We start from the raw sequence: 57671 nt of genomic DNA on the forward strand, positions 1-57671 counted from the left end.
CGAAACGTATCGACTTGCTCGCCCAAGTCATCAAGCTCACCTGCCTCTCGCTTGGTGTCGACATGGCTGTACATCAAACCCATTCGGTGATTACTCCGCAATTTCGACTCGTTGCGGTCGAGAAAGTCCCAGTAGAGCGCATTGAACGGACAAGCGGTCTCACCGGTGTCGACCGACGGGTCGTACTGACAATCGGCGCAGTAGTCTGACATCCCGTCGATGTAGTTGGCAGAAGAGACATACGGTTTGGTCGCGAATACACCATGACCGTACTGTCCCATCTCGATGACGTTCGGCGTCGTCACCCAGTGATATGCATCAACGTAGGTGGCGTGGAACCACTCGTTTAGCTGGTCCGGTTCGACGCCCCATAGTGTCGCAAAGTTCGCAAGGACCATCAGCCGCTGTATGTGATGTGAGTAGCCATGCGAGTGAACAGCATCAATCGTTTCGGCGAGGCAGTTCATCGCTGTCTCGCCGGTCCAGTACAACTCCGGCAGGGCTTGTGTGGCATCGAGTTGGTTTGCCGTCGCCAGCTCAGGCATCGAGTGGCGGTAGACATGACGCATAAACTCCCGCCAGCCGAGTAACTGCCTAATGCACCCCTCAGCAGAAGGTAAATCGACGGCTGGTCGGTTGTGGTATGCATCTTCAACGCCCGCGATTACCTCCATGGGATGGAGCAAACCGATGTTCACTGCACCACTCAACAGTGCGTGGGACATCGCCCACTCTTCGCTGCGCATAGCGTCCTGATACGGGCCAAACTCGGGCAGTCGATGAGTCAAAAAGTGTTCCAGTTGGTCGAGAGCCTGCGCTCGCGTCACCGGCCAGTTGAATAGCTCGTTACTTCCCCACGTGTCGAACGTCGAAGAGACCCATTCGGCCGTTTCAGTCGTCGAATCGTCGTAATCGTGTGTCGGGACCGGTGGAGCCTCCCACGAGTCGGGCGGGAACTCTCTGTTTTCGTCGTCATAGTTCCACTCGCCGCCAAGAGGCTCGCCGTCGTCGATCAACACGCCCGATTCGCGTCGCATCCATCGATAAAACGACTCGTGTTTGAACTGCTCGTCATCGCCGGCCCACCCGTCGAACGCTGCCCGTGTGCTAACGAACAACTCGTTCTCGACGAACCGAACTTCACCGCCGGCATCGTCAGCGATGTCGCGAAGTCGACGCTCGGAACCGTAGCTCGGCGAGCGCATCGTGACAAGCCTCGTATCGGGGTTCTCCTCGAAAAACGTCGACAGTCCCGCTTTGAATGTCTCCGCTTGGATGTACGTTACATCGTATCCGTCGGCTTGTAGACGGTCTCGAAACTGGCGCATCGCGGCAAAGACAAGTGTGAGTTTCTGGCTATGGTAGGGCATCCGGCGAGCAAAATCGTGAGCCTCAATCAGCAACACCCGGCTACTGTCCGAACTGCGGGCAAGCGGTCCACACTGCGTGGTTAGCTGTGTGCCAAGAATCCAAGGCACCTCATTATCGTCGATAGTGTACTCCGGTGGGGTTCCCACTGTCGGGCAGCGCATACGAGTTGAACGGACTGTGTAATCATAATTCTTGGCGGCCAGGGGCAACCGGACGGTTTTGACGGTAGAACCCTATCTCCCGCTGTGACGGCAGACATCGTCGTCTGGCACCGTGACGACCTCCGTGTCTCGGATAATCCTGCACTCAGGGCTGCTGGCACCGACGGGCGCGTCCACCCGCTGTTTGTCTTTGATCCACACTTTTATCGGAGCACAAAGTTTGTGATGGCCGGCTGGCGTTTCTCCACGAGTCACTTGAGCAACTCGCTGAGGCATATCAAGAACGCGGCGGCGGCCTGACCTACCGACACGGTGACCCACGAGATGACCTTCACACACTTCTCACACCTCGTTTTTCGCTGACGACGCGATTGTCAGAGAGGGTGACTCGCGGAACGGCTGGCAGGAACAGGCCACGGAATATTTTGAGGGGGACCTGTATGCCCCACCGTCGACAGTCAGTGGCGATATCGCATCGACAATCGATATCGAGGAGGTTGTTGACCGGTATGATGTCTCTTCGTCGAAAAGCCGTCGCCATCACGGCGGTTGCCAGCGTGCCCGCAAGCGACTGGCAACAGTTACTGGAAATATCGACAACTACGTCGGTGGTATCTCGCCGCCGGCCCTAGCCGAGCAATACACCGCGAACCTGTCGCCACATTTCAAATTTGGCTGTCTCTCGCTCGGTAAAGCGTACCAGTACATCAACACCAACAGTGACGACACACGGGCAGTCGATATGTTCAGCTCTCGGCTGTACTGGAACCGCCATTTCACACAGAAGTTAGCCGATAACCCGGATACAGTAGAACACGCCGTTAATCCAGTCTTTCGCGGGATGAATCGGAGCAGCCACGACCAAGCGCTTGCAACGGCTTGGAAAGAAGGCGCTGACTGGTTCTATCGACACCTCCTCGACGCAGAGCCGGGTATCAACTACCAACAGTGGCAGATACAGTCCGGGCTTGTCGGTGTTCATCCACTACGCATCTATGACCCGAGAAAACAGGTCCGTGATAATGACTCTGAGGGGTCGTTTATCAAAACGTACGTCCCGGAGCTGTCTGCCCTTCCGGCAACATTTCTCGACGAGCCATCGAAGGCACCGCTGTCGGTCCAGAACGAACACGATGTTACTATCGGCGAAGATTATCCGTATCCGGTTGTCGATTTCGAGCGACGGCGGCAGGAAGCGCGTGATATCTGGGCGGCCCTCGACGATAGGGCGAAAGAAGCGCTCAATGACCCAGAGAGACGTCGGCGTGTATCGCTTTCACAACGCTCTTGGAGTGACAAAGATAATACCGAGAGCAAGCCACAGCAAACCGGACAAACAAAACTGGGTGACTTCGACGCGTAAAAACTCACCCTCGGGGTGAGACCACCAGTTGTGAGTCAGTTTCTGAAAAATCGCCCGTGAAAAGCGAATGGAATGGCATGAGGGACTCGCGCCCGACCGCGTTCAGACAGCGTTTTGGCGTCGAAACAGAGCAGGATAGATTGTTCGGCAGCAACATCTAGCGCCGGTGCAAGAACGACTCCTTCGTCCTCGGTTTCGGCGTCAGGATGGGGGACCATCCATGGCTCCTCAACGTAGAGGTCTCGCTCCCAGAACTCACGGGCTGTCCCACGCTCGGTATCGACTTTCACGAGGCCGTTAGCGCCTTCCCTGTCGGTTGACTGTCCGTAGGCATACCGATATGAGTGTGTTTTTTTGTTTTTCGGGACTGTCGGAAGTTCGATACCACCGTCGTACAGTTGTCGGGTTTGCACGCCGCCATCCAGAGAGAGATGGTAGCGGACCAGCCGACCGGGTGGGACCCCGGCAAAGCCATCCTCAGCGAGTAAATCGAGTCCAAGCGCCTCAACAATCTGGTCGTCCTCGAACGTAACCAAGTCAATGACGACGGCAGGGTCGTCGGTGTCAGTGTCTGTGGCGTCGAAGGCGTTGACAGTGTGGAACGTAAAAAATGGTGGGACAGTCGTTTCAGTGACGGTGGTACCTGTCTCGCGGGAGACAACGTAGATAGTGGTATCACAGTCTGTATCCCACGTCAGCAGGTCGAAAAACCCCTCAGTGAATGGTGAAAGAGCCCGCAAGATATTGATTCGGAGTGGCGTCTCTACGAGGACAATATGGTCTTGGCTGACGCCAACACTGTGGACGTAGGCTGGGTTGTCAGTCGGGATAGCGGCAATCTCCTCTCGCCGTTGGGTTCCCTGTGGAATACGAAACAGACGGTACTCGTGGGTCCGACCGAACGAGACGGCGTGGCCGATGTGGTCACCAGTCTGTGGGTCCTCGACCAAGTGTGCAGAGATGATATCGTACTTCAAGAGATCTTCAAAGACGAACTCGCCGCGAGTCCCAAGCGTCTCGGCACAAAAGCTGGCCCAGCGTGGCACCTCGGTCAGCGCGACGTATTCGCCGTCGAGTTTGGCGACGTGGACGTTTGCGTTATCGGTTGGTTCCGGTGGCCCTAACCGTCGCAGCCATCCCAACAGCTTGCTGACCCCACGCTCCCCAGTCGCAAATTGGCCGGTCGGACGCCCCGCAATCGCGTTCTCGTAGCTCTCAGTTCGGAGAAACCGATTGGTGTAGCTGACCGCGCCATCGGAAAACTCGTATTTGCGTATCATTCCGAGCCCGTCAAACCAGTGAGCGAAGCGGTCGCCGTTGCCGTCCTCGAATTTTGCCGGTCCGTTTCGGAGAAGTCGTCCAGCGAGCCAAGATGGAAACTCGCCGTCAACCGGGAGCTGTTTGTCGCTAACCTCGTCGTCGAGCGAGCGAAGGCCAGGCATGTACTTGGCGTCTGACACGCTCTGGCATACGGACTACGGTTGCTTGTAGCTGAGGGTCAGTCGTGGTCTTTTGGGTGAGGTATCTACGGGAGCGAAACTGATTCACCGTCGTGAGACATATTTATAATAGATGATGGAGATTTTGCAACGGTTCAAACGCCCACTACTGTTCGTGATGGGTCCGTTGTATATCGTCGCAGGCGTATTGCACTTCGTTGTGCCGGACCTGTTTGTCCAGATTGTGCCACCAATATTTCCTGCCGAACTCGCACTTGTCTACCTCTCTGGTGTGGCAGAAATCGCCGTCGGTATCGGGTTGTTGATTTCTCGGACGCGACAACTGGCCGCGTGGGCTACTGTCGCGTTGCTCGTTGCAATCTACCCGGCAAACATCTATATGGCGACGAGTGGCGTTACTATCGACGGGCTTGGCGGTGGCGATCCCTCCGAACTCGTTCGCTGGGGACGGCTTCCACTGCAAGGTGTGTTGATTCTACTGGCACTCTGGTATACACAGCCGCCAGCCGGAAGCGAGAGATAAATCAATTATCCGAATCGGCGTGAAACAGTACCCCACTGGATGCAATTGAGTCCCCGTCCCGCGACGCTGACTCGTGTTGGCTGTTCGATTATCTGAGAACTGGTCGTATTCCTCTTCTAGAGCATGTGCTTATCGAAATATCCAAGCACAGTGCTCGAATACCTGTTCGTCAGTCATTCAGGCAGTCTGTATTTGTATTGCCTTTCAGGTTCGGAGCTGAATCACCGTGACCACAGCTCTACGGGCCTCCACTCACTCTGCTGGTCGTTCATGGAGACGTGGTTACGGCCACCCAAAAGCCAGCGCTAGGAGCGCAAAAATGCGGGAAAAGTGGGCCGGCGCGAATTCGAATACAGACGAGACATTCCGGGTTGCTCCCTTCGGTCGCTTCCCGGGCGTGCGACTCGTCGTTTCCCGTTCGCTTCGCTCACGGGAACGCGGTTACGGCCACCCAAAAGCCAGCGCTAGGAGCGCGAAAATGCGGGAAAAGTGGGCCGGCGCGAATTCGAATCGCGGTTACGGCCACCCGAAGGCCGAAGGATACCAAGCTACCCCACCGGCCCGCGCTTATCACGAAGCCAGCGTTCGATTTAACGGTTGCGAAATCCGACCCTTATAGGTCGTACAGGTCGCTGAACTTGTCGCGGATATACTCGACGAATGGTTCGGCCGACAATGACTGTCCGGTTGCTTTCTCGATGAGATCCGGCGTTGTGTAGCGCTGGCCGTGCTGGTGGACGTGCTCGGTCATCCACTCTTGAATTGGGTCAAAGTTCTCCTCGCGAACGAGTGCGTCGACATCAAGTTCGTCGCGGATAGCATCGTTGAGTTGTGCGGCGACGACGCTACCGAGCGTGTAGCCGTGGAATGCCGCGAAACCGCTCGTCCAGTGAATATCCTGTAGACAACCTTCACTGTCAGTCTCGGGTCGAACGCCAAGGTACTCGTCCATCTTCTCGTTCCAGACGTGGGGAATCTCGTCTGCCTCGATGTCACCCTCGACGAACGCACGGCCAATCTCACTCCGGAGAATAATGTGCATGTGGTACGTGAGTTCGTCGGCTTCAACCCGAATACGGTTGTTCGGGTTGATTCGGTTAGCTGCTTCATAGACCTCTTGAACTGTGAGGTCGTCGTGGCCATCGAGGTGGGATTTGAACGTTGGAAGGAACTGTTCCCAGAATGGTTTTGTGCGGCCAATGTGGTTCTCCCAGAACCGTGACTGAGACTCGTGGATACTCATCCGGGCTGACCCAAGCGGCGTGCCATACTCGTCCTGTCGAAGCCCAAGCTGATACGTGGCGTGACCAAATTCGTGGATGGTCGCAGTAAGCGCGTCCATTGGATCAGTCGGTTTGAACCGGGTGGTCACGCGAGCGTCGAACTGGTTGCCGGCCATAAATGGGTGTGCAGCCGTGTCGAGCCGTCCACGGTTCCGGTCGTAGCCAAGGAAATCGAGTGCGGCTTCGCTGAGAGTCTCTTGATTTTCTTCGGGGTACTCGCCTTCCCACGGGTCTGCAATATCGCTTCCTTCGGTACGTATCTCGTCAATAATCGGCGGAATCTCTTCGCGGAGTGTTTCGAATATCTCTTCGATTGTCTCCAGAGAAATGTACTGGTGGTCTCCCTCGTACAACACCGTGTACGGACTCTTATCAGGGTCAATGTGCTGGGCCCTCTCGCGCTGGAGGTCACGCATCGTCTCAAGCCGGGGTGCGAACATCTCGAAGTCATTGTCGGCCTTGGCGTCCTGCCATATCTGCTGGTTTTCGGCCGCAGTCTGGGTGATTTTCTCGTTTAGCTCTCCAGGAACACTCGCCTCTCGCTCGTAGCTGTTCCGAATCTCGCGGACGTTCGCGCTCTGTTCAGCGTCTAGTTCAGCGTCTTCGAGAGCATCGAGCCATTCGCGGACCTCGTCGTCGACAAGCAGTTCGTGACTCGTCGCTGACAACGCGGAAAGTTGCTGTGCTCGGCCTTGTGCGCCGTTTTCGGGCATCATTACCTGCTGGTCCCAGTTGAGATACATCGAGGCGTACTGGAGGTTCGTCAGCCGCCGGTTTCGTTCGAGCAGCTGATCGTAGGCGGGCAGGGTGTCGGCGTCCGTTTCGTGTGTCGCCATATGAATGGTATGAGATAGCAACGCAATAACTTGGGTGGTTTGGTTTCACACCACAAGACAGTGCTGAGATGCAAACAGCGTGGTGTGTCTAGAAGCGCCAAATGGTTCGATGCAGTCGATTTAGGCATGGACAAACTACGAGAGTATAACTGCGGGCCAGGCTAGGAGGGAACACTCATCACAGATAGCCCGCCACGGCGTGGTGCTCCGCAACCACTAAACACGGCTCACTACAAGTAGGTGGCAATGACCGACTGGACGGAGAAATACCGCCCGTCGTCGCTTGCGGATCTCCGAGGCAACGACAAAGCCAGAGACGCGCTCCAGAAGTGGGCGAGGACGTGGAACGACCACCACGAGGCTGTCGTTCTTCACGGTCCACCCGGCATCGGGAAAACCTCTGCTGCTCATGCGCTTGCGACAGATCAAGACTGGCCGACCATCGAGTTGAACGCGTCAGATACCCGCACTAAAGACGTCATCGAACAGGTAGCCGGTGAGGCTGCACGGAGTGGAACCCTTACTGGCGGCGGTGGCGGCCGGCGGCTCGTTATCATGGACGAGGCTGACAACATCCACGGCAACGCTGACCGTGGAGGGAGCCGCGCTGTGACGAGTCTCGTTAAGGAGGCAAGTCAGCCGATGGTACTCATCGCAAATGACTACTACGACATGTCAAACGGGCTGCGAAATGCCTGCCAGGAAATAGAGTTCCGGAGTGTCTCCAAGCGCTCGATTCTCCCCGTTTTGCGAGATATCTGTCGGAAAGAGGAAGTCGAGTTTGAATCGGACGCACTCGAAGAGATTGCAGAGATGAACAGCGGTGACCTTCGGGGGGCACTCAACGACCTGCAAGCGCTGGCCGATGGACGAGACCGTATCGAAGCCGACGACGTTGTGACTGGCAAGCGCGACACGACGACCGGCGTCTTCGACTATCTGGATACAGTCATCAAACAGGCTGGGCCACAAGAGGCCCTTGAGGCAAGTTACGATGTCGACGAGACGCCAGATGACCTTATCAACTGGATTGAGGACAACATGCCCAAAGACTATCACGGCGAGGAACTGGCGGTCGCATATGAGTTTCTCTCCAACGCTGACCGCTGGCTCGGCCGTGTGCGGGCAACACAAAACTACTCATTCTGGCGCTACGCTGGCGATAACATGACTGCCGGGGTGGCAGCCGCTCGCCACGAGTCCAAGGGGGGCTGGACACGTTACGGTCCGCCAAGCACTTGGTCAAAGCTGGGTAGGTCACGCGGAACACGGGACAAACGGGATTTCATCGCCCGCAAGATAGCCCAGAGCAACGGAACCAGTATGAGTACCGCTCGTCGGGAAATTATGCCCTATCTCGCGGTGATGACCCATCACTGCAAGAATCGTGACCTGACCGTTGCAATGGCGGCTCGGTACAAGCTAGAGGCCGAGCACGTCTCGTTTGTGACAGGTAGTGGTGAAAGTACCAACAAAGTTCAATCCATCGTCGAAGACGCAACCGAACTGCGCGAAGAGATGGCCTCAGAGGGCACAGGAGGAGCGTTCGACCCCGATGAGAGTACAACAACGTCCGAGGATATCTCGGTAACAGAAGAAGACAGTGAGAGCGCCACAGCCAAGGAAAAAAGCGACGCCAAAGCGACCGATGATGAGACAGGTAGTGGCGAGAAGGGAGCCACCGATACCGGAGAGAACGACGGACAGTCCGGTCTCTCGGATTTTATGTAGTCCCAAAGAACGCAACGTTATATCAGAAGGGCGTGATAGTGAGAGGTATGTCAAGTACGCCCGCGGCGACTGTGCGTGAATACTACGAGTTAGTCGACGCAGGGAGATACGACACTCTCGTCGAGTTGTTTGCCACTGACGTACGGTATGAGCGCCCTGGACAGGACGTAATCGAGGGTCAAGATTCACTCCGACAGTTCTATTTTGATGAGCGGCCGCTCGATGATGGTTCCCACACTCTACACGATGTCGTGGTCAACGATGAGACAGTCGCCGTCCGTGGGCAGTTCACCGGTATCCAGAACGGTGAATCAGTCTCTTTCGAGTTTGCTGACTTCCACGAGTTTGCCGACGGGAAAATTCATCGCAGGTATACGTTTACTGACCGAGACGAAGTCTGAGCTGGGTCGGTATCGTCAGTACCCGTTTCTGACTGTCTTGAGGTCTGAGAGCAACTTATCAGGACGAGGGACTTCTTGATACGCGCGTTCTATGTAGCCGTCTCGGTTCGCAAGGAGAACTAGATTGACGTGAGTGAAATCAGTATCACCCTCATCAGGGTTGAGCGGTTCCCCTTGTGAAGAGTTATGACCACCGTGGCCTTTGCCATCTGCTTTCTCGTACGCCTCGAACCCGACACCGAACTCGCCGTTGATTACCTCATCAGCCCGTTCAGAGCTTTCAGGTCGGAGAATAACCCAGTTCTCTGCCGTCGGGTCAGCACCGTTTTGCTTGGAGAACTTCCGAAGACGTTCTGTGTCGTCGTACTCCGGATCGAAAGTCGTTGGCATCAACGCAACTTCATCGCTGTACCCTTCTTTTGCGGCATCAACGTGAACGTGGGCGAGTGCAGCAGTCATCCCGGGGCAGGGACCCGGACAGCGCGTATAGATAAACGTTAGCAGTGTTTCACGCTCTCCAACGAACGCGGCTGTCGACATGTTCTTGTCCTGGAGTGGTGCCGGAAGTGATACGTCCGGCAGTTTTTCACCGTGTGCTGGATACGCGAGCGCTTCGGGATTAGCGTCCTCAATATACGGTTCATCGAAAACCGTGTTTGAGTCCTCGCCGCCGATACATCCCGCAACTGCGCCGCCAGCGGAGACGGCTGCAAGCCTTACGAACGTCCGTCGGTCCATACTCACGGATTCGGTTTGCTTTGGTTTACATCTCTTGGTGCGATTCTCGAACCACTGCACTCTTAGGCAATGACAGGGCCGATGCGGCATAGCCAGCGTCGCTGTATTCGATACCAGGTGACGACACTGATTTATTCGGTGGGCACTCATCCCGGGTCGTGCGCGAGACACAGCCGCTCGAACACGCGGTCGGTATCCGCTACTACATAAGCGACAGCGATGGAACTGGCGGCCAACTACGACGCGACCCTGCCGATTTCCGGGTCCGAGAAATAGAGCAATTCGAGGCCGAACCGGTCGACGCCGAGACCGGCGCGTATCCACATCTGTTGTTCCGAGTGACACTCCGGAACTGGGATACCAACGACTTCGCCCAGCGTTTATCGAACGAACTGGGTATCTCGCGCGAACGAGTCTCATGGGCAGGCACGAAAGACAAACGCGCAGTCACCACACAACTGTTCAGTGTCGACGGTATCAATGCGAACGACTTACCAGAGTTGTCCGACGTGCGCTATGATGTCGTTGGCCGAACTGGCCGGCCAATTCTGTTTGGTGACCTTGCCGGAAACGAGTTCGAGGTGACGGTTCGCAACGCAGAAAAACCAGAGTGCGCCGAACAAACTGTCGGTGAACTTACTGCCTTTGCAGGTCGCGACGCCAGCGAATCACAGACCGTTGGTGTGCCAAACTACTTTGGACAGCAGCGTTTCGGAAGCAAACGGCCGGTCACTCACGAGGTCGGGCTCGCTATCATCCGTGAAGACTGGGAAGACGCGGTCATGACCTACGTCGGGAATCCAAGCGACCGTGAACCCGAAGAGACCCAAACAGCACGTACATTCGCCGAGGAAACACGTAATTGGCAGGCCGCACTCGAGAAGTTCCCCCGAGGCCTTGGCTTCGAACGGTCGATGCTGCACGCGCTTGTCGACGGTGACGATACTTCTGCAGATTTCCGCGCTGCACTCGAAACTCTCCCAACAAACCTCCAGCAACTGTTTGTCCACGCTGCCCAGTCTTACGTCTTCAACCGGATTCTCTCGACACGGCTCGAAAAGGGTCTCCCCTTCGACCAGCCTGTGCAAGGAGATGTCGTTTGCTTCTCCGACAGCGACACGCCCGACGGAATGGAACTCCCTGATACAGATCGGACACAGCGGGTAAGTGAAGACAGAGTTGACGCTGTGAAGCGACACTGTGAGCGTGGCCGCGCGTTCGTGACCGCACCACTTGTCGGTACTGACACGACACTTGCCAACGGCAAGCCCGGCGATATCGAGCGGGAAGTACTCGAATCCGTGGGTATCGAGCCGGACGGGTTTGATCTACCCGAGGAGTTCCATTCGACCGGTGATCGTCGCGCCATCCTTCTCCGGACAACTCTCGAAATCGAGCGTGACCCACTGTGCCTCTCGTTTCGATTGCCCCGAGGGTCGTACGCAACCGTCATTCTTCGGGAGTTCCTGAAATGTGACCCGGAGTCACTTTAGCTTGCCCAGAGAGCACTACCCCAGCACTGTTGTCGACCATAGCTGAAACACCGGGCTTATCGCGCTCGGTCGCCGTACTGTCTCATATGGAGTGTCGGCACTGTGCAACGCCACTCGACAGACCCGGTGACTACTGCCTCGTCTGTCAGACGGACAACGCCGACACAGCAGTTCTCGAACTCCAGCGCGAGCGTGCGACGGTTACTGTGCTATTCGATGAGAGTGTCGTGGGCCACCGGACAGTGACGACGACACCCGAGCCGGATGAGGAACAGGTTCGCTCGGAGATACGGTACTTCGCCGGACAGATTGCTGACGATGTTCGACGGAAACGGCCTGAAGAAATCTACGCTACAGGCGAGCGCGACGTGCTCAGAGAGGTACGTGCACAGCTTCGCTACCCGTTCTACCGTATCGAGGCCGAAGAACCCGTTCAACACGTGATTGAACGGAAAGGAGAGGCACCCCTAGAGGTCGTCGAGGCCTCGGTCGCAGAGAAGCTTGGTGGCTCACACTCGACACTCATCGGTGGCCGGTCCGGACGGGACGTGCTTGAGGTAGTCGCTGGCCACCCACACGTCAAGAAGATAATTCCCGGACCAATCGAAGCCGGTGGGTCTGGCTCACGCACTGGTGTTCGAGGGAAAGTAACGCGGGCCGATAACACCGGAAACGTACGTCTGTTGCTCCGGGACGGTTCAAGCGTTCAGGAAAACCGCGTCGTGACGACAGCCAGCGACCGCAAACTCGGGGAGCGAGTCCGCGACGACCTCAACGATGCGCTCAATGAGGCCGGATTTAGCGAGTAATAGAGTGGGCGAGCAGGTAGGACAGGCTATCATCCCCAGTAAGTAGCCGGTGTTCGTCTCACGAAGGGATGTCCCACGCTATCGCATTGACCTCCGTGACGATTCGTCAGGTCATATCGACGCTGGCCCCGGCTTTATATATAAAATGGAGTGAAAATGGGGACTGTCGCCCCAGATGGCGAAGAACTTTAACAGTCCTATCACGTACTGTACGGTAGATTATGCAGCACGTGAAGATACCCGACGACCGAATCGGGGTTCTTATTGGTGAAGGCGGCGAGACGATGCGCGAAATTGAGGAGCGCGCGGAGGTCCGTCTCGACATAGACTCCGAGTCAGGGAACGTCCGCGTCGAGAAAGTCGGTGACCCTGTGTTGGGCCTGAATGGCCCCGATATCGTCAAGGCCATCGGTCGCGGGTTTTCGCCGGACGCCGCACTTACACTGGTAGACGACGATATGATGATGTTCGACATTGTCGATATCGATGCCGCCTCGCGAAACAAAAACGACCTGCGTCGTCAGAAAGGACGGCTCATCGGCGAAGATGGCCGAACTCGTGAACTCATGGAAGAACTAACTGGCGCATCGGTCGCCATCTATGGCTCGACGTTCGGCATCATCGGCGGGCCAAAACAAGTGGCCGCCGTCCGTGAGGCCGCAGAGATGATTCTCGAAGGGGCACCTCACGGTACTGTCTACTCCTTCCTCGAAGAGAAGCGCAACGAGTTGAAGCACAAAGGGCTGGAGTATCACCCTTACCAGGGCTAAGTCCCGGTCTTAGCGCTTGAGTGTAAATACAGACACCAGCTAACAGAGTTAGTTATATCGCTCCGGTTGTGATGGTCATGTGTTGCCGGTGTAGTTCGAACCCAACCTTTTCGTAGAACGCAAGTGCTCGGTCGTTGTCAGCGTCGACCTCAAGTGCGATTTCGGGACAGCCACTCTCCCGCGCGTATTCTGTGGCATGTTCGAGAAGTTCTCGGGCAAGCCCCGTCCCTCGGTGTGATTCTCGGACATAAATGTCACCAACTTTGAGTCGGTCTGGTCGGTCAAACACTGGCGGGCAGGTATCAACATCAGCTGTGACGAACCCAACGAACTCAGCGTCTAACTCGGCCAATGGTGTGGTGGTCGAACTACCCTCGACAGCAATCCATGCTCGGTACGACTCAGATTCGAGCAGGTCGAGACGAAACTCGACTTCTTCATCGAGGGGGACATCGTCGACAAGTTCATGAGAGTCAACAACAGCTTCGAGGTCACGATGGAACGGGAGCCAGAGTTCTTCGGCAAATCGCTGTGCTGGGGCTCTCTTGGCAGGAAGATTTCGAATATGAACCATACAGCCACGCTCTCTCAGCGGGTAGTAAGTGTTTTCTTATATCGTTTGGCGTGTTTGGCACAGAATTCTGGTTCCCGGAGTTGTGCTTTGACGACACCGGGCTGTCGGTGCGGGTTCGAGAGTCGACAGCTTGGCTCGTCACAGAACCCTTCGCCCGTCTCGATGTAGTGAAACGCTTGCAACACGTAGCCTTTCAGTGTCTCAGTTGTTCGAGGGTCGTCTTCGACGAGAAAGTCACCATCAATTGTAGATTCAAGGACTTCTCGTGGCGGAGTGTCGTTGGACATCAGTGCGTGTTTCTGTTTGGCTTTGTAGTACGCTTCGGGCTTTGCGGGCGCTTCGTACAGTCCAGGAACAGAGATGAGTGCGGGCTGACCGAGTACGTTGACACGCTTGTGCCAGCGACCGTCGTGGCTCCCCCATGTGCCGACAACCCTGTCGAGAACTGCGATGTGCAGATGGTCGAGGCCGCGCTCGTCATCGGGGATTCGTGAACCCAGCCGTTGCTGGAGGCCGAGGCCGTCGTAGACGACGCCACCGGCTCGTTCGGGGTGTTCCAGAGCACGTTCCTCGTAACGGACAATACCCATCATCGTGTTTCCTGTCTCTGGGTCGTTTGGAGAGAGAACGCGTGTCTCCGCGATTTCTGTCGGAAGGTTATCGTCACGATAGCGGAGCAGAAACCGGTCACGGACGGTAACGGACACATCAACTCGGTCATCGAGCCACTCGGCAATTGCGTCAGTATCCGCGTTCGTCGTCGGGGCACGATACAGTGTCACCTTCTCAACCATACTGAGACAGAAGGCGGTCGTTGTCCAAACAGTTGTGATCTCAGTTGTACGTGTGTCCCGTGACATCCTCGATACGCGAGACAGTGCCACAGTTGGACCCAACAACTGCAGGAGGCTCCCGAAGCTATATTACTGATTGCGGGTGATGCCGAGACATGCGCGATGTGTATCTCATCGGGGCCGGACAGACTGCCTTTGGCGCGTTCCCCCAGCGCAGCTACAGGGACTTATTCGCCAAAGCCTACCAGCACGCCCGCAAGCGTGTCGACGGCGATATCGAGACCAAAGATATTGACGAAGCAGTCGTCGGCTCGCTCGGCGTCGGCGGCCGGCAGCTTGGTCTCTCAGGCCCAGCCGTGACCGAACACGTCGGCCTGCAGAATATCCCTTGTACGCGGGTCGAAAACGCCTGTGCCGCCGGCGGGTTCGCTGTCCGGCAGGCCGTCCAAGCGATTCGAAGTGGGATGGCTGATGTGGTCCTAGCCGGTGGCTTCGAGGTAATGTCAGACCTATCAAGCGAAATGACAAAATACTGGCTGGGAGTGAGCGGTGAGACCGAATGGGAGCGGTTGACCGGGACGACGTTTTCGGGCGTCTATGCTCAGATGGCAAGTGCGTACCTTGACACCTACGACGCAACCGTCGAAGACCTCTCACGGGTAGCCGTCAAAAACCACAAAAACGGCGCGAAGAATCCGAAAGCACACCTCGATTTCGAATGCTCACTGGAGGACGCCGTCGGTGCACCCGAAGTTGCCAATCCGCTCAACCTCTATCACTGCTGTCCGACCTCCGATGGCGCGGCGGTCGCGTTGCTGGCGAGTGAAGATGTGGTTGGGGAGTACACCGATGACCGGCTTCGTGTTGCTGGCGTCGGCGCAGCCAGCGACCACGTTGGCCTCGCCGAGCGTGACAGCTACGTGGGGCTTGCTGCAACCGAGACAGCCGCCCAGACGGCTTACGAACGATCAGGTGTCGGTCCAGACGACCTCGATTTCGCAGAGATACACGACTGCTTCGCTATCGCAGAGTTGCTCGCCTACGAGGATCTAGACTTCTGTGAGCGCGGTGAAGCCGCCAAGTTGCTCCGTGAGGGCATCACCGAACCGGATGGCGACCTGCCAGTAAACACCTCAGGGGGACTTAAATCAAAAGGACATCCAATTGGTGCGACCGGAACCGGACAGATGGTCGAAGTGTTCGACCAGTTCACCGGGCAGGCAGGTGACCGACAACTCGATTCGCCCCGCTATGGGCTCACACATAATGTGGGCGGGAGCGGCGGCGCGACAGTTGTTCATGTGTTCGAGAACGAGGGGGTGAAACGATGAGTGTAACAGAAGACACTCGACTCGCAGCTATCGAGGCTGTCGGTACCTACATCCCGCGCTACCGACTTTCGGCCGATGTCGTCACGGAGGCGTGGGGGCAGTTCCACGGTGCTGGTATCTCCGAGACGGCCGTTCCCGCCGCCGATGAGGATACGCTCACAATGGGGTACGAAGCTGCAACACGAGTGCTCGACGCGAGCGATATCGACCCTACAACAATCGACGGTCTGTTCGTTGGAACGACAACACCGCCAACCGAGGAGGAAGCGATGGGGCCACGTCTTGCCAGCATGCTGGGTCTTGGTGAGGAAACGAAAACACGACAGTTCACTGGCAGCACACGTGCCGGCGTAGAGGCACTGCTTGCTGGTTCTCAGCGAGCAAAGCGCCGGACACTGGTTATCGCGACTGACGCTCCCCGCGGTGCGCCAGACGACGAACAGGAGCATGCAGGTGGCGCTGGCGCAGCCGCCGCAGTTCTCGGACCTTCAGGTGCCGGTCAGTTGCCAGAGCACGCGGAGTATGTTGAAGTTTATCCCGGAACGCGGTTTCGCTCGGCTGGCTCGACGGAGACAACTGGACTTGGCATCACCGAGTACGACAGAAGTGCGTTCATCGAAACGGTCACCAAAGCCACGGCAGCGCTTGACAGCGACCCGACAGATGCCGACGCCGTTGCCCTGCAGTCACCGAACGGAAAGCTCCCATACCGTACAGCAGGTGAACTTGGGGTCGAAACTGAGACAATCCAGCAGGGAACGGTCGTCCATGCTATCGGCGACACCGGTACAGCAGGTCCACTACTCGGTCTGGCCAGTGCCCTCACAGCAGGAGCCAATCGCGTGCTGTTACTCGGGTACGGCTCCGGCGGCAACGCAACTGCGCTGACAGTTGTTGACGAAGGAATCGAGGTTGCCTCGACACCGATCGATGAGATGGAAACGGTCGGCCTCTCGTACGGAGAGTACCTTCGACTGCGCGGCGAGATTACGGCCGGCGAACCAGCAGGTGGCGGCGCGTATGTGAGCGTGCCGAGCTGGAAGCGGACGATTCCACAGCGACACCGGCTTGTAGCCGGTCGCTGTCCCGACTGTGGTGTGCTCTCTTTTCCGCCGACCGGGGCTTGTCCCGGCTGTGGCGCACTCGTCGACTACGAGCCGGCTGAACTGCCTGGGACCGGTACGGTCGAAGCCGTAACCGCAATTGGACAGGGTGGCGCACCACCGGAGTTCGTTGAACAGCAGGCCAAAAGTGGGCCATATGTCAGCGCCGTTGTCGCACTCGACGGTACTGAAGGGTCCGAAACAGTCTCTATTCCAGCGCAGGTTGTTAGTGTCGACCCAGAGGAGGTGGCTATTGGCGACCGCGTCACTGCAACAGTCCGGCGTCTCTACACGCAAGAAGACGTTACCCGATATGGGTTCAAAATGCAGCCGACAGATCGATGAGGCAAACGGAAGTTACGTCTGCCATGGGTTGGCATGCTCGACGCCAGTGATTTCGAACCGAGCACCACCATCAGCTCCCGCGGTTATTTTGAGGTCCCAGTCGTGAGCATCAACGATGGTTTCGACGATGTAGAGGCCAAATCCAGTTCCCTCCGTCGAAGTTGAGTAGCCGGCGTCGAGTACGTCGTTGCGTTCGTCGGGTGGAATTCCCTGCCCGTCGTCTTCGAGGTAGAATCCGTCGGGGAGGTTGCCAACAGTAACCGTCACTGCAGAATCAGCCTGGTCAGTACAGTCTGTTCCAGTGTGTGAATCGGATGACTCCGCAGTCGGTTGTTGTGACTCGGCGGGCCCAACGCCGTGTTCGACGGCGTTGCGGATAAGATTTTCAAACAGTCGCTGGAGTCGTTGCCTGTCTGCATAGATTTCGCGTTCAGTATCGGCAACGAGTGTCAGTGTACCTGTTTCTCCAGTCTCTTGGCACTGTTCAAGTACCGAGGGCAACGAGACGGCAGTAATATCGAGTGCAGTATCACCCTGCCGGGCGAGTGTCAACAGGTCAGTGATGATAGCTTCTATCCTGTTGTGAGAGCGTTCGATACGCTCAAAGTGCTCACTGTCGTACTCCGCTTGAACAAGTTCGAGGTGTGTAGTTGCAGCATTCAACGGGTTCCGGAGGTCATGGGAGACAATACTGGCAAACTCTTCGAGACGCTGGTTTTGCTGTTCCAGTTCCTCGCGGTACTCTCGTTGCCCGATTTCGTAACTGACCCAGCGCGACGCAAGTTCGACAAACGTCCGCTCGCCGTCGGTAAAATCCCGATTCCGGGGCTGGTCCGATGCAAAACAGAGTGTCCCGTAGAGTTCGTCGTTGGTTATGACTTTCCCACCGATATAACAACCGAGTTCGAACACCTCGTAGGCCGGGTCATCCTCCCACCCCTCGTTGGGAGTATCTGACACCGCAAGCAGTTCATCCACCTCGATGGTTCGCCTGCAGTAGGACTCTTCTAGCGGGCATTTCTCGCCGGGTTGGAGCAACTCGTGGTCGCCCCGCGAGGAGATAATCGTCTGTTCGTCCTCGGTAATCTGAGTAAGAAACCCGAACGGGAGGTCAAGACGTCGGGAACCAAGCTCGAGAATCCGATTGAGTCGGCGTTCAAAGGAGAGGTCGTTGTCCGACCCAAGGACATAGAGGTCATGAAGCACCTCGATGGTCTCCTCCAGTTCCGTGGTTGCTCGTCGTTTATTTGTGATATCGTTGAAAAAGACCGAGAGACCACTCTCAGAAGGATATGCTGTGACTTCGAACCAGTTATCGAGGTGTTCGTAGTACTCTTCGAAGGAAACAGTCTCACCGGATGAGAGTGCCTGTTTGTATTTTTCGTGAAACGTCGTTCCGGTGATATCTGGAATTTCCTCTACGAGAGGGCGGCCCTGTAGTTCTTCAACTGTGAGTGTTTCACCAATTGCCTCACAGATGATTTCAAGGCCTCGATCGTTGAGATACGTGAACCGTTGGTCCCGGTCAAGCGCAAAAAACGCATCGTTAACCCTATCGAGAAGATCAGTTTGTGTCTGTGCTTTCTTGAAAATCTGGTCGCTAAGGTTGGTCAGCTCGATACCGACGTACTGGTTGTTGTCTGACGGTAGCGGCGACAGAGTGACAGCAGTTGGTCTGTGGTTCCCGCTGCTGTCTTCGATAATCCACTCGGTTTTCTGTGGGTTGCCAGTCGCCGCCTCCTGAACAGAGGTTCTGGCATCGGTTTGTGTGCCCGGCGAGAGACGCGATGCCAACTCGGTAATCGAGCAGCCAGTGAGACCGACAGGCGAAAGCTCAAACAGTTCGCAGGCTGCATCGTTACAGTCTAATATTGCATCTGCTTTCGCATCGTAGACCACAACCGCAGTCTCCAATGAACGGTAGACTTGGCGGGCAAGTGTCGCCTCTATTTGCTGTCCCTTGTCACCGCTCTGTTCTTCACCCATGGTATATTATAGCAAATCTGCACTGAAAAGCCTATTTCTCGTCGAGACAGAATGGGTTGACCCGAGACTGTCTCTCACTGAGAGAGATCGGTAGTGAGAAACAGAGAGTGTCGGTATGGTCTATGACGGCCATACTCAGGTTTGGAATGAAACTGTCATTGGCGACCTGTTCGGGACCCGTCACTCCAAGTGTAGGTCTTACAACTGCACAGGAAACGTTTGCTCTACGATTTTGCCTCTGGGAAGTCTCGGCGTCGGCGTGGCGAATCTTGACGTGAAACTCAGCCGAGATGGGCGACAAGCGCTACGGGCTGATTACGGTCCCGGTCGACGCGTTCCGCACTCAGGGGCGTTCGAAGACCACCGCAACTCCCTGTCCGAAGCCGACACACATCGTCGCCAGCCCGTACCGCTCCTCGCGTCGGCAAAGTTCGTGTAGCAGTGTCGTCGTGATTCGTGCGCCAGAACAACCAAGCGGGTGGCCAAACGCGATTGCGCCGCCGTTGACGTTCAGTCGGTCGTCGGGAATCCCGAGTTCGTGCTGGCAGTAGAGGCTCTGGGATGCGAAGGCCTCGTTTAGTTCCACGAGGTCGAGGTCATCGACCGAGAGGTTAGTTCCTTCGAGGGCTTTTTGTGTAGCCGGGACTGGACCAGTCCCCATAACGCGCGGGTCGACACCAGCGACGCCGCGGGAACAAATCCGGGCGAGCACGTCAAGATCATGCTCACGGGCATAGGTCTCGCTGGTGACGAGCAGTCCGGCAGCACCATCAGTCAGCGGCGAGGCGTTGCCCGGCGTGACCGTCCCCTGCTCGTCGTCGGCAAACACCGTCGGCAGGTCTGCAAGCGCGTCCATCGACGTCGACTCACGGGGTCCTTCATCAGTCTCGATTATCCCGTTGTCAGTCTCGACAGGAACGATTTCGTCGTCAAGCCGGCCGGAGTCGCGTGCCTCAACAGCTCGCTTGTGTGATTGGAGCGCGAATTTGTCCTGCTCTTTCCGGACGATATTGTGCTCCCGTGCAACCCGCTCAGCAGTTGCTCCCATCGGCAACTCGTCGGCGTCGTAGCGCTCTTCGATACTCGGGTGGAGCCAGTCTGAGAATGGAATCCGGCTCATGTGCTCGACGCCAGCCACAGGGTAGACCTCTCCGTCCCCTGTCTCGATAGCGCGGGCGGTGTCGACGAGCGTCGTCAGCGACGAGCCACAGAGTCGGGTCAGCGTCGCCCCTGGGACCGATTCGGGGAACCCGCCTGCAAGCAACGACTGCCGGGCAAGGTTACGCCCCTGTTCGTTTTCTTGGTTGGCACAGCCAAGGCGAAAGTCGTCCCACTCCTTGGCGGGAACGCCGGTGCGGTCTTCGAGCGCCGAGAGAACCGTCCCAACGAGATCTTCAGGATATGTTTCCGCAAGCCCGCCGTCTTTCCGTGTCTGTGGCGTCCGGACTGCGTCGACGATGACTGCATTGTTCATCAGCCGTAATTGATGAGTTGCCACTGAGTAAATTTCGATTCGCAGGTCCCAGGCAGCCGCCACGGTACCGTGTGTCCAGACACCGTCTTCTGTACTGTTTTTGTTAAAACACAATATATACACAGAAGAAGGCGGCTCTTGTCGTCGTCTATCGAGAGGTAGCCATTAGCCGTCAGTTGAGACGCTCCCTCTCTTTTCCATCATATCGGTTGCTCGTGTCGCCCAATCACCGTACTGGAATCCCACGATAACGACACACAGCGCCGAGAGATAATAGAGGAAGATACCAACATAAATGCCAAAGACGCCCCAGCCGAGGACAACGCTTGTAAGATACGAGAAGCCGAGATAGAACACCAGAAGGCCGATTGTCCGGGCGATAAAGGGCGTCGTGGTGTCGCTACCGCCCTGAAGTGCGCCCGAAAGAGTAACGTACATGACTGTCGCTGGTGCGGTGACACCGTATGTGAACGCAAAGCCAGCAGCAACAGGAAGTGTATCGGGGTCGTCAGTGAACAATCCGGCGAGCGGTTCGGCGAACACCGCCAACAAAACCCCAATTGAACCAACAGTGACGAGACCAAGAGCAGCAGTCGCCCACCCATCGTAGCGGGCTTGCTCGGGGTCACCGTCACCGAGGCCTTGTCCGACGACGATGCTGGCACCTGTATTGAGTCCGCGGCCCAGTGGACTTGTTACCTGTTGGTAGACACGCCGGCCAATCTGGTAGGCACCGTTGACATCGGCACCAAACGAGAACAACAACGCATTGAACGGGAACTCGATGATGGTCGCGACCATCCCCTCGACTACTTTTGGAGCCGAAACAACGAGCAATTGCTTAGCGACAACAAGCTGACGCGGGTATACAAAGTTTGCTTCGGCCCAGTCCGTCGCGATTGCGAACACGAACGCGGTCGCTGTGAACACGTTTCCAAGAGCCGTCGCGACGCCAACACCGACGATTTCGAGACGTGGAGCACCCAGTAATCCAAGTCCCAGAATCAGCGAGAAGACGATATTGAACCCATTCGAGAGTAGATTGACGTACATCGGGGTCCGCGTGTCGCCCGTTCCTTGGAGCGCGCGCGCACCGATGAGAGCAACGTGTCTGGCAGGCGCAGTGGCAAAAATCAACGCGAGATAGGTGCCACCAAGCTGTGCAACATCCGCCACTTCACTTTTATCAGCCCAGATACCCAGAACTGCAATCGCCTGTTCGCCAAACAACAACCCAAACAGAACAAACGGAATGCCGGTAAGGAAACCAAGCAACAGCGCCTGTGTGATTGCCTCGTCCCGGTTAGCTGTCGCGTCGCTCCCGGTATCCTGACTCGAAAGTGCAATCGCCCCGGCTCCAAGCCCTAAGCCGATACGTAGGGGAAGTCGAGCATAGAGGTCTGCAAGCCCAATCGCAGCGACTGCAAGCGGCGAAAACTGTGCCGTAATAAAAATATCAGTCGTCCGCATCAGCGTCCGGGACACTTGTTCGACCATTACTGGCCAAGAGAGAGATGCGACCCGCTTCCAGAGCGCAAACAGACGATTTCGGTCAACGCTCACGGGCGTCCACCACCGCGGGCAAGTGGTTCCATGCCCAGAACAGTCTCAGTCATCATCTTTGTGTGGTGGCGGAGTACTCGCCTCATCGGCTGGGACGGACCCATCGTCTGGCGGGCGGTCAGCCTCACTGTCGCTAGCATCTGGACGGTATGCCTCGCTTATCTCCATCCACTTGTTTGTCCGGAACCGCCAGTAGTTGATTGCTGCCGGAACTGCTGTTTCTGAGACAAATGCAAGATAGAGTCCCCAAAGACCGAGCGTTGGAAGGACGACTTCCGGTGTCGTAACGTCGACAACTGGGAACGTTATCGACGGAATATCACCGCCGGCACCGAGATACGCCAGCGGGATTGAGCCACCGTACTGTCCAATAAACTGGCTAACAAACGGAACGCGAGTGTCGCCACTGGCATCAAGCGGTCCGGCCGAAGCCCCCGAGACCCCCTGAAAGAGAATCGCGAAACAGGCGGCATAAACGAGGTCTCGCGCAATTGGAATCTCTGGGTTAGTTGGGGCATCCGCGAAGAACGTAACGAGTTGCTCTGCAGAGACTGCAACAAGAATCGCCGATACGAGATACGTTGCAACAGCAAAGCGGATGATGTCGTGGCCGTAGGACTCGGCCTCGCGCTCGTTGTCCTGACCGAGAGCCTGACCGACGAGGCTGGAAGACGCCAGCCCGAACCCCCAGCCGGGAGAGTTCATCACGCCCCAGATACGGCGGGCGATAACCCAGCCAGCAACCGTATTCTTGCCGAAGATATCGAGGATTGCGAGCATTGGGAACTGGAAGGTGGTCCAGACGAGGTTGCGGAGCATCACCGGTGTCCCGATTTCGACGATATCCCGAATCATTGCGGGGTTTGTGTAGTTGCCAAAGGCGGCGAGTTCAACTGGGAACTCACCCACGCCAGGGAATCGCCCCCAGACGAGGCCGAGCGCGAACGCCGTGGTGGCAGCGACATTCGATAAGACAGTTCCCATTGCTGCGCCAGCGACGCCCCACCCAAAGCCAAAGATGAACAATGCGTTGAGGGCGATGTTGGCGACCGCGCCACCTGCACGAACCTGCATCGCAGTGTAGGCATCGTCACAACCAACGAGTGCACGACTCCCAACGAGGTTGAGTGCCGCAAAGGGGATACCGAGGCCGACAACCTTGAGATACGTTGCTCCTTGGTCGAGTGCTTCCTCGTTGCTGGTCAGCACCGATATCAGCTGTTCGGGGAACAGCCAGAAGGTAACAGAGAGTGGCACAGTAGTAACGACTGCAAGAAACACACTTGCCCGGATTGCCTCGCCGAGTTCGCCGTAGGCATCGGCACCAAACCGCTGTGAGACAAGCGCGATTGTTCCCCCAGCAACACCACCGCCAAGCGAGAATGCTAGCCCCCAAAACGGGCTGGCAAACCCGACACCGTTGACCGCCGAGGTGCCGACAGCGACGCCGACCATTGCCACATCGACGGCGTTTTTCGACATGCGGGCAATACCTGTGGCGACGCGTGGCCAGGCAAGTTCGGTCGTCTTTTTGGCTCGCTGACGGTCGATAAGTCCGATTCGTGCAAGCCCCAACCCAATCCAGAGAATCCCGAGACGAACAGGGTTGGGAAAGCGGTCAAGAAGCCAGCGGCTCACGCGTTGGATCGGTTCCACGATGTGGGCGACGACCCAGACCAGTAGCGACGAAATTGGCGGTGGTACGTTCATGGATAGTTTCGACTCGTTACCGACGGCAACATCATATGAACCGGAGGAAACCGCCTCAGTGGGCTACCATACAACTGTTGCTGTCAGGGTTTTCGGAGTGTTAGTCGTGGACTGATTCGACTGCCTCGTCGAGTGTCGGGCGCTCGACGCCAGATTTCAACAGCGGATCAACGAGTTGTTCAATCGCCTGCTGGGCTACCGTTTGGGTGTAAGCCTCCCCATCGAGGGCACGGTCGTTGAGAGTTATCTGTCGCGTTCGTGCGCCGTCGAGCATGGCGACAAACAGCGCTGCGGTCTCCTCGACATCAACGGGTTCGAAGGCCTTCTCCTCGATGCCGTCTTCGAGGATATCGATGAGTGCCGCACGAAGCAGGTCGTCACTGCGTTGCAGTGATTCCCGAATTCGTTCATTGAACGGTCCTTGGGGACGCATCTCCAACAGTGCAAGATGGAACGAAACGCGCTCGGTGTCGTCGGGCGTAAACACGAACCGGGCAATAAACTCGACGAGTCGGTCGGCGGGTGGCAGGTCCGATGCGTCGATTTTCTCCTCAAAGTTGCCGAGCATCCGTTCGAGGAATCCTACCATCAGGTCCTCTTTGGTGTCGTAATGGTAGTGCAACAGAGATTTACTTTTCTCACACTCATCGGCAATATCCTGCATCGTCAGCGCGGCGTACCCGTGGTCACAGAGGGCTCTGTATACCCCGTCGAGTATTTCATCGGTGACTTCAGGGTCCTCCTCGCTCATTGACTGACTAGTCAGTCAAGGAGTCTAAAATCACTTACGACATCCAGTCACCCAACAAACGGAATCGTCCGCTGTGGTGTAATAACTTCCTCAACCTGAGTCAAAGCAAGCACGACGCCAAGAGCAGCGAGGAACGCTGCAAAGGCGAAAGGAACAACAAAACCCAACTCAACAAGAAAGCCCGAGAGAAGCGGTCCGAAAGCGACGCCGAAGCCAAACGCCATCGTCAGCACAGACAGCGTCGACCCCGAGCGGTCCTCGGGTGCGAGGTCACCAGCGAGCGCAAGCGCAGGCGCAAACACCATTGCACCCGCAGCGCCTTGGAAAAAGCGTGCAAAGAACATGAGCCACGGGTTCGGAATGACACCCCATAGCAGCGTCGTACTGGGAATAATCCCCTGTACAAGCGTCGTCGGGACAAGCAAGATAGTTCCAAAGAGGATGAACACCCGACGGCCATAGAAATCAGTTGCGCGGCCAATGGGTGCCTGCAGTAGTATCTGTGCCAGAACGAAAGCAGAGAACTGGAGGCCGAACATCTGTGGACCTTGGTCAAGTTTCGTGTTGACGATATCACCGAGCGTGGCAAAGACGGCGATGCCGACGGCCATAAAAAAGGAGATAACACCGAGCGTGAACACAGGGTCGAGCAACTGCTCTCCGGATTGGTCGAACACAGAAATACCGCCGGAATCGGTGGTCTCAACCTCTCTTGTCTCGATATCTGGGTCCCGGATAAGGATGAAGACGAGTACCAGTGCGAGTGATGCCGTCAAGGCGGCAAAATAAAATGCGGCGTCGAACCCAGTAATCGTCACATCGACGAGCGGGAGCGTGTACGGTCCGGCTCCGACGACGCCGCCAGCCGCGATTGGCCCAGTCCCAAACCCGACTAGTCGGAACGTGTTGTACGTACCCATGTTCCCGCCGCGGTTACCCTCCTCGGCAAGGTCATTAACCAGTGCGACGGTCGTCGGGATGATGAATGCGCCGGCGATGCCCTGTAGAACACGGAGTCCGATGAGATGCCAGTAGGTCCCGGCCAACGAGTACGAGAAACTTGCAGTGGCAATGAGCACGAGACCGAAGAGAACGAAAATCTTCCGGCGCCCGGTCCGGTCTGAGAGCCGGCCGGTAAAGGGCTGAAGTGGGCTGTTGACAAAGCCAAACAGCGAGAGGATGATTCCGGTGATGGCGACCTCAGTTAGGCCAAATGTGTTGCCAGTGACAAACTCGCTTGAAATGAACAGCGGCAAGACGACGATGAGAAACGAGTTTCCGACTGATTCCGACATCCGGGCAAGCGCCAGCGCGAGGACTTGTGGGTTGACGCCAAACGGGTTTTTCATCGTGAACAAGAAGAGAGTATGACGATCATATGTGACAGATCACCGTTACGTACATCGACATGTCATTGGGTTAGAGTCGGACCACAATATTGTTGTGATTGCAAAACCCGAAGTCACTGGTCGCTGGGGTGGCTCCACCAGTCGTCGAACCGCCGTGCGAGCGGGCTCTGGTCGAGGCCGAGTTTCTGATACAGATGGCGTCTGAGGATGTTGATACAGAAGGGGACAATACCGAGCAGGAAGCCGTAGTCGGAAAGGAGATGGGTGTCTCCGACGGCGAGCAGACCGAGACTGACGACGCCGATGCCGAAAACGACGAACCAGAGGGACAGATGCAGCCAAAAGAGGGCCGCTGCCTGTCTGCGCTGTGCCGCTGTATAAAGCCGGTGTTCGTACAACGCAACGGGGCTAACGACAAGACAAGCGAATCCGAGATAGGCTATCAGTGCGGGAGACAGCATAGATACCGATTTGACGGGTATCCTCTTAAAATTGATACCGGCGGTCGTCGTTTTGCTGTGCCTGTGGGAACTGACCACCAGTCATCTCTTGGAGCGTCATCCCCGAGAGATACTCGTCGTAGGTCACGTCGTGGCTTTGTCGGAGATTGAAATCAAGTTTGCCAGTCTCAACAGTGCTCTGGAAAAGCAGATGGACCGCCCGGCGAACCAGTTCGTCAGTCTCCTCTGGTTCGAGAGCGGTTTCGAGCATTGCGAGTTCGTTTCGGGTCTCTCTATCGAGTGTGACATCGAGTTCTTCGCCAATGTCGCTATACTCCGCTTCAACAGTCTCTGTCAGTTCCTCAAGACTCATATCGTGAGGTAACGTTGTCCGACCCAAACCGTTTTCGACCCAACAGCCGTAGTAGGCAGTTCAGAGCATGAGCTTTTCAGGGGTGCAGGCGAAACGTCACCAATGACAGTCGCCCACACTGACGTTACAATCGACTGGTATGGGAACGCGACAATTCGTCTTGAAGGGGACGGAACGGTCATCTATTTCGACCCCGGGCGTTACGGCGTTCTGACCGGAGAGTGGGAAAGCAATAATGAGCACACAGCCAACGCACATCCTTCCGGGCCAGCCCAACAACCCGCTGATGCAGACCTTGTCTGCATCACTCACGTCCATCACTACGACCCCGACGGCATCGAGCGCGTTGCTGACGGCGACACGACAGTTGTTGCCTTCGACGGTATGAATATACGCGGAAGTTCGCGCGACCTGCCGCGGCTAGTGGACTTGCCACACACTGTCGTCGAGTTGGGGATGGAAGACGAAGCAGTTCTCGCTGACCAACCGGTATGGACGGTACCTGCATACAACGACCCTGATGGGCCACGGACGCGTCCGGACGGTACGCCGTTCCATCCGGAAGGCCGGGGTTGTGGATATCTGCTATCAGTTGGCGGGACACGAGTCTTTTGGCCGGGCGATTCCGACGTATTAGACGGTCACGACCAACTCGATGTCGACGTGTTTCTCCCGCCCATCGGGGGCACGACGACGATGGACCGCCACGAGGCCGCCGACCTTGCCGTGGCGCTTGACCCGGAGCTTGTGGTCCCAATTCACTACAACACGTTTGCTGCGCTGGAGACAGATTCACGCGCATTCGCCACAGACGTGGCATCTCAGGGAATAGCAGTTGCACTCGATGAAAAAGACCTGCCCCGTATCTAAGCGTCAGAACGCGCGGTCGCCCTCATGAGCCATCGTTACCGACTCCATCTCGCGGATTTCTTCGACATCGAGTTTATCGATGAGGTTGACGAACGCGCCAGGGTCAGGGACAAGAAAAACACGCAGTTGGAACTCAGTGTCTCGGTCACGGAGATCGACAACCGAGTCGAGGACAATAGACAATGAGTCGGTCTGGATGTGTGAGAGCGTTTTGTCCGCAATTTTTTCTGCATCAGAGTGTTCTAGTTCGGGCGTCTCCATGTTGATGGTCGTCCCGAGCGTGTTTGCGATACCGTCAATAAACCCGGATGTGAGGATGTTACACATTTCTTGAAGTGCACTCTCATGCATGTGATTGAGTGTCTCGTTCTCGACGGGTTGTCCGGTCATGTGGCCCGCTATCTCGTGGGCTGTCCGGTCGCCAAAGGTCATGAGAAAGACGCCGTATGGAGCTTCAGTAAGACGGATGTTGGTATGATAGTACGTTCCTTCCCCGATTTCTCGGGGGATATCACTGGGCTCAACAAACGAAAGGCTCTTAATCTGGATATCCGCCTGGATATCGGCCATCGTCGAAAGCGATTCGGTAACGTTTTTCGCTCCGTGTTGAATGAGCTTCCCGATGATAGTGAGTTTCCGGATATCGATCAGGATTGGCATTGAGGTGTAGTATCCAATCATAGGGATTAGTGTTTACGGCCACAGTATCGCAACTGATAGGCGGGATTGAGCGGTTCCAACCCCCGTAGCGATAGCTTCATGTCTAGGTCGGTCGATGTATCTGTAATGTACCTTACAGAGACAGCACAGCGATATCTCCGCGCAACGGGACCAGAACACGACGAGATACAGGCAGACATGGCTGGCGTTGCCGACGAAGAAGGGTTCCCAATTATTGGTCCCGACGCTGGCGGCCTGTTGCGGACGCTTGCCGCGATGACACGGGCCACATCCGTCTTCGAGTTCGGCTCGGGGTTTGGTTACTCGGCATACTGGTTTTTGCAAGGTATGCCGGCAGACGGTGAAATCGTCTTGACGGAGTTCGATACGGACGAACTTACGATGGCTGAAGAGTTTTTCAAGCGAGCCGGATTAACTGAGCGAGCTCATTTCGAGGACGGCGATGCGATGGAGACGATTAATGAGTACGATGGCCCCTTCGACGTGGTCCTTATTGATCATCAAAAAGAGCGGTACGCTGATGCCTTTAATGCTGTCCGCGAGGACCTGCGTGTCGGGTCGGTCGTGGTCGCGGACAACTTGATGCGGGGTCCAATCGATATCGAGGACCTACTTGCATACTTCGAGTCAGGCGAGGCACTCCCCGATAATAAGAGTATGCACGGTGTCGCTGACTACGTCGAGACAGTACGGGCTACAAGCGGGTTCCAGACGACAGTCGTCCCGGTTGGGAGCGGGCTATCGCTTACGGTGCGAGTTGAGTAACTGCTTGAATGGGTGTTATATTAATAAATGTCTGATCCGTTGGGGTAACGTTTAATCACCTGCACCGAGACCAGAGATGTATGACGGATACAGTCGACTCCGAGACGGTATCGGTCGAACTTGACGAAGAGTTGCTGGCAGAAATCGAGGATCGGTACGAAGACCTCGGCTACGCTAGCGTCGAAGCAGTCTTCGAGCATGCGGCAGTCGATGCCGTCAGGCACCCAGAGTTCGACCGAAGTGACCTGCGGGCGATGTTGACCAGCGAAGTAGAAATTCAGGAGGAGCGGCTGTTCACTAGTGAGACAGTGACTGGCGATATCGGCGTCGAGCGGCCCGACATCGACGCAAATGCCTGGGACTGGATGTTAACAGAGACAGCAGTTGACGACCTCAATCGCCGTGACGACTACGCAAAAGAGCGTATCGTCACAGAACTTGACGCACTCGTCAGCGGCGAGTGGCGCAATCCGACGGAGGATTTAGACGACCTTGCCGAAGCACCACACGATAAACTGCTCATCGGTCCGTTCCGTCTGGGTTGTCGTGTTGACCACGAAAAGCAACTGCTGTACGTGCTCCATATCCGGATGCGCGGGAGTTAAGCTAACGGAGTACCCAGCGCTTACGGTTCTTTTTTGCGGCCGAAATACATCTCAGGGCTTGAGACACCGGTAGACGCAGTGTACGGACTATCAGTGATGACAAAAGTTGGATTCACTGTTGGCCTCTCACTTTGAGGGATTATACGACCGAAAGAGAGTAGCAGGGTTAGGATTAGACTAGTCTAAACTGTGGTTTTGATGATAACTATTATATTATTTGTCCTATCAACACCAAACGACGATGAAAGATCGAAGCAAACCAATCTCGACGGATCGATACTCACGAAGACGTGTCCTCGCGTCAGGTGCCGGCGCTCTCGCAGCCGGTGTTGCCGGCTGTTCAGGTCTGGTGACCACCTCTGATACCGAGGAAACTCCAGAGGACGGTCCGTCGGTTACAGTCGCATCGTTTTTCAGTTTCTATGATTTCGCACGCCAGGTTGTCGATGGGACACCTCTCCAGGTTGAGAACCTCGTTCCGACGGGGTTACATGGCCACGGCTGGCAACCGAATGCATCAGTTACAGAACGAATCATCGAAGCAGATGCGTTTCTTCACGTTGGCCCGGGATTCCAGCCATGGGCTGATCGTGCAATTAAGACGCTCAAAGCTGACGATATCGATACACAGTTGATAGATGCACGTGAGGATGTCGAACTACTTGGACTTGCTGCGTCGCTCGACCCCGATGAGGAAGGCGTCGGTGAACAGCAAGGGAAGGACCCACACTTCTGGCTCGACCCACAACGCGCAAAGAAAGCAATCGATAACATCGCAGACGGCCTGGTCGAGCTTGCACCGGAGCATGAATCAGCGTTCCGAGACAACGCCACAGCTTACAAATCCGAAACAATCGATCAGATTGACGCAGATTACCGGAAGATTTTCGATTCTGCTGACCGCGATGTTGTGCAGTTGGCGGCACACAATGCCTTCCAGTATATCGGCGCGCGCTATGGCGTCGAGATGCGCCCGCTTGTCACCAACCTAGCCGCAACTGGTGACGTTGCACCAGATGACATCACGCAGGCACAGGAAGTTATCGAAGAAAATGAGATTCAGTACATCGCAAACGGTGTGTTTGAGGCGCGCCGCCCAGCCGTCCAGCTGATCGAAGAGACCCAGGCAGAGGCATACTTCCCTGTGACACCGTACGCTGGTGTGCGTGAGAATTGGGTTGAGAATGATTGGGGGTATGAAGAAATTGCTTACAACATCAACATGCCAACCTTCGAAGTTATTCTTGGGAACAAACAGCCCGCCGAGGCAGGTCCCGACGGCTGGGCCAATACGTGGAGGAATTTCAAATGAGTACACATACAGAACGTGAAACGACGACCGACCAGACTGCTGCCAGTCACAGCCAACTCATCGAGGTTACAGATGTTAACTTCGGATACACCGCAACACCTGTTGTCAGGGATATCTCGCTCCAGATAGAGGCTGGTGAGTATGTCGCTATAGTTGGCCCGAATGGCTCAGGTAAATCGACGTTGATGAAACTGATGATGGGGCTGGTTAAACCAGACGAAGGGAGAATCCGGCTGTTCAGTGAGCCAGCACACAAGTTCGATGACGGCTCTCGAATCGGATACGTCGCCCAGCATGCAAGTGCTTCCAAAGAGATGCCGATTACTGTCCGAGAGGTCATAAAGATGGGACGGTTCCCACATATCGGGTTCGGACGGCTGTCAGCGGCGGACTGGGAAATTGTCGATCAGGCACTTGAAACAGTTGGTATGTCAGCGTTCGCGAACCGTCGAGTAACGAACCTATCGGGTGGGCAGCGTCAGCGCGCATTCATCGCACGGGCACTTGCGAGTGAAGCCGATCTACTCGTGCTTGACGAACCAACTGTCGGTGTCGATGCCGAATCAGTCGAAGCGTTTTATGACTTGTTGGAGGCGCTCAACGATGAGGGTATCACAATCTTGCTCATCGAGCATGACCTGAGTGCTGTCACTAACCACGCCGAGCGCGTTGTCTGTCTGAACGGTCAGATACATTTCGATGGACCGACAGAGGCGTTCGTCGAGAGCGATGCGCTTGTACAGGCGTTTGGAACAGCAGCTGCTGGATTGGGTGGGGTCTAAATGATCGACGTACTCGCAATGCCTCTCCAGACTGGTGGACTCGACGCGCTACTTGGGCCGCTGTACTGGTTCCTTGAGTTGTGGTCGGGCGTGCTGACGTGGCTCGCGAAGATAGCAGACATCAGAATGATTCAAGAGCAGAATGCGTTCATGCATCGTGCGTTCCTCGTAGGAATCTGTATTGGTGTTATGGCGCCACTAATCGGAACATTCCTCGTCCACCGCCAGCTTGCGCTTATTGGCGATGCACTTGCCCATACTGCGTTTGCTGGTGTTGCAATCGGCTTATTCCTCAACTCGGTCATCAATCTTGGCGTCACACCATATCTGACCGCCGTAGTTGTCGCGATGATTGCGGCGCTGTTGATCGAGGTCATATCAGAGGCGACTGATGCATACAACGATGTCTCGATGGCAATTGTCCTCTCGACAGGGTTTGCGCTGGGAACGACACTTATCAGTATCAATGCTGGCGGACTGACTGTGAGTGTTGAGCGATACCTCTTTGGAAATCTCTCGACGGTTACCCCACAGGCTGCTGCAATTCTGTTGGTGTTGTTTGCGATCGTTATCGGTGTCGTTGGACTTACACGCAATCAGCTCCTGTATGTCACATTTGATGAGACTGCTGCAGCAGTGTCCGGCCTCCCAGTGAACTGGTATAACCGGATTATGGTGATGCTTACTGCACTTGTCGTCGTTGGCGCGATGCAGATTATGGGTGTTATTCTCGTTGCAGCAATGTTGGTCGTCCCAGTTGCTGGAGCATCACAGGTGTCTCGAAGTTTCAACGAAGCAGTACTCGTCTCGGTCATTCTCGCAGAGATCTCTGTAATCGTTGGTATTGCGTTTGCCTACCATCTCGGTGCGACTGCTGGTGGCATCGTCGTCTTAGTCGCCGTCACGCTCTATACGGGTGCTGTCGTTGTCGGAAAACTACAGACGGTATATGGCGATAATTCAATGCCGGAGATGGGGAGTATCAATGCAAACGAGACTGAGTCAGCTGCAGATTAACTGTACGTCGAAACCGCAGGCGCACACGCGATGTGTGGATACAACAGAACCAATGAACAAACCCAACCAACGATCCGCGGATGGACACGAAGACGGCGTAACCATAACGCCAAAAATGGAGGACTACCTTCGACGGATTTACCGACTCCAACAGGAGTCAGAGGGTCGGGTGTCGAACTCGAATCTCGCGGAAACACTCGATGTCACTCGAGCCACCGTAACGAGTATGCTTGATACGCTCTCAAGTCGTGGGTTGATTGACTGGCAACGATATCGTCCAGTACGGCTGACAGCCAAAGGAGAAGCCACGGCACTACAGGTCCTTCGAAGACATCGTCTCGTCGAAACAATGCTTGCTGAGTTGTTCGGGTACGCACTCAGTGAAGTCGACGCCGAAGCCGACGTCTTAGAACATCACATCAGTTCCCGGCTCTGCCAGACAATCGAGCAGGAGTTGGGAATGCCACAGACCGATCCTCACGGTGACCCGATACCAGACAGCGATCTCGACATCGACCGGACGACAGATGTGAGTTCGTTGCCCACGGTTGCGGAGTCCTCGACTGTCGAGGTAACACGGCTTCTCTCACAAGACGAGGAGATTCTCGAATACCTTGTCTCACTGGGAATCGAGCCGGGAAAGACGCTCTCACTCGACGAGATAACACCGATTGGGATGATTACTGTTACGGTCGAATCGACGGCCAGACAGGCGAATTTGCCACGACGGATTGCCTCGCACGTGCTGGTCAAGTAAGGACATCCAAACGTCTCACTTTGGTGGCATCGTCGCTGGAAAGACGCGTTACTCCTCGCCAGCGTCAAACTCGTGGCCACAGTCAGGACAGGTTACCTCGTCGTGGCGTAGCTCAACGCTGTGTTCACGCACGTCACGCATCACTTCTGAGATGCGGTCTTCTGCTTCGAGTTCTTCCTCGACGGTGAGGTCGACGCCTTCGACTTCCAGTAAAAACTTCGCTACTTCGGTCGCCTCGTACATTACATCGTCGAGTTCCTCGGCAGTAAAGAAGTCACACATCGCTCCATAGAGGAAAGTGGCCCCGGCCATCCGTACCTTCTCTTCGAAGGAGCTCCGGGCCTGGTTGACCGCCTGTGGCGAATAGGTGTCGGTCATGAATGGGACGAGATGAGGAAGGTTCTCGCCAATTTTCGTCATTTCGACACCAGTCTCAGTACGGAAATCGGCACATAGCCTTGCGATTGCCCACTCGCGTGCAGTAATATAGCTCCGCTCACGGAGAAAATCGTTGGCCCGGTCATAAGTACTTCCGTCGATTTTTGTGAACTTCTCGTACTTTCTTACATCTTCAGGTATGTCGGTTTCAGTTATCTCGGACCCGGACGGCACGGTGTCAGATTCATCGACACCGAGGTCGGCACGGGCGTCGCTGTCGACTGGCTTGTCTTCTGTCTTCGAGCCCGGCGATGTCTCCTTGTTGTCGCCCGTCGGTTTCTCCGACGGCGCGGGGTCGTCTGCCATGCTCGACCCTGCGAGCGCCGGCAGAAAAAGCGTGTCGCCCCGAGAAATAGTCGTTGTTGTGAGATGAGATTGTACTGTTATAATAACGGAGAGCAGGGTCTACAGCTTCGGTGTGTTAAGACTGTCTTTGACAGTGTGTGAAGCCTTTTATGTAATTACTGACGCTACCACCGAACGTCGAAGCCGTCCTCACCTTGTGGCTCCTCATGGGAGACGTCCACCTCGTCGACGCGAGCGGCTGAACTCCCTTCATCACAGAACTCAACCATCGCGTCGACATCATCCACAGGACCTTCGAACACCGCCTCGACACGACCATCGTCGAGGTTTCGTACCCAGCCGTTGACTCCATATTCGCGGGCGGTATCCCGAGTTGTTGCACGGAAGTAGACACCCTGTACTTTGCCGGAGACGTAGACGTGTGCTCGTATGTGTTCGGTCATACTAAACAGTTCACGCGGAAGCTTGAAAATGGTACAGGCTCGGGCCACAACCGGCCTACCCGGATAGTTCGTCGCCACCGCCGTTGCGCAGGAAATGAAAGACGTACGTCTGTGTGTAGCCAGCGTATTCGCCACCGAGCGCATCGCGAATCGCACGGGACGTTTCAGTGTAGTTTCCACGGTCACATTTAGGGAAATACTCCTCGATTGTCTGGCGAATCCATGTATCGAGTGGGACCGCTTCGAGGTAATTAAGCGAGAACAAGAGGATACAATCAGCTACCTTGTCACCGACCCCGACGAACTCGGTGAGTGCCTCTCGCGCCTCCTCGTAGGGGTTTCCGCGAACATCGAGAGGCGTCCCGTCAGTAACGAGTTCAGCCGAGCGTTGGACGTACGGTGCGCGGTACCCAAGTGAGAGGTCGCGTAATTCTGCTTCAGTCCCAGCCGCAAGTTGCTCAGGGGTTGGATAGGCGTGATAGGTCGACCCGTCGAACGAGACCGGCGTCCCAAACTCAGTCCGTATCGACTGCTGCATCTCTTGGATACGGGAGACACGCATCTGGGCCGAGCAGATAAACGAGATGAGCGTCCCGAATGGTGGGTCATTGACAAGACGCAGCCCAGGGTAGCTATCGTAGGCCCGCTCGATGAGTTCGTCGTCCGGCGCAGTCGAGCGAATTGCGTCAAGGTCGTCATCGAGACGGAGGCGGCGCGACAGTATCGGCTCCGCGTCGATAGTCGATTGCCATTCGAGACCACCGTCGTGCTGACGAGCACGAATGACAGCAGGTTCATCAGACACACGAGTGGTTGTCAGATACCACTTACTTCCGCCGTGCTGTGTCTCGTCGGCGTAGTCCTCGCCATCTTCGCGCCACCAGAGATACGACTGCCCGCTTTCGAGAGTCGATTGGAGATCGAACGCGCTTGGTAGCGACGATAGCTCGATGCGTCCTTGTTCCATCGTCACAATCGGAGGGTGGCAGCATCTTGTGAGTTTCGGGTTGTCTGTATTCCTGGTTCCTGAAAGCTGGGAAACATACGGGCTAACCTTCATATTACTTGGTCATCAAAATATAGATATGAACTGCAGAGTTGTCGTCGAAGCGGCTGTCCCCGTATACGACGTTGGATCCTCAGACGAAGCGGTCCGAATTGCCATCTCGAAGACAGGCAAGATGCTGAATCCGGACCTCAATTACGTCGAAATAAACATGGGCGAGCGGACTTCCCCTTCAGGTGAGGAGTTGCCACCCGCGTTTATTGCAGCTGATGAAGCCCTCGTTGCACTCGAGTTGGAGATGACAGTGTTCAACGTCGAACGCGAAGAACACGCATCTCGAATTGCCCGCAAAGAGATTGGGCAACTTCTCAAAGATATCCCGCTCGACGTGCTCGAAATCGAAGTACTCGAAGATGACGAAGATGACGAAGATGACGATGAAGACGATGAGACAGAGACAACCGATGAAAGTGAGGCCAGCGATGACGGAGGAGACGAGGACGACCACACCGAGGAGACAGACAGTGAGACGACTGTGACACCGGATACTGGCGATGCCGACGACGAAGTTCTCCCTGAGTTTGAGGAACTCATCGACGAATGACCGAAACTTAAAAGGCGCAATTCGCTGTCGAGGGCAAGACACGACTCATTCTCTGCAGACGCTCATCGACACGAAACAGCAGCTATCGACCGCAAAGACCGCAAACTGCTGTAGCGGTTGCTGGGACGGTATCAACTCACGACGACAGAGTTCGATAGAAATTAGTCGGCAGCGGCCGAAACAGGCTCGGTCTCTTCAGACGTCATTTCGGATGTGATATCTCGTGCAATAGCAAAAACAGCTTCTTTGTGGTCTGTTTTTGACTTGTGAATTGATGTTGGTTGCACACCGAGAGAAAGGTATTCGTCGTGATCGACGTCGTCTCCAGTTTTTTCTTCGTAATGATTCTGTACCTGGGCGAGGAGACCGTGAAGGTGGATAAGCTCCTGCTTTTTCATGGTCGTCTTACCATATAGACTGGAGGGTTATAATGGTACTCTGAGTACCGTTAACATACTTACCCAAAAAATGGCCCTTTCAGCCTCCATCCCGCCAGTGTGTCCCAAGAACTCCGGAACTGTTTCGAAAGCGCATCCTCTGCGAGATTGTATAATATTATATAGGTTTTTATGATTTCAGAGCATTTATTTTGTTGGGTTATGACTTTTAGTAATACAATTGAGTGTGCGTTATCCCTCGTACTCGTGGACGGCTTCGTAGACACGCTCAGTTCCCCACTTGATGGTCTCGACAGGGACGCGTTCGTCGCCGCTGTGAACGAGGTCGAGGAAGGGCAACTCATCGAGTTGCATCGGAATGAACCCGTAGCTCTGGACACCAACCTGAGCGAGGTGTCTCCCATCAGTCGCCCCCGCCATCAACAGTGGGATTGAGACACCGCCAGTTTCCGCTTCGAGTATCTCGCCGAACTCTTCGAACATCTCGAGGTCGGCAGCGGGTGGACCAGGATCGAAGCGGACGACTTCGAACTCTGGATCACTGTTCGTCAACCCACGCAGTTCCTGTATCACGTCTTCGGGCTTCTGTCCCGGGACGAGCCGACAGTCAAGGAATACCGTGACTTCCTCGGGAACGACGTTTTCTTTATCACCACCCTCGACAATAGTCGGATTGGCTGTATTGTGGAGGAGGGCATCGAACATCTTCGTCTCTACATCCATCGCGTCGAGTACATTGTCAGTTTGTTCGGGGTCTAACAACGCTTGGAACTGCTCGGCTTGCTCAGGTGGGACGGCGTCGGCAAGTGATTCGAACATTTCCTCGGCGGAAGATGTGATATGGACTGGGAGGCGCTCGCGGTCGACTGTCTCGACAAACGACGCCATCTGTCCCATGGCTGTCTTCTCGTGTGGGAACGAAGCATGACCGCTGTTGCCACGGAAGGTTGCTTCTAGCCAACAGACCTGCTTCTCGTTAACCTGGATAGGGTACGTGTCGACGCCGGCGAGGTCGAGATTGAAGCCGCCAAACTCGCCGATTGCGTGGTCGATATCGGTGAATAGTTCAGGATGTTCGTCGACGAGGTAGCCGAGGCCGTCGTCGCCACCGGCTTCCTCGTCGGAGACAGCGAGCAAGTGAACGTCGCCTGGCGGCTGTTCATCCTCGGCAGCGAGCCTGAGAAACGTCGCAAGAAACATTGCAACACCGGATTTCATATCGAGCGTTCCGCGGCCCCATACGTGGCTATCTTCGATGATGCCCTCGAAGGGATCGTGTGTCCAGTCTTGACCGGCTACGGGGACGACATCCACATGTCCATAAAGCAAGAGTGGCGACCCATCGCCACCAGAAACCGTTGCCGTCAGGTTCGGCCTTTCAGGGTCACGGGCGTAGGTCGCATAATCGATACCGTATGCTTCGAGCAACTCCCCAATCCAGTCAATACAGGCTTTCTCGTTGCCCGGTGGATTGACTGTCTCGAACCGAATCAAGTCTTGGAGCAACTCGACCGGTCGCTCGTGTGCGTCAGTCGAGACGAGCGGGTCACGTGGCCCGACTGCCTTCGCGTCATTCTCTGACATGGGAGTACGTCGCAGCCGGGAGGCTATAAATCACACTCACTGTAGACGTGTCGTTCCGAAACCGACAAACCACCGACAAGCAAACGAAAGGCAATGAGCGTATTGGAGCGGTACGAACCGCTCGTAGACGATATGGCGGCGTTACGGGCGGCCTGTGAGCGACCGTTGCCGCCTGTGGTCCGGGTGAACAGTATCAAGACAACGACTGAGCGGGCACAGCAGGCGCTCGCCGATGAGGGTATCGAATACGAGCAGGCGGAGTGGCATCCCGGCCTATTTCGGCTGCCTAACGACCAGCCGGGGACGAACTGGCCGTACGTCAACGGCTGGCTCCACGGACAAGAGGAGGTGTCGGCGCTTCCGGCGCGCGTGCTCGACCCACAGCCTGGCGAGCGTATCTGGGATGCGTGTGCGGCCCCGGGAAGCAAGACGACACAGTTGGCTGCGCTGATGGATGATACCGGACTTGTCGTCGCGACGGACAACAATCTTGGCCGGATCTCCGCGCTCCGTTCGAACACGGAACGCCTCGGCGTGACGAACGTTGCGGTCACACGCGAAGACGCCAGAAACCACTCGCTCAAGCCCTTTGGCTCGGAATCGTACGACCATGCCCTTGCCGATGTTCCCTGTTCCTGTGAAGGGACGGTGCGCAAAAACCCCGACACGTTAGACGAGTGGACACTCGAACACGTACATGGTATCGCCGGGGTCCAACGGGCGATTCTTGGCCGCGCTATCGAGGTGACACGGCCCGGTGGCACCGTTGTCTACTCGACGTGTACGTTTGCGCCCGAAGAAAACGAAGCGGTACTTGACCACGCGCTTGCCGAGTACCCTTGTCGCATCGTTGACTTTGAATGTCCGCTCGAAGCCAGAGCCGGCATCACCGAGTGGCAAGACGAGAGTTTCGACGAGTCGGTCACCCGCGCAAAACGTATCTACCCCCACCACAATGACAGCGGCGGCTTCTTTTGTGCAAAACTGGAGGTGACCGAGTAATGGCCAACGAAAACGAGGGTGAGCGATTTGACCGACTCCCGGCAACTGAAGCCGAGCGCGTCGTTGAGGGGCGGCCAACCCGCCCGGCGGTAGTTGCGTGGTTCGAGGAACGGCTGGGTATCGACTCCGCGGTGTTCGAGCCGTATTCTTTTTGGGAGCGTGGCTCGGGGAAAATCTGGGCCTTCCGTGGCGAGGTCGAATCGCCGGTCGAAATTCAAGGCCTCGGCATGACTGCCCTGCGAACCCGCGGCGAACACTGGAAACCGACACTTGAAGCGGTCCAGCGCTTTGGTGCACACGCCACGAAGAACTGTGTTGAACTCACAGCGGAGCAAGCTCGACGCTTTTTCGCCGGCCAAGACCAGGAACTCGACTGGGAAGGCGACTGGGGGTATCTCATCGTTATGCACGAGATTGCCGGCGAGCAAGAGCCACTTGGGGTCGGTCTCTACACCTACGGCGAACTCAAGTCGATGGTCCCGAAGGGACGCCAGCGCGAGCTCTGAGTCCGGACTGTGGGCTCTCCGAGCCAGCATACTGCCTCGGTTACAACTGGACCGACATCGACTTCTTATTGGTCGAATTTCCTTGCTTGCGTTGCTTGCAGCGAGAACTCTCCCGATAAAAACGTGGGTGACCAATGCCGATGGCTCGCCACGCAGTTCCCCGTCGTCGATGGGCCGTCTCGCCTCGCTCAACGACTGCTTGCAGGCCGTACCACTCAATACAGAAGATGCATGTATTGCAGTGGCTGACTAGGTATCCGCTATCGGTCAGGAAACCAGTACAGGATGGAGAGAGTTAGTTCAACACCCCACTGGAACTGAGCAGGCTCATACTGGTGGCTGTAATTCTTTTACTCACTGGTCTTTGATCTGCTGGACTGCAGCAACTCTCTTCACGAATTTGCCGTTCAAATCTTCACGTACTTACAGCCACCAGTATCAGTCGTGTTACTCTGGAATTAGAGTTCGGACGTGACAACAGATATTCTCGCTCAGCGAGGATTATTTACGTATTGTAGTTGATTATATACCAGAGCAAGATGGTGTTCAGCCCACAACTGGTGGGGAGTGTTCAGATCCTTGCAGGGATGGTAGCCCTGATCCTCCTGAAACCAGCTGTCGATAACTTCGACAAACCCGGCAGTCGAGGGTACGCCGTCTTCACCGCTGGGGTTGGGTTGTGGATGTTCGGACTTGCGATTCCGAAGTTTACTATGGAGTATAGAGTTACCGTGAGTGGCTTTCATTTTCTAATACTTGGCACTGAACTTGCGGTAGCAGGATGGTTGTTGCTGGCGCTCTCTGTCACCGACTATGTGAATCATATCCGGCAGACGGCAATCGGACTCGGCGCTGGAATCTTTCTTTTGCAATTGCTACTCTGGACGAATCACGTCCACCAGTTTCTGTACACGCCAGGTTCCGGAGTCACTGCAGGGGTCGTTCATAACGTGGATACAGTGGTTATGAACACGTTTGGGTGGTGGTGGGTCCATACAACTGCGAGCTATCTGTGTGGGTTGACTGGTGAGGCACTCCTCATACGTGGGGCCATCCGCTCAACGGGAATCCGTCGTAAACAGTTCGCCTGGCTTTCATTCATCGCCGTTCCAATCCTCCCGGCAAGCATCGTGTCCACGTTTGGAATCTTCAATCTCCCGTACAATGTTTCATCGGTCGGGTTTTTACTCGCAGTCCCAATCCTGGCTGTGGTGCTGTTTCGAGCCCGGTTTCTGGATATTGTGCCGGTAGCCAGGCGGACAGTAATGGACGAGATGGATGCTGCGATAATCACACTCGACAGACACTCCCGCGTTGTCGATGCGAACGAGCGCGCTCGTAAATTGTTCGACAACGACCCGGGATATGTCGGCACGCCTGCAGACGAGTTCTTCGAGTCTGGGTTTGATGAAATGCTCGAACGGTTCAGCGACGAGGACGACGTCGAATCCGAGATAACGATCACAAACAACGGCCGGGAACGATATTTTGCTGTGTCCAGATCGCCAGTCGGTACCTCCCCAGAGCATGGAAGCATTATATTACTTCATGATATCACACCGCAAAAACGACGAGAACAGGAGCTTGAAGCGACGAAACAGTCCCTCGAACAGTCAAATGAGAAACTTAACAAGTTCGCCAGCACGGTGTCTCATGACCTCCGGAATCCTCTCAACGTCGCTCAGCTACGTCTCGACCTCGCACAGACGGAAGCTCAGAGTGAGAATGAGCACCTTGTCGCTGTAGAAGAGGCTCATGAACGGATGGAATCTTTGATTGGGGATCTCTTGGTGCTCGCGCGCCAGGGAGACGTAATTGAAGAAAAAGGCGCTGTTGACGTTACTACGCTCGCAGAGAACACTTGGCAGAACATATCAACAGCAGAGGCAACACTCGTAGTTGAGACTGCCCAGACGATTCGTGCTGACTCACCGCGCCTACAAGAACTGCTGGAGAACCTGTTTCGGAATGCGGTCGAGCATGGTGGTGAGGAGGTGGTTGTAACTCTAGGAGAGATGGCCGATGGCTTCTATGTTGCCGATGACGGCCCCGGAGTCTCGGTCGAGCACCGCGGTGACGTGTTTGATTCCGGATACTCAAGCGCCGATGATGGGACGGGATTCGGACTGAACATCGCCCAAGAAATTGCCGGCGCTCATGGGTGGGAGATCTGTCTCACCGATAGCAAGAGCGACGGAGCACGGTTTGAGATTACCGGGGTTGAAGTTATTGATTAATGTATCTGCAGGTGTCGTCGCCGGTTTCAGGATACGCTGGTTTACAACAGACGTGGCCTCTCTTTTCGACCCAGTCCAAATATTGTTTTTATGGGATGGTTTCCGCAGCGCTCAGTCGACACCGCTACTGAGCAGCTATTCCGTCACAATGCCAGCACAAACACATGCCGTGGCTGCCCTGCTGACTACCGCTCTCTGACTGTGCCACCGCTCAACCCCTCCCACTCGACTCCATAACCTAGATGCCCAAGGACCGCGCTTGTCTCCGAGCAACCATACTCCTCAAGCACGCCCTCGACGGCCGCGAGTGACAGACCAGGCGTTATCTCTTCGCTGATAGTGTCGAGTACGGCTGGCCTGAGGAGTGTCCCACCAACGCGCTCGTGGTCGGGGAAGGCCATGTCCTCAATAGCTTGTTTGCTCACCCCGTACTCATCCGAGAGCGCGGCTAGAGTTACCACGTCGGCCTCGGGGTGGAGTACATCGGGAAGTGTTTGGGCAGCATCGGCCTGTAGTTGCTCCTCGTAGCGTCGGAGCGCGTTCCGTACGTCCTTGATGCGGACGCTTCCTGAGTAGGGGATTGCGCGGTGGTCACGGTCCTCGATTTCTTCACCAACGCCGAGACTCTCGTCGACTGCGACGAGTAACTCAACGTCCATGACTTCCTCAAGACGAGTCAATTTCTTCTCGACGTAGTCGGGAGTCCAGAAACCCATAATCTCGAAGTAGACACGGAAATCACCGAAATCGTAGTCGAGCGCGAAGTCGGGGATAACGACGTGCTCGCCAGCCGCGACCGCATCAGGCTCGCGGACGAGTGTCCAGTCGAGATCCAGTGACTCGAAACGGCGGGCGAACTCTGCTTCGATGCCACTGTCGTAGGTGACCTCGGTCACCGGATCGACGCCCGGAACGGTCACGTCCCCGTCTGTGAGTACAAGATTGCGCTCGGTGCCTCGGTCGTCGACAGTCGCCTCCAGTCGCCACTCGGTGGTTTTGGCGACAGTCCTGAGCAGGCGGGCGAACCGCGTGCCGTACCGGCGGGTCTTTTTGAACAGTGCGTCTGGGCCGGTGACGACGATTTCCCGGTCGTTGTCCGCGACACTCCGGCGCTCGCTCTCAGGGAGGCGGCGGATTTCGTAGAGCAGTCGAAGACGCTTGAGCGCGGAGACGACGGTCTTCGGGTCGCTCGACCGGATTCGCACCTCGGTCGCGTCGAACAGCGCCGTCTGGGCGAGCGAGAGGTTGTACTGCTCGACGAGTTCGGCTGGCGACCACCGGGAGTCGACCTCGGCGAGAACCTCACGTGATTCGAGGTCGGCATACAGCGACCCCTCGACAGACTCGGGTGTCGCGTCGAGTTGCTGTGCCACCCGGTCGAGTGCCGCCATCCGCTCGGCCTCCGTAACGACACCGACAGCCTCGCTGGCGGCGAAGGCCGCCTCCCGCGCTCGTTCCGGGTCGATTGGAGATTGTACCTCCCAGGTCGCCTCGCGGTCGAGGAGTTTCGCAAACCCACGGACAAGTTTAAAATCGTCGCTCTCGCGTTCGATAGTAGAGAGTGTCTCCCGGAGCGTCTCCCGTTGCTCACCGACATGGCCCTGATAACAGCCGATGACGCGCGCGGCTATCTGTTCGTGGCTCTCGTCGGCAAACTGAGGCCGATAACCGCCGCCATGCCGGGAGACACGCAGGAGTTCTTTGGTCAGCATAGCAACGACTCCGGTCAGTAGGATAAAAAGCGATGTGGCACTACTGGACGAGCAGTGCCGGATACGTCGCGGTCGAAAACCCTAACACAGGCCCGGTTACGGAGGGCGCTGGTAAGAAGTGCCGGTGACGAAGTTGGAATGTCGTTCCCCAACGAAATGCATGTGTAGATGACTCGGGTCACTGCTGAAACCGTCTCACTGGGCGAGTTTACGTTCGAGTGTGGTGAGACAATTCCTGACCTCAAGGTTGCCTACGAGGCCTACGGAGAGTTCGAAGGGGCCACCACGCGGGGAAACTCTACGGAAGACCAGACAGAATCAGAAAGTAACGCTGTCCTCGTCTGTCACGCGCTCACCGGAAGCCAAAACGTCGCCGACATCGGTGACACCGACGCCGGTCAGACCGGGCAGGCGGCAGCCTGGTGGCACGATATCGTCGGTCCCAACAAGCCAATCGATACCGACCAGTATTATGTAGTCTGTGCGAACGTTCCAGGCTCGTGTTATGGCTCGTCGGGGCCAGCCAGCGAAGCGCCAACGGGACGAGCGGCCGACGACCACGGCCGCTGGGGACCTGCATTTCCACCGGTGACAGTCGGAGACTGGACGCGAGCACAGCGCCAACTTCTCGACTATCTCGGAGTTGATAAGTTGCACGCAGTCGTTGGTGGAAGTGTCGGCGGAATGAACGCCCTAGAGTGGAGTGCTCGCTATCCCGAGTCTGTGGACCGCGTTGGGGCAATCGCAACGGCACCGCGACTCGACACGCAGTGTCTAGGCATGGATGCAGTGGCCCGTCGAGCAATCCGATCTGATGCGAACTGGAACGGCGGCAACTACTACGACGAGCAGCCCCCGCGCGACGGGTTGGCGTTAGCGCGACAGCTTGGTCACATCATGTACCTCTCAAAGGAGTCGATGGACCGCAAGTTTGGTCGCCGCGAAGCAGATGGGCAGGGCGATGGTCACGAGTTTCCTGCGGACTCAGCACGCGAGCGGTTTGCCTACCGCGACGTGGAATCATACCTCGATTATCAGGCTGCCTCGTTTGTCAAGCGCTTCGACGCGAACGCCTACCTGTACCTGACCCGTGCGATGGACGATTACGACCTCGCTGCGGGCCGTGGTTCTGACGTTGAGGCCCTATCGGCGTTCGATGGCGAGGCCCTCATACTCTCGTTTACCGGGGATTGGCATTTCACTGTTGACCAGGCCGACCGCCTTGCAGCGGCTTTCCGGGAGAACGATACACCCGTGACCCACGAAACCGTCGAGTCTGACCACGGCCACGATGCGTTCCTCATCGAACCCGAGAATGTCGGCCCGCCACTTGCAGGCCTCCTCGGCAAAGACGGAGATGGCCAAGCAGGATGTGACTGCCACAGCGAGCGTGTCGATACAGAGGAGCTTACCTGCCCAACAGCAAAAACAAACGAGCGCCAGTAAACTACCCCACCCTACTCGCTCACCGCTAACGCGGTTCGCTTCTTGAGGAAGGGGACTTAGCGCCTGCGTTTAATTAAACACTACCAACTCGACGTATCGGCACCTTGTGCCAGTTGCCTTCGACTGCGGCAGTTCCTGACAGGGAAGCTGTACTTAGGTGGTGTCGGGTCGAAATGAATGTATGCCACAGCAAGAAGACACGTATGGCTTCGACACTCGGTCAGTTCATGCGGGAACCGACCCCGACCCTTCAACAGGTGCACGCGCACCGGCAATACACCAGACGACCTCTTTCGTGTTCGACGACCCCGACCACGCGGCGCGATTATTTGCACTCGAAGAAGAGGGGTTCATCTACTCACGGCTATTGAATCCGACGGTCAAGCAACTCGGCGACAGACTCGCCGACCTCGAAGGTGGTGTCGGTGCTGTCCCAACCAGTTCCGGCATGGCGGCGTTTGATCTCGTGAACTTTCTGCTGACATCGGCCGGTGACAATATCGTCTCTGCGAAAGCGCTCTACGGTGGCACGTATACTTACCTGACCCACACTGTTGAGCGGCGGGGCGTGACGACACGGTTTGTCGATACGCTCGATTACGAAGCCTACGAGGAGGCCATCGACGAGGACACCGCGTACGTCCACATCGAAACGCTCGGTAACCCGGCACTCACCACGCCGGACATCGAGCGCGTTGCCGACATCGCACACGAAAACGGCGTGCCACTGTTCGTCGACAACACCTTTGCGACGCCCGCACTCTGTCGGCCACTGGAACACGGCGCGGACATCATCTGGGAGTCAACGACAAAATGGATTCATGGAGCCGGCTCGACGGTGGGTGGTGTCGTCGTCGACGGTGGCTCATTCCCCTGGGAAGAACACGCCGAGAAATATCCCGAGCTCGCACAGGATAACCCCGCCTACCACGGCGTCAACTTCGCTGAGCGGTTCGGTGACGCCGCACTTACCTTCGCCGCAATCGGCCGTGGCACCCGAAGTCTAGGAAATGCACAGGCACCCTTCGACGCCTGGGTCACGCTGCAAAAGCTCGAATCGTTCCCGCTCCGGGTCGAACGCCACGCCGAGAACGCACTAACCGTCGCGGAGTATCTCGACGAACACCCTGACGTTGCGTGGGTATCTTATCCCGGCTTGTCCGACCACGAGACACATGAGGAGGCAAGCGAGTACCTCGACGGCGGGTACGGTGGCATGGTAACGTTCGGTCTCGGTGACTTCGAAACCGCAAAAGATGCCGTAGGTAACACCGAGCTTGCGTCGTTGCTCGCAAACGTCGGCGACGCCAAAACGCTCGTTATCCATCCCGCCTCAACGACCCATCAGCAACTCACTGAGGAAGAACAACTCGCTGCTGGCGTCAAACCAGATATGATTCGTCTCTCGGTTGGTATCGAGGACCCAGCAGATATCATCGCCGACCTTAGCCAGGCTATCGAGACTGCAAACTGAGTGTAGTCAGTCGTTGGTATCCCACATTACGCCGGGATTAGTCACAGCTCCGTTCGCAGCAGACCCAAAGTCACGGACGTACTTTGCCAGAACGCCGTGTTCGTAGGCTGGGTCAGGCGCGTCGCAGTCGGCCAGCCTTTCTTCGAGCTCCGCGTCGGTGAGGTCGACCGATAGCTTCCGGTTTGGAATGTCCACAGTCACGGTATCATCGTCTTCAACAGCAGCAATTGGACCGCCGACGTACGCTTCGGGGGCAACATGTCCAATCATCGGTCCGCGGGTTGCACCCGAGAAACGACCATCAGTAAGCAGCGCAACATCATCCTCGTGGCCCTGACCGACGACAGCAGCGGTGACGCCAAGCATCTCACGCATCCCCGGCCCGCCACATGGTCCCTCGTTGCGGATGACGATGACATCGCCGCTCTCAATGTGACCCTCCTGAACGTAGGCCATTGCCGCCTCCTCGCTCTCGAAGACGCGAGCCGGCCCTTCGTGGTGGAATGTCTCGTCTTCACCAGTCACTTTTAGCACACTTCCGTCAGGAGCAAGATTGCCCGAAAGAATCTTGATTGCTCCTTCGGCCTGTTTTGGCTCGTCAACGGTGTACAGCCACTCCTCGTCGATTTCCTCGTCTGTCGGAAGACGGCCCTCAGATTCGAGGTGAGCAATTTCCTCGGCAATCGTTCGGCCCGTGACCGTCAACGCGTCACCGTGAATCAGGTCAGCATCGAGTAGCCGCCGGAGAACGACCGGGACGCCACCGACTTCGTGGAGGTCGTTCATAACATGGACGCCGCCGGGTTGTAAGTCAGCAATCTTTGGTGTCTGACGGCTGATTTCGTCGAATCGCTCTATCGAGAGGTCGATTCCTGCCTCGGCACCAAGAGCAAGCAAGTGAAGAACCCCGTTGGTCGAGCCACCGACAGCAACCTGCAAGGCGATGGCGTTTTCAAACGATTCTCGTGAAAGGAAGTCGCTTGGGCGGCGCTGTTCCTGAATTACCTCGACGGCAAGTTCGCCAGACCGGCGGGCCACCTCATACCGCTTTTTGCCCTCGGCGGGTGGCGATGCGCTTCCGAGTGGGGCAAACCCGAGTGCCTCGCTAATCGAAGCCATCGTATTGGCGGTGAACATCCCGCCACAGGAGCCAGCGCCGGGACAAGCGTTGCGTTCCATCTCTTCGAGTTCGTCCTCGGACATCTCGCCCTGTGCGACCGCGCCAACTCCCTCGAAGACGTTTTGCACCGTAATCTCGCGGCCCTCGTGTTCGCCGGGCATAATAGAGCCACCGTAGAGAAACACTGAGGGGAGGTTCGTCCGAATCGCTGCCATCAGCATGCCGGGCAGGTTCTTGTCACAGCCGGCCACCGTCACCAACCCATCCAGACGCTCTCCGAATGCAACCAGTTCGACCGAGTCAGCGATTATCTCCCGAGAGATAAGCGAGGCACGCATTCCTTCGGTCCCCATCGAAATCGCATCAGAGATGGTGATGGTTCCGAACTCGATGGGCATCCCGCCAGCCTCGTCGGCACCGTCGTAGGCACTCTCGGCAACATCGTCAAGGTGGACGTTACACGGCGTGATATCCGCCGCCGGGTTAGCGATGCCGACCATCGGCGAAGAGAGGTCATCATCGTCGTAATCCATCGCGCGAAACATCGCCCGATGCGGGGCGCGCTCAGTCCCTTCGGTCACGTCGTTGCTCGGTAATTCCGGGTCTTTACTACGGTCGTCTTGATGTGTGGGTTGCTCACTCATTGGCTCCTCGTTGTCCCGGGGGGACTTAAGCGGTGGGACAATACGTTAAATGGTATCATATGGTGTGTTAAGGATAGTTTTATATACCTGCACCTACGCTGTACAGATGCTTATGGCTTACAACGAGGATACGTCGGCGACCCCGGCGGATCGAGTTCTTCCAGGGAACAACTACTAACTCCCTCAGTCAAGACGTACGAATTTTCGACACCACACTGCGTGACGGTGAGCAAACGCCACGGACATCGTTCTCGTACGAGAATAAACGCCAGATAGCGGCGCAACTCGACGAGATGGGTACCCATGTCATCGAGGCAGGGTTCCCGGTCAACAGCGATGACGAGTTTGAGGCGGTCCGTGACATCGCCGCGGCAACTTCGACCACAGTCTGTGGTCTCGCCCGCGTAGTGGAAAATGACATCGAGGCGGCCCTCGATAGCGGCGTCGATATGGTCCACGTGTTCGTGTCGACCAGTGACGTACAACTCGAGGACTCGATGCACGCAACTAGGACAGAAGCGAAACAACAAGCTGTCGAGTCAATCACGCGAGTTGTCGAGGCCGGCGCAGAATGCATGTTCTCGCCGATGGACGCCACCCGAACCGATGAGGAATTCCTGTCCGATATCGTCAACGCGGCTGCCGATGCCGGTGCGGACTGGATAAATGTGCCCGATACCTGTGGTGTCAGTACACCTGAGCGGTTCCAGGCACTCGTCGCAGATGTCGTCGACGCCAGCGGCGACGCTCGTGTGGACGTTCACACTCACGATGACTTCGGGCTGGCGACGCCAAATGCACTTGCAGGCTACAGGGGCGGTGCGAGTCAGGCACAGGTCTCGGTCAATGGTATCGGCGAACGCGCTGGCAACGCGGCCTACGAAGAGGTCGTTATGGGGCTTGAATCGTTGTACGATGTCGATACCGGTATCGATACCACACAGATTGCTGACCTGTCCAAGACAGTCGAGGAGCAGTCGGCAGTCCCAGTGCCGGGGAACAAACCTGTTGTCGGTGACAACGCCTTTGCTCACGAGAGCGGCATCCATGCGGCCGGTGTCATCGAGAACAGCGAGACGTTCGAGCCCGGCGTGATGACTCCAGACATGGTCGGTGCAGAACGCGAATTCGTCCTCGGTAAACACACCGGCACGCATTCGGTGCGTAAGCGACTCGAAGATGTTGGGTTCGAACCCACTGACGAGGAGGTACGGTCGGTGACACAGAAGGTCAAAGAAAGCGGTGTCTCGGCTGGCCACGTCACCGATACCGACTTAGAGAGGTTTGCCCACGAGGTCGATATCACCCGCCACGAGGAGGTCCGCGTTTAGAGCGATGCATCGGCCATACAGCAGCGATAACGGGCAGATACCGCTGTCTGGTTCGAGGAAAGCGATGTTGGACGCCTGTCGTGGTGGGTGGTCCAACCGTTTTGGGGAGCTACAGCGACAGACTCGAAACTGTTATATATCGCGGCAACAGGAAAGATGTAGTAATGAGACGGACCGCTGGCACCACGGCAATCAACGCCGCCAGCGGTATTGCTTTCCTCGGTATTATTGTAGGGGCATAGCCCCTACACTACCTTCTCCTTTATTACCCCGACCGCATCGTCACCAAGCAACAGCCACAGCAGATAGACACATGGACAGGACAGCACAGGAGCAACGACCTGCCAGCAAGCGGGCAGGCACAGACGGACACGAACAGAACGACTCAACGGTTGAGGATGCACCAGCACCTGAGACAACAGCAGGCGAGCGTCCAGGGGCCGACGGAGTCGAAACAGGAGCTGATGCGGTTGTCGCGGCGCTAGAAGCCGCCGGCGTCGAGCATCTCTTTGGTGTTCAGGGCGGGGCAATCATGCCCGTGTACGACGCACTCTACGAGCACGATCAGTTGCGTCACATCACGATGGCACACGAGCAGGGCGCAGCACACGCAGCGGACGCGTACGGCATTGTTGCGGGCGAGCCGGGGGTCTGTCTCGCCACATCTGGACCAGGGGCGACAAACCTCGTCACTGGAATCGCCGACGCAAGCATGGATTCGGACCCACTCCTCGCGTTGACCGGGCAAGTTCCAACGGAGTTTGTCGGAAGCGACGCGTTTCAGGAAACGGATACGACCGGCGTCACACAGCCAGTGACAAAACACAACAGCTTCGCACAGGACTCCGAGACAGTTGGCAATGAAGTGGGGACGGCATGGGCACTGGCCAACGATGGACGGCAGGGGCCAACGCTGGTCGACCTCCCAAAAGATATCACGCTTGGTGAGACGACCAGCAAGCCAGACACCCCAGAGACACCAGATACCTACAGCCCGCCAGAACACGCAGACGACGTAGTTGTCGCGGCCGCGACAGAGGCACTAGAAGCGGCACAGCGTCCAGTGATTCTCGCCGGCGGCGGCGTCATCAAAGGCGAAGCGAGTGACCGCCTTAGAGCATTCGCTCGCGACTACAAGATTCCAGTCGTCACGACGATGCCGGGATTGGGGTCGTTCCCCGAGGACGACCCGCTGTCGATGGGTATGGCCGGAATGCACGGCACAGGGTATGCCAACCTTGCGCTGGCGAACGCCGATTTCCTGCTGGGCGTCGGCACACGCTTTGACGACCGACTGACCGGTGGCGTCGATACGTTCGCGCCCGACGCCGAGGTTGCTCACATCGATATCGACCCTGCCGAGATGAGCAAAAACATCTTCACAGAGTATCCGCTGGTCGGCGATGCACACCAAGTCCTCACCCAACTTGACGATGGAATACAGACTGCGCCTGACTGTGAGGAATGGCGTGAAACCTGCGAGGAGTGGGTCGATACGTACTCACTCGACTACGAGATGCCCGAAGACGACCCACTCAAACCGGAGTACGTCGTCGAGATGGCAGATACGGTGACACCAGACGAGACGATTGTCACGACAGGCGTCGGCCAACACCAGATGTGGGCCTGCCTGTTTTGGGAGTACACCGAACCCCGGACATGGGTGTCGAGTCACGGACTCGGTACGATGGGTTATGGCCTGCCCGCCGCCATCGGCGCGAAGGTCGCCGCACCCGAGAAAGAGGTCGTCTGTTTCGACGGCGATGGGTCGTTTCTGATGACAATCCAGTCGCTGTCGGTTGCAGTTCGTGAAAACCTTGATATCACTGTCGTCGTCTTAAACAACGAGGCAATCGGGATGGTTCGGCAGTGGCAAGACGGCTTCTTCGATGGCCGACACATGGCCTCGGAGTACGGCTGGGTTCCCGAGTTCGACACGTTGGCCGAAGCCTTCGGCGCTCGTGGGTTCCGCCTCGATGACACCGATGCTGTCGAAGCGACACTACAGGCAGCGCGTGAGTACGATGGCCCGTCGGTTGTCGACGCCCATATCGACCCTGAGGAGAACGTCTACCCGATGGTTCCAAGCGGCGGTGACAATGCCCGCTTTGCACTGAACGAAACACAGTTGGAGGGGTTAGAATGAGTCAGGGCGAACTCCCCGGCGACGCACCCCAAGAGCGGACCACACCCGACGGGGAACGGACCACGCAGGGAATCCCCGTCGAGAACGCCGACCGGACACCACACGAACCCAAACGAGCGGTGTTGTCGGCGCTAGTCAAGCACGAACCCGGTGTCCTCGCCGAGGTGTCGGGACTGTTCAGCCGCCGGCAGTACAACATCGAATCGCTGACCGTCGGACAGACAATCGACGACAACCTCGCCAGAATGACAATTGTTGTCGAGGAAAGTCGCCCGAACATCGACCAAGTCAAAAAGCAGCTCGAAAAGCGCATCCCTGTGATTTCCGTTCGGGAGCTTGACGACGCGGTCCAGCGCGAGCTGGTCATCGTGAAAGTAAACGGCGATAGTCCAGACCAGGTCAATGCAATCACAGAGATGTACAACGGACAGACACTGGATGCTGGACCACGGTCGATTACGGTCGAGATAACGGGCGATGAACAGCGAATTGACGCCGCAATCGACGCCTACCGCCAGTTCGATATTCGTGAAATTACCCGGACGGGGTACGCTGCCCTTGCCCGCGGTGAGGCACCGACAGCACAGGTTACGGAACCAAATCAAGCGCCGACAGAGGCGCAAGTTCAGACGGAGACAATCGCAGATGACTGACGAATTCACCACAACAGTATACACTGACAGCGACGCAGAGAGTGCACAGCTTGCGAACAAGACGGTCGCGGTACTCGGGTACGGGAGCCAGGGACACGCCCACGCACAGAACCTCGACGACAGCGGCGTCGACGTGGTTGTCGGTCTGCGTCCCTCGTCACGGTCGCGTGAACACGCAAAAGACGATGGACTCCGCGTCGCTACACCGGCCGATGCGGCCGCCGAGGCAGATATCGTCGTCATGCTTGTCCCCGATACGGTACAGCCGTCGGTCTACGAGACGGTCGCACCCGAACTCGACCCCGGTGACACACTCCAGTTTGCCCATGGTTTCAACGTCCACTACGGGCAAATCGAGCCACCAGAGGACGTCAACGTGACGATGGTCGCACCGAAGGGGCCGGGCCATCTGGTTCGGCGAACCTACGAGCGTGGCGAAGGTACCCCCGGCCTGTTCGCAGTCTATCAGGACGCGACGGGCGAGGCGAGCGCCCAGGCGCTTGCCTACGCACAAGCAATCGGCTGCACCCGTGCGGGCGTCATCGAGACGACATTCCGTGAGGAGACCGAAACTGACCTCTTCGGTGAACAAGCGGTGCTCTGTGGAGGCGTTACCGACCTCGTCAAAGCAGGGTACGAGACACTGGTCGACGCTGGCTACTCCCCAGAGATGGCGTATTTCGAGTGTCTAAACGAACTCAAGCTTATTGTCGACTTGCTGTACGAAGGTGGCCACATGGAGATGTGGAACTCGGTCTCTGACACCGCCGAGTACGGCGGTCTGACACGTGGCGAAGATGTAGTCGACAGAGAGGCGATGGAAGCGATTCTCGACGGCGTCCAGTCGGGCGAGTTTGCCCGAGAGTGGATTTCGGAGAATCAGGCAAATCGGCCAGCTTACAAGCAGTACAGGCACGCCGAGCAGAACCACGAGATAGAGGAGGTTGGGGACCGACTGCGCGAACTCTTCGCGTGGGGCGAAGAGTCAAAAGAGCCGGCCCCAGCGGACGATTGACACACAAACGACTGTAGAGACAACCAACACAACGAATGACAGAGACAAACACCACGACAGAAGACAGAGAGACAGTGCAGAAACCAACCCGAGACGACGGCCAGCCGATGAAAATGAAAGAGATGGACCACACACCGCCGGTCGATGGGACGCGGCGGGTGTTTGAACGTGCCAACGAAGGCCACTCGGCACGAGCCGATGGCGGACAGCACGCCGCTGACGAGACAGAGACAGACGGTGAATTTACCCAGAAAATGAAAGAGATAGACCACACACCGCCAGTCGATGGTCCAAACCGGACCTTCGAACGCGGAACAGAAGAAACAGATGTAAAAAATGAGTGAGGGGACACTGTACGACACGGTCTGGGACGCTCACCGGGTAACAACGCTCCCAAACGGGCAAGACCAGCTGTTCGTCGGGCTTCACCTTATCCATGAGGTGACGAGCCCGCAAGCGTTTTCGATGCTCAACGAGCGGGGGATGGAAGTCGCCCGTCCGGACCTGACGCTGGGTACTGTCGACCATATCGTCCCGACCGACGACCGGTCCCGCCCGTACGCTGACGACGCCGCCGAAGAGATGATGCAGGCCCTAGAGGCAAACGCCGAGGATGCAGGTATCGACCTGCTGGACCCGACAACTGGTAATCAGGGGATTGTCCACGTTGTCGGGCCAGAACAGGGACTTACACAACCCGGCAAGACAATCGTCTGTGGCGACTCTCATACGGCGACACACGGTGCTTTCGGCGCACTAGCCTTTGGCATCGGTACCTCCCAGATTCGGGATGTTCTTGCGACGGGCACGATTGCGATGGATAAAAAAGCAGTCCGCAAAGTCGAGGTGACAGGAGAGTTGGGTGTGGCCGTCACCGCGAAAGACGTTATTCTGGAGATTATTCGACGGCTTGGCACCGACGGCGGCGTTGGCTACGTGTACGAGTACGCCGGCGAGGCCATCGAGGCCCTCGACATGGCCGGTCGAATGAGTCTCTGTAACATGTCTATCGAAGGCGGGGCACGAGCTGGCTACGTCAACCCTGACGAGACGACCTACGAGTGGCTCAAAACAACCGAATACTTCACCGAGAACCCCGATGAGTTTGACCGACTCCGGCCATACTGGGAGTCAATTCGAAGCAACGCGGATGCCGAGTATGACGACGTTATCACCATCGACGGTGGAGAGTTAGAGCCGGTCGTCACCTGGGGGACGACACCCGAACAGGGTGTCGGTATTACCGAACCGATTCCCAAGCCAACGGCGCTACAGGAAGACAAGCAGGCGCGTGCGCGCGACGCACAGACACACATTGGTGTCGAGCCGGGTGAGACGATGGAGGGGTACGCGGTCGACGTAGCTTTCCTTGGTTCGTGTACTAACGCGCGACTCCCCGATATCCGGCGGGCGGCCCGAGTCGTCGAAGGCAAACACGTCCACGAGGACGTACGCGCACTGGTCGTCCCCGGGAGCCAGCGCGTCAGTGCCGCGGCTGAGGCCGAAGGACTGCGTGACGTGTTCGTCAACGCTGGCTTCGAGTGGCGCGAGCCCGGCTGTTCGATGTGTCTCGCGATGAATGACGATCAGTTGGTCGGCGACGAGGTGTGTGCCTCCTCTTCGAACCGAAACTTCGTCGGCCGTCAGGGAAGCTCGTCAGGTCGGACCGTCCTGATGAACCCCTCGATGGTCGCTGGGGCTGCCATTACCGGCGAGGTGACCGACGTTCGTGACCTCTCGACAGATGACGATACGGTCGGCTCCCAGCCGGGGGTGTCGGCATGAGCGACAGCGTTGCAGTTCCGTCAGTAACAGACGTTTCGGGGACTGGTCTGCCGTTGCGAGGGAACGACATCGATACCGACCAGATTATTCCGGCCCGGTTCCTGAAGGTTGTCACCTTCGATGGTCTTGGACAGTTCGCCTTCTTTGACCAGCGATACGACGAAAAAGACAATCCAACAGACCACCCGATGAACCAGCCACAGTACGAGAATGCCACTGTACTGGTCGTCAACTCCAATTTCGGTTGTGGCTCCTCGCGGGAGCATGCCCCACAGGCGCTGATGCGCTGGGGAATCGATGCCATCATCGGCGAGAGTTTCGCCGAGATATTCGCGGGCAACTGTCTTTCGCTTGGGATTCCAACAGTGACAGCAAGCGCGGAGGCGATTGTGGCGCTTCAGGACTGGGTCGAGGCACACCCCACCGGCGATATCTCGGTAGATATAGAGGAGGAAACGATTAGCTACGGGGAGTCAACAGCTATCGATGCAACCGTCGACGAGGGCCAGCGGAAGGCACTAGTCGAGGGCATTTGGGACACGACGGCACTCATGCAGTCAAACCAGCAGGCAATCGAGACGACGGCTTCGGAGTTGCCGTATATCGGTGGAGGAAAGTCATGAGCCACGAGGTCGCCGTTGTCCCCGGAGACGGCATCGGCCGGGAGGTTGTCCCTGCCGCTGTCGACGTGTTGAAGACGCTTGATGTGTCGCTGTCGTTCGTCCACAGCGAAGCTGGCGACAAAACGAAATCCCAGCGGGGCAAGGCACTTCCCGATGAGACGCGTGAGGCTGTCGCCGACGCGGACGTGACGCTGTTTGGCGCAGCAGGGGAAACAGCAGCGGACGTGATACTTCCGTTGCGGTCGGTTGTCAACTCGTATGTAAACGTGCGGCCAGTACGTGCATACCCGGGTGTCGATGCTGTCGCCCCCAAGACGGACCTCGTTTTTGTCCGCGAGAATACAGAAGGCGTCTACTCAGGCATCGAAAGCGAAGTCGCCGACGGCGTGCGGACGCTGACCCGCGTTGTGACCGAGACAGCGTCGAAAGCAGTTGCCAGCTTTGGCTTTGAGTACGCGAATCACAACGGGTACGAGCAGGTCACGGTCGCTCACAAAGCGAATGTGATGCGCGAGACGGACGGCCTCTTTCTCGATGCTGTCGAACGCGTCGGAGCGAACCGAAACGCGTCCTATAACACCGAACTTATGGATGCGCTGGCGATGGAACTGGTCATGCATCCCGAAGAGTACGGCGTCATCATCTGCCCGAACCTTGCGGGTGATGTCCTCTCGGACCTCGGGGCAGGACTGGTCGGTGGCCTCGGTCTGTTGCCTTCGGCAAATATCGGAGAGGAGAACGCTCTATTCGAGCCAGTCCATGGGACGGCACCTGACATCGCTGGAACGGGTGTCGCAAACCCAGCAGCGACAATTCTCTCTGCGGCCCTGTTGCTCGAATATCTGGGTCACGACGAGGAGAGTACCCGTGTTCGTCAGGCCGTCGAAGCTGTGCTTGCTGACGGTCCACACACGCCAGATCTCGGTGGGACGGCATCAACCGAATCGGTCCGAGATGCTGTTATCGCTCGGCTGACCTAGCTGTTCGTCTTGTGTTGTGTATTTGCGTATATCGACAGACAGTCCTACCAGCTCAGTCGCTAAAATATATTTTAGATAACATATTTCCCCCAACAGCCCGTTGTTACTCATGATGTACGAATCACGGTTTGAGACCGACGAGCGGTTCGAACGAGAGACCGTTGGCTCAATTGAGCGGACGACAGCATATGAGACCAACGAGGCCGATGGGCCAACCTACAAGACGGGAACGACTATCGTGGCTCTGGCTGCAGCAGACGGCGTTGTGATGGGGGCTGACAAACGGATGAGTCTTGGTGGGCGGTTTACCGCCAGCAAAGACGTCGAGAAACTCTCGCAGGTCCACTCGACCGCGACGATGGCAATCTCCGGTGCGGTCGGCCCGGCACAGCAGTTGCTCGACTCTCTACAGGCCGAGGCCAGTCTCTACCGGACCCGCCACGGCGAACCGATGAGCATGAAGGCACTCTCGAAGACCACAGGCCACCTCGTTCGAGGACTGCCAGTCCAACCGCTGCTTGGTGGTGTCGACGAGACGGGCGGCCACGTCTTTGAACTCGATGGCAGCGGAAGCGTTATCGAAGACAGCTACGCCGCGGGTGGGAGCGGAATGCAGACTGCCTATGGCCTTCTCGAAGGCCGGATGGAGCCACAGCTCTCGGTTTCCGAGGCGACAGATGTAGCAACCGACGCGGTG

55 protein-coding genes and 1 tRNA gene (2 of these 56 cut by a window edge) are annotated in these 57671 nt (G+C 56.7%); 33 read left to right on the forward strand and 23 right to left on the reverse strand.

Annotated features, from left to right (window positions below):
- On the reverse strand, positions 1 to 1532 hold the 5' portion of the coding sequence (locus N5098_RS06465; protein ID WP_267636908.1) for a cryptochrome/photolyase family protein. The gene continues 28 nt to the left of window position 1, outside the view; the window shows 1532 of its 1560 coding nt (coding positions 1-1532); it begins with the start codon at positions 1530 to 1532; its stop codon lies off the left edge, out of view.
- 84 nt (positions 1533 to 1616) lie between these two features.
- Here N5098_RS06465 and N5098_RS06470 point away from each other — a divergent pair, with 84 nt between their 5' ends.
- The 3 genes from N5098_RS06470 (at position 1617) to N5098_RS06480 (ending at position 2895) form a co-directional block, all read left to right on the forward strand.
- Positions 1617 to 1832: a deoxyribodipyrimidine photo-lyase gene (locus N5098_RS06470; protein ID WP_267636909.1), complete on the forward strand. Its 216-nt coding sequence runs from the start codon at positions 1617 to 1619 to the stop codon at positions 1830 to 1832.
- Between the two features lie 209 nt (positions 1833 to 2041).
- The gene (locus tag N5098_RS06475; protein WP_267636910.1) at positions 2042 to 2164 is read left to right on the forward strand and encodes a hypothetical protein; all 123 of its coding nucleotides are present in this window, start codon (positions 2042 to 2044) and stop codon (positions 2162 to 2164) included.
- A gap of 110 nt (positions 2165 to 2274) precedes the next feature.
- Positions 2275 to 2895 (forward strand): FAD-binding domain-containing protein, encoded by a 621-nt coding sequence (locus N5098_RS06480; protein WP_267636911.1) that lies wholly within the window; start codon positions 2275 to 2277, stop codon positions 2893 to 2895.
- A 35-nt stretch (positions 2896 to 2930) separates the two neighbouring features.
- Here the strand turns inward: N5098_RS06480 and N5098_RS06485 are convergent, their stop codons facing one another.
- On the reverse strand, positions 2931 to 4355 hold the full coding sequence (locus N5098_RS06485; protein WP_267636912.1) for a carotenoid oxygenase family protein: 1425 nt from the start codon (positions 4353 to 4355) through the stop codon (positions 2931 to 2933).
- A 112-nt stretch (positions 4356 to 4467) separates the two neighbouring features.
- Between N5098_RS06485 and N5098_RS06490 the strand changes: the two genes are divergently transcribed.
- Positions 4468 to 4878 carry a DoxX family protein gene (locus tag N5098_RS06490; RefSeq protein ID WP_267636913.1) on the forward strand — a complete coding sequence of 137 codons (411 nt, stop codon included), beginning with the start codon at positions 4468 to 4470 and terminating at the stop codon, positions 4876 to 4878.
- A 490-nt stretch (positions 4879 to 5368) separates the two neighbouring features.
- Here N5098_RS06490 and N5098_RS06495 read toward each other — a convergent pair.
- Together N5098_RS06495 and N5098_RS06500 are read right to left on the reverse strand one after the other, a co-directional pair.
- A tRNA-Pro gene (locus N5098_RS06495) sits at positions 5369 to 5441 on the reverse strand.
- A gap of 50 nt (positions 5442 to 5491) precedes the next feature.
- Positions 5492 to 6997 (reverse strand): carboxypeptidase M32, encoded by a 1506-nt coding sequence (locus N5098_RS06500; protein ID WP_267636914.1) that lies wholly within the window; start codon positions 6995 to 6997, stop codon positions 5492 to 5494.
- 246 nt (positions 6998 to 7243) lie between these two features.
- On the opposite strand from N5098_RS06500, the gene N5098_RS06505 reads away from it, so the two are divergent.
- Positions 7244 to 8728, forward strand: coding sequence for a replication factor C large subunit (locus N5098_RS06505; protein WP_267636915.1), 1485 nt, complete (start codon positions 7244 to 7246; stop codon positions 8726 to 8728).
- Positions 8729 to 8775: 47 nt separating this feature from the next.
- Entirely contained in the window at positions 8776 to 9129 is a 354-nt protein-coding gene (locus N5098_RS06510) for a nuclear transport factor 2 family protein (RefSeq protein WP_267636916.1), read from the forward strand.
- A 15-nt stretch (positions 9130 to 9144) separates the two neighbouring features.
- Here N5098_RS06510 and N5098_RS06515 read toward each other — a convergent pair whose 3' ends face one another.
- Positions 9145 to 9867: an SCO family protein gene (locus N5098_RS06515; protein ID WP_267636917.1), complete on the reverse strand. Its 723-nt coding sequence runs from the start codon at positions 9865 to 9867 to the stop codon at positions 9145 to 9147.
- Positions 9868 to 10025: 158 nt separating this feature from the next.
- Here N5098_RS06515 and truD point away from each other — a divergent pair, with 158 nt between their 5' ends.
- From truD to N5098_RS06530, 3 genes are all read left to right on the forward strand, one after another.
- Complete coding sequence (truD, locus tag N5098_RS06520) at positions 10026 to 11360, forward strand: tRNA pseudouridine(13) synthase TruD (RefSeq protein ID WP_267636918.1); 1335 nt, start codon at positions 10026 to 10028, stop codon at positions 11358 to 11360.
- A gap of 86 nt (positions 11361 to 11446) precedes the next feature.
- Positions 11447 to 12169 (forward strand): DUF2103 domain-containing protein, encoded by a 723-nt coding sequence (locus N5098_RS06525; RefSeq protein WP_267636919.1) that lies wholly within the window; start codon positions 11447 to 11449, stop codon positions 12167 to 12169.
- 221 nt (positions 12170 to 12390) lie between these two features.
- Positions 12391 to 12939 (forward strand): KH domain-containing protein, encoded by a 549-nt coding sequence (locus N5098_RS06530; RefSeq protein WP_267636920.1) that lies wholly within the window; start codon positions 12391 to 12393, stop codon positions 12937 to 12939.
- Between the two features lie 52 nt (positions 12940 to 12991).
- On the opposite strand, the gene N5098_RS06535 is transcribed toward N5098_RS06530, so the two are convergent.
- On the reverse strand, positions 12992 to 13513 hold the full coding sequence (locus N5098_RS06535) for a GNAT family N-acetyltransferase (protein ID WP_267636921.1): 522 nt from the start codon (positions 13511 to 13513) through the stop codon (positions 12992 to 12994).
- A 14-nt stretch (positions 13514 to 13527) separates the two neighbouring features.
- On the reverse strand, positions 13528 to 14307 hold the full coding sequence (locus N5098_RS06540; protein WP_267636922.1) for a DUF7001 family protein: 780 nt from the start codon (positions 14305 to 14307) through the stop codon (positions 13528 to 13530).
- A 155-nt stretch (positions 14308 to 14462) separates the two neighbouring features.
- Here N5098_RS06540 and N5098_RS06545 point away from each other — a divergent pair, with 155 nt between their 5' ends.
- Together N5098_RS06545 and N5098_RS06550 are read left to right on the forward strand one after the other, a co-directional pair.
- Entirely contained in the window at positions 14463 to 15638 is a 1176-nt protein-coding gene (locus N5098_RS06545) for a thiolase domain-containing protein (protein ID WP_267636923.1), read from the forward strand.
- Entirely contained in the window at positions 15635 to 17086 is a 1452-nt protein-coding gene (locus tag N5098_RS06550) for an OB-fold domain-containing protein (RefSeq protein WP_267636924.1), read from the forward strand. The genes N5098_RS06545 and N5098_RS06550 overlap by 4 nt, the downstream gene beginning before the upstream one ends.
- Before the next feature lie 12 nt (positions 17087 to 17098).
- Here the strand turns inward: N5098_RS06550 and N5098_RS06555 are convergent, their stop codons facing one another.
- The 8 genes from N5098_RS06555 to N5098_RS06590 all read right to left on the reverse strand — a co-directional run bounded on the left by N5098_RS06555 (position 17099) and on the right by N5098_RS06590 (position 26732).
- Positions 17099 to 19072 carry a PAS domain-containing protein gene (locus N5098_RS06555; RefSeq protein WP_267636925.1) on the reverse strand — a complete coding sequence of 658 codons (1974 nt, stop codon included), beginning with the start codon at positions 19070 to 19072 and terminating at the stop codon, positions 17099 to 17101.
- A 343-nt stretch (positions 19073 to 19415) separates the two neighbouring features.
- Positions 19416 to 20546: a thiolase family protein gene (locus tag N5098_RS06560; protein WP_267636926.1), complete on the reverse strand. Its 1131-nt coding sequence runs from the start codon at positions 20544 to 20546 to the stop codon at positions 19416 to 19418.
- Positions 20547 to 20711: 165 nt separating this feature from the next.
- Positions 20712 to 22043: an MATE family efflux transporter gene (locus N5098_RS06565; protein ID WP_267637025.1), complete on the reverse strand. Its 1332-nt coding sequence runs from the start codon at positions 22041 to 22043 to the stop codon at positions 20712 to 20714.
- Positions 22044 to 22154: 111 nt separating this feature from the next.
- Positions 22155 to 23819 carry an MATE family efflux transporter gene (locus N5098_RS06570; protein ID WP_267636927.1) on the reverse strand — a complete coding sequence of 555 codons (1665 nt, stop codon included), beginning with the start codon at positions 23817 to 23819 and terminating at the stop codon, positions 22155 to 22157.
- Positions 23820 to 23919: 100 nt separating this feature from the next.
- Positions 23920 to 24570: a TetR/AcrR family transcriptional regulator gene (locus tag N5098_RS06575; protein ID WP_267636928.1), complete on the reverse strand. Its 651-nt coding sequence runs from the start codon at positions 24568 to 24570 to the stop codon at positions 23920 to 23922.
- 47 nt (positions 24571 to 24617) lie between these two features.
- Entirely contained in the window at positions 24618 to 25919 is a 1302-nt protein-coding gene (locus tag N5098_RS06580) for an MFS transporter (RefSeq protein WP_267636929.1), read from the reverse strand.
- Positions 25920 to 26032: 113 nt separating this feature from the next.
- Positions 26033 to 26380: a hypothetical protein gene (locus N5098_RS06585; RefSeq protein WP_267636930.1), complete on the reverse strand. Its 348-nt coding sequence runs from the start codon at positions 26378 to 26380 to the stop codon at positions 26033 to 26035.
- Between the two features lie 25 nt (positions 26381 to 26405).
- Positions 26406 to 26732 carry a ribbon-helix-helix protein gene (locus N5098_RS06590; RefSeq protein ID WP_267636931.1) on the reverse strand — a complete coding sequence of 109 codons (327 nt, stop codon included), beginning with the start codon at positions 26730 to 26732 and terminating at the stop codon, positions 26406 to 26408.
- Between the two features lie 102 nt (positions 26733 to 26834).
- Here N5098_RS06590 and N5098_RS06595 point away from each other — a divergent pair, with 102 nt between their 5' ends.
- Positions 26835 to 27602, forward strand: a complete 768-nt coding sequence (locus N5098_RS06595) for an MBL fold metallo-hydrolase (RefSeq protein WP_267636932.1) — start codon at positions 26835 to 26837, stop codon at positions 27600 to 27602.
- Positions 27603 to 27605: 3 nt separating this feature from the next.
- On the opposite strand, the gene N5098_RS06600 is transcribed toward N5098_RS06595, so the two are convergent.
- Positions 27606 to 28262 carry a chemotaxis protein CheC gene (locus N5098_RS06600; RefSeq protein ID WP_267636933.1) on the reverse strand — a complete coding sequence of 219 codons (657 nt, stop codon included), beginning with the start codon at positions 28260 to 28262 and terminating at the stop codon, positions 27606 to 27608.
- Positions 28263 to 28388: 126 nt separating this feature from the next.
- On the opposite strand from N5098_RS06600, the gene N5098_RS06605 reads away from it, so the two are divergent.
- The 6 genes from N5098_RS06605 to N5098_RS06630 all read left to right on the forward strand — a co-directional run bounded on the left by N5098_RS06605 (position 28389) and on the right by N5098_RS06630 (position 33521).
- Complete coding sequence (locus tag N5098_RS06605; protein WP_267636934.1) at positions 28389 to 29048, forward strand: O-methyltransferase; 660 nt, start codon at positions 28389 to 28391, stop codon at positions 29046 to 29048.
- 80 nt (positions 29049 to 29128) lie between these two features.
- On the forward strand, positions 29129 to 29653 hold the full coding sequence (locus N5098_RS06610) for a hypothetical protein (protein ID WP_267636935.1): 525 nt from the start codon (positions 29129 to 29131) through the stop codon (positions 29651 to 29653).
- Between the two features lie 241 nt (positions 29654 to 29894).
- Positions 29895 to 30965 carry a metal ABC transporter substrate-binding protein gene (locus tag N5098_RS06615; RefSeq protein WP_267636936.1) on the forward strand — a complete coding sequence of 357 codons (1071 nt, stop codon included), beginning with the start codon at positions 29895 to 29897 and terminating at the stop codon, positions 30963 to 30965.
- Positions 30962 to 31747: a metal ABC transporter ATP-binding protein gene (locus N5098_RS06620; protein ID WP_267636937.1), complete on the forward strand. Its 786-nt coding sequence runs from the start codon at positions 30962 to 30964 to the stop codon at positions 31745 to 31747. The genes N5098_RS06615 and N5098_RS06620 overlap by 4 nt, the downstream gene beginning before the upstream one ends.
- Positions 31748 to 32764, forward strand: a complete 1017-nt coding sequence (locus N5098_RS06625) for a metal ABC transporter permease (protein ID WP_368407999.1) — start codon at positions 31748 to 31750, stop codon at positions 32762 to 32764.
- A 52-nt stretch (positions 32765 to 32816) separates the two neighbouring features.
- Complete coding sequence (locus tag N5098_RS06630) at positions 32817 to 33521, forward strand: metal-dependent transcriptional regulator (protein WP_267636939.1); 705 nt, start codon at positions 32817 to 32819, stop codon at positions 33519 to 33521.
- Positions 33522 to 33569: 48 nt separating this feature from the next.
- Here the strand turns inward: N5098_RS06630 and N5098_RS06635 are convergent, their stop codons facing one another.
- The 3 genes from N5098_RS06635 to N5098_RS06645 form a co-directional block, all read right to left on the reverse strand.
- Positions 33570 to 34265 carry a DUF5806 family protein gene (locus N5098_RS06635; protein WP_267636940.1) on the reverse strand — a complete coding sequence of 232 codons (696 nt, stop codon included), beginning with the start codon at positions 34263 to 34265 and terminating at the stop codon, positions 33570 to 33572.
- Between the two features lie 164 nt (positions 34266 to 34429).
- Entirely contained in the window at positions 34430 to 34708 is a 279-nt protein-coding gene (locus N5098_RS06640; protein ID WP_267636941.1) for an acylphosphatase, read from the reverse strand.
- 55 nt (positions 34709 to 34763) lie between these two features.
- Positions 34764 to 35675: a DNA-3-methyladenine glycosylase family protein gene (locus tag N5098_RS06645; protein ID WP_267636942.1), complete on the reverse strand. Its 912-nt coding sequence runs from the start codon at positions 35673 to 35675 to the stop codon at positions 34764 to 34766.
- A gap of 118 nt (positions 35676 to 35793) precedes the next feature.
- Between N5098_RS06645 and N5098_RS06650 the strand changes: the two genes are divergently transcribed.
- Positions 35794 to 36318 carry a DUF555 domain-containing protein gene (locus tag N5098_RS06650; protein WP_267636944.1) on the forward strand — a complete coding sequence of 175 codons (525 nt, stop codon included), beginning with the start codon at positions 35794 to 35796 and terminating at the stop codon, positions 36316 to 36318.
- Positions 36319 to 36479: 161 nt separating this feature from the next.
- Here N5098_RS06650 and N5098_RS06655 read toward each other — a convergent pair whose 3' ends face one another.
- Together N5098_RS06655 and N5098_RS06660 are read right to left on the reverse strand one after the other, a co-directional pair.
- Positions 36480 to 36716: a UPF0058 family protein gene (locus N5098_RS06655; protein ID WP_267636945.1), complete on the reverse strand. Its 237-nt coding sequence runs from the start codon at positions 36714 to 36716 to the stop codon at positions 36480 to 36482.
- Between the two features lie 231 nt (positions 36717 to 36947).
- Positions 36948 to 38300 carry a M20/M25/M40 family metallo-hydrolase gene (locus tag N5098_RS06660; RefSeq protein ID WP_267636946.1) on the reverse strand — a complete coding sequence of 451 codons (1353 nt, stop codon included), beginning with the start codon at positions 38298 to 38300 and terminating at the stop codon, positions 36948 to 36950.
- Positions 38301 to 38393: 93 nt separating this feature from the next.
- Here N5098_RS06660 and N5098_RS06665 point away from each other — a divergent pair, with 93 nt between their 5' ends.
- From N5098_RS06665 to N5098_RS06675, 3 genes are all read left to right on the forward strand, one after another.
- Positions 38394 to 39302, forward strand: a complete 909-nt coding sequence (locus tag N5098_RS06665) for an RsmB/NOP family class I SAM-dependent RNA methyltransferase (protein WP_267636947.1) — start codon at positions 38394 to 38396, stop codon at positions 39300 to 39302.
- Positions 39302 to 39808: a DUF7122 family protein gene (locus N5098_RS06670; protein ID WP_267636948.1), complete on the forward strand. Its 507-nt coding sequence runs from the start codon at positions 39302 to 39304 to the stop codon at positions 39806 to 39808. The genes N5098_RS06665 and N5098_RS06670 overlap by 1 nt, the downstream gene beginning before the upstream one ends.
- A 539-nt stretch (positions 39809 to 40347) precedes the next feature.
- The gene (locus N5098_RS06675) at positions 40348 to 42045 is read left to right on the forward strand and encodes a histidine kinase N-terminal 7TM domain-containing protein (RefSeq protein ID WP_267636950.1); all 1698 of its coding nucleotides are present in this window, start codon (positions 40348 to 40350) and stop codon (positions 42043 to 42045) included.
- A gap of 185 nt (positions 42046 to 42230) precedes the next feature.
- On the opposite strand, the gene N5098_RS06680 is transcribed toward N5098_RS06675, so the two are convergent.
- Positions 42231 to 43757: a DUF790 family protein gene (locus tag N5098_RS06680; RefSeq protein ID WP_267636951.1), complete on the reverse strand. Its 1527-nt coding sequence runs from the start codon at positions 43755 to 43757 to the stop codon at positions 42231 to 42233.
- Positions 43758 to 43925: 168 nt separating this feature from the next.
- Here N5098_RS06680 and metX point away from each other — a divergent pair, with 168 nt between their 5' ends.
- Entirely contained in the window at positions 43926 to 45203 is a 1278-nt protein-coding gene (gene metX, locus N5098_RS06685; RefSeq protein ID WP_267636952.1) for a homoserine O-acetyltransferase MetX, read from the forward strand.
- A gap of 181 nt (positions 45204 to 45384) precedes the next feature.
- A complete protein-coding gene (locus N5098_RS06690; RefSeq protein ID WP_267636954.1) occupies positions 45385 to 46677 on the forward strand; it encodes an O-acetylhomoserine aminocarboxypropyltransferase/cysteine synthase family protein in 1293 nt (430 codons plus the stop codon).
- Positions 46678 to 46683: 6 nt separating this feature from the next.
- Here the strand turns inward: N5098_RS06690 and ilvD are convergent, their stop codons facing one another.
- Positions 46684 to 48441, reverse strand: coding sequence for a dihydroxy-acid dehydratase (gene ilvD, locus N5098_RS06695; RefSeq protein ID WP_267636955.1), 1758 nt, complete (start codon positions 48439 to 48441; stop codon positions 46684 to 46686).
- Positions 48442 to 48524: 83 nt separating this feature from the next.
- Between ilvD and N5098_RS06700 the strand changes: the two genes are divergently transcribed.
- The 9 genes from N5098_RS06700 to N5098_RS06740 form a co-directional block, all read left to right on the forward strand.
- A complete protein-coding gene (locus tag N5098_RS06700) occupies positions 48525 to 49772 on the forward strand; it encodes a LeuA family protein (protein ID WP_267637028.1) in 1248 nt (415 codons plus the stop codon).
- 313 nt (positions 49773 to 50085) lie between these two features.
- Positions 50086 to 51918, forward strand: coding sequence for a biosynthetic-type acetolactate synthase large subunit (gene ilvB, locus N5098_RS06705; protein WP_267636956.1), 1833 nt, complete (start codon positions 50086 to 50088; stop codon positions 51916 to 51918).
- The gene (gene ilvN / locus N5098_RS06710; protein ID WP_267636958.1) at positions 51915 to 52571 is read left to right on the forward strand and encodes an acetolactate synthase small subunit; all 657 of its coding nucleotides are present in this window, start codon (positions 51915 to 51917) and stop codon (positions 52569 to 52571) included. The genes ilvB and ilvN overlap by 4 nt, the downstream gene beginning before the upstream one ends.
- Entirely contained in the window at positions 52564 to 53586 is a 1023-nt protein-coding gene (gene ilvC, locus N5098_RS06715; protein WP_267636959.1) for a ketol-acid reductoisomerase, read from the forward strand. Before ilvN ends, ilvC begins: the two co-directional genes overlap by 8 nt.
- A 35-nt stretch (positions 53587 to 53621) precedes the next feature.
- Positions 53622 to 53930, forward strand: a complete 309-nt coding sequence (locus N5098_RS06720) for a DUF7989 family protein (protein ID WP_267636960.1) — start codon at positions 53622 to 53624, stop codon at positions 53928 to 53930.
- A complete protein-coding gene (leuC, locus tag N5098_RS06725) occupies positions 53923 to 55371 on the forward strand; it encodes a 3-isopropylmalate dehydratase large subunit (RefSeq protein WP_267636961.1) in 1449 nt (482 codons plus the stop codon). Before N5098_RS06720 ends, leuC begins: the two co-directional genes overlap by 8 nt.
- Positions 55368 to 55994 carry a 3-isopropylmalate dehydratase small subunit gene (gene leuD, locus N5098_RS06730; protein ID WP_267636962.1) on the forward strand — a complete coding sequence of 209 codons (627 nt, stop codon included), beginning with the start codon at positions 55368 to 55370 and terminating at the stop codon, positions 55992 to 55994. The genes leuC and leuD overlap by 4 nt, the downstream gene beginning before the upstream one ends.
- A complete protein-coding gene (locus N5098_RS06735) occupies positions 55991 to 56974 on the forward strand; it encodes an isocitrate/isopropylmalate family dehydrogenase (RefSeq protein ID WP_267636963.1) in 984 nt (327 codons plus the stop codon). The genes leuD and N5098_RS06735 overlap by 4 nt, the downstream gene beginning before the upstream one ends.
- A gap of 109 nt (positions 56975 to 57083) precedes the next feature.
- Positions 57084 to 57671: the 5' portion of a proteasome subunit beta gene (locus N5098_RS06740; protein ID WP_267636964.1), read on the forward strand. Its footprint extends 114 nt past the window's final position; only the first 588 of its 702 coding nucleotides appear in the window; its start codon is at positions 57084 to 57086; its stop codon lies beyond the right edge, outside the window.

The organism is Halovenus rubra (assembly GCF_026586665.1).
Taxonomy (GTDB): Archaea; Halobacteriota; Halobacteria; order Halobacteriales; family Haloarculaceae; genus Halovenus; species Halovenus rubra.

Bases quoted from the DNA above. Each gene is read 5' to 3' on its own strand.
- N5098_RS06475 (WP_267636910.1), top strand. From the start codon at position 2,042: ATGATGTCTCTTCGTCGAAAAGCCGTCGCCATCACGGCGGTTGCCAGC.
- N5098_RS06480 (WP_267636911.1), top strand. From the start codon at position 2,275: ATGTTCAGCTCTCGGCTGTACTGGAACCGCCATTTCACACAGAAGTTA.
- N5098_RS06490 (WP_267636913.1), top strand. From the start codon at position 4,468: ATGATGGAGATTTTGCAACGGTTCAAACGCCCACTACTGTTCGTGATG.
- N5098_RS06500 (WP_267636914.1), bottom strand. From the start codon at position 6,997: ATGGCGACACACGAAACGGACGCCGACACCCTGCCCGCCTACGATCAG.
- N5098_RS06505 (WP_267636915.1), top strand. From the start codon at position 7,244: ATGACCGACTGGACGGAGAAATACCGCCCGTCGTCGCTTGCGGATCTC.
- N5098_RS06510 (WP_267636916.1), top strand. From the start codon at position 8,776: ATGTCAAGTACGCCCGCGGCGACTGTGCGTGAATACTACGAGTTAGTC.
- N5098_RS06515 (WP_267636917.1), bottom strand. From the start codon at position 9,867: ATGGACCGACGGACGTTCGTAAGGCTTGCAGCCGTCTCCGCTGGCGGC.
- N5098_RS06525 (WP_267636919.1), top strand. From the start codon at position 11,447: ATGGAGTGTCGGCACTGTGCAACGCCACTCGACAGACCCGGTGACTAC.
- N5098_RS06530 (WP_267636920.1), top strand. From the start codon at position 12,391: ATGCAGCACGTGAAGATACCCGACGACCGAATCGGGGTTCTTATTGGT.
- N5098_RS06535 (WP_267636921.1), bottom strand. From the start codon at position 13,513: ATGGTTCATATTCGAAATCTTCCTGCCAAGAGAGCCCCAGCACAGCGA.
- N5098_RS06540 (WP_267636922.1), bottom strand. From the start codon at position 14,307: ATGGTTGAGAAGGTGACACTGTATCGTGCCCCGACGACGAACGCGGAT.
- N5098_RS06545 (WP_267636923.1), top strand. From the start codon at position 14,463: ATGCGCGATGTGTATCTCATCGGGGCCGGACAGACTGCCTTTGGCGCG.
- N5098_RS06550 (WP_267636924.1), top strand. From the start codon at position 15,635: ATGAGTGTAACAGAAGACACTCGACTCGCAGCTATCGAGGCTGTCGGT.
- N5098_RS06555 (WP_267636925.1), bottom strand. From the start codon at position 19,072: ATGGGTGAAGAACAGAGCGGTGACAAGGGACAGCAAATAGAGGCGACA.
- N5098_RS06560 (WP_267636926.1), bottom strand. From the start codon at position 20,546: ATGAACAATGCAGTCATCGTCGACGCAGTCCGGACGCCACAGACACGG.
- N5098_RS06565 (WP_267637025.1), bottom strand. From the start codon at position 22,043: ATGGTCGAACAAGTGTCCCGGACGCTGATGCGGACGACTGATATTTTT.
- N5098_RS06570 (WP_267636927.1), bottom strand. From the start codon at position 23,819: ATGAACGTACCACCGCCAATTTCGTCGCTACTGGTCTGGGTCGTCGCC.
- N5098_RS06575 (WP_267636928.1), bottom strand. From the start codon at position 24,570: ATGAGCGAGGAGGACCCTGAAGTCACCGATGAAATACTCGACGGGGTA.
- N5098_RS06580 (WP_267636929.1), bottom strand. From the start codon at position 25,919: ATGAAAAACCCGTTTGGCGTCAACCCACAAGTCCTCGCGCTGGCGCTT.
- N5098_RS06585 (WP_267636930.1), bottom strand. From the start codon at position 26,380: ATGCTGTCTCCCGCACTGATAGCCTATCTCGGATTCGCTTGTCTTGTC.
- N5098_RS06590 (WP_267636931.1), bottom strand. From the start codon at position 26,732: ATGAGTCTTGAGGAACTGACAGAGACTGTTGAAGCGGAGTATAGCGAC.
- N5098_RS06595 (WP_267636932.1), top strand. From the start codon at position 26,835: ATGACAGTCGCCCACACTGACGTTACAATCGACTGGTATGGGAACGCG.
- N5098_RS06600 (WP_267636933.1), bottom strand. From the start codon at position 28,262: ATGCCAATCCTGATCGATATCCGGAAACTCACTATCATCGGGAAGCTC.
- N5098_RS06605 (WP_267636934.1), top strand. From the start codon at position 28,389: ATGTACCTTACAGAGACAGCACAGCGATATCTCCGCGCAACGGGACCA.
- N5098_RS06610 (WP_267636935.1), top strand. From the start codon at position 29,129: ATGACGGATACAGTCGACTCCGAGACGGTATCGGTCGAACTTGACGAA.
- N5098_RS06615 (WP_267636936.1), top strand. From the start codon at position 29,895: ATGAAAGATCGAAGCAAACCAATCTCGACGGATCGATACTCACGAAGA.
- N5098_RS06620 (WP_267636937.1), top strand. From the start codon at position 30,962: ATGAGTACACATACAGAACGTGAAACGACGACCGACCAGACTGCTGCC.
- N5098_RS06625 (WP_368407999.1), top strand. From the start codon at position 31,748: ATGATCGACGTACTCGCAATGCCTCTCCAGACTGGTGGACTCGACGCG.
- N5098_RS06630 (WP_267636939.1), top strand. From the start codon at position 32,817: ATGAACAAACCCAACCAACGATCCGCGGATGGACACGAAGACGGCGTA.
- N5098_RS06635 (WP_267636940.1), bottom strand. From the start codon at position 34,265: ATGGCAGACGACCCCGCGCCGTCGGAGAAACCGACGGGCGACAACAAG.
- N5098_RS06640 (WP_267636941.1), bottom strand. From the start codon at position 34,708: ATGACCGAACACATACGAGCACACGTCTACGTCTCCGGCAAAGTACAG.
- N5098_RS06645 (WP_267636942.1), bottom strand. From the start codon at position 35,675: ATGGAACAAGGACGCATCGAGCTATCGTCGCTACCAAGCGCGTTCGAT.
- N5098_RS06650 (WP_267636944.1), top strand. From the start codon at position 35,794: ATGAACTGCAGAGTTGTCGTCGAAGCGGCTGTCCCCGTATACGACGTT.
- N5098_RS06655 (WP_267636945.1), bottom strand. From the start codon at position 36,716: ATGAAAAAGCAGGAGCTTATCCACCTTCACGGTCTCCTCGCCCAGGTA.
- N5098_RS06660 (WP_267636946.1), bottom strand. From the start codon at position 38,300: ATGTCAGAGAATGACGCGAAGGCAGTCGGGCCACGTGACCCGCTCGTC.
- N5098_RS06665 (WP_267636947.1), top strand. From the start codon at position 38,394: ATGAGCGTATTGGAGCGGTACGAACCGCTCGTAGACGATATGGCGGCG.
- N5098_RS06670 (WP_267636948.1), top strand. From the start codon at position 39,302: ATGGCCAACGAAAACGAGGGTGAGCGATTTGACCGACTCCCGGCAACT.
- N5098_RS06675 (WP_267636950.1), top strand. From the start codon at position 40,348: ATGGTGTTCAGCCCACAACTGGTGGGGAGTGTTCAGATCCTTGCAGGG.
- N5098_RS06680 (WP_267636951.1), bottom strand. From the start codon at position 43,757: ATGCTGACCAAAGAACTCCTGCGTGTCTCCCGGCATGGCGGCGGTTAT.
- metX (WP_267636952.1), top strand. From the start codon at position 43,926: ATGACTCGGGTCACTGCTGAAACCGTCTCACTGGGCGAGTTTACGTTC.
- N5098_RS06690 (WP_267636954.1), top strand. From the start codon at position 45,385: ATGCCACAGCAAGAAGACACGTATGGCTTCGACACTCGGTCAGTTCAT.
- ilvD (WP_267636955.1), bottom strand. From the start codon at position 48,441: ATGAGTGAGCAACCCACACATCAAGACGACCGTAGTAAAGACCCGGAA.
- ilvB (WP_267636956.1), top strand. From the start codon at position 50,086: ATGGACAGGACAGCACAGGAGCAACGACCTGCCAGCAAGCGGGCAGGC.
- ilvN (WP_267636958.1), top strand. From the start codon at position 51,915: ATGAGTCAGGGCGAACTCCCCGGCGACGCACCCCAAGAGCGGACCACA.
- ilvC (WP_267636959.1), top strand. From the start codon at position 52,564: ATGACTGACGAATTCACCACAACAGTATACACTGACAGCGACGCAGAG.
- N5098_RS06720 (WP_267636960.1), top strand. From the start codon at position 53,622: ATGACAGAGACAAACACCACGACAGAAGACAGAGAGACAGTGCAGAAA.
- leuC (WP_267636961.1), top strand. From the start codon at position 53,923: ATGAGTGAGGGGACACTGTACGACACGGTCTGGGACGCTCACCGGGTA.
- leuD (WP_267636962.1), top strand. From the start codon at position 55,368: ATGAGCGACAGCGTTGCAGTTCCGTCAGTAACAGACGTTTCGGGGACT.
- N5098_RS06735 (WP_267636963.1), top strand. From the start codon at position 55,991: ATGAGCCACGAGGTCGCCGTTGTCCCCGGAGACGGCATCGGCCGGGAG.